The organism is Pseudomonas sp. ES1 (assembly GCF_050586605.1).
GTDB classification, from domain to species: domain Bacteria; phylum Pseudomonadota; class Gammaproteobacteria; order Pseudomonadales; family Pseudomonadaceae; genus Aquipseudomonas; species Aquipseudomonas sichuanensis.
The window spans coordinates 1-57,671 of sequence record NZ_JBOBDM010000027.1 but is presented as its reverse complement, the minus strand read 5'-3'; the positions used below and the strand labels follow the sequence as shown (position 1 = coordinate 57,671).

The 57,671-nt window shown below is 66.8% G+C and carries 30 protein-coding genes (1 of these 30 running past the window's edge); 14 read left to right on the top strand and 16 right to left on the bottom strand.

All coding sequences use genetic code 11. From position 1 onward, the window contains the following. On the bottom strand, nucleotides 1-791 hold the 5' portion of the coding sequence (locus ACQ4N9_RS13315) for an NAD-dependent epimerase/dehydratase family protein (protein ID WP_390968713.1). The gene continues 184 nt to the left of window position 1, outside the view; the window shows 791 of its 975 coding nt (coding positions 1-791); it begins with the start codon at nucleotides 789-791; the stop codon falls past the left edge of the window. Further along, on the bottom strand, nucleotides 779-2,116 hold the full coding sequence (locus ACQ4N9_RS13310) for a UDP-glucose dehydrogenase family protein (protein WP_390968715.1): 1,338 nt from the start codon (nucleotides 2,114-2,116) through the stop codon (nucleotides 779-781). The genes ACQ4N9_RS13315 and ACQ4N9_RS13310 overlap by 13 nt, the downstream gene beginning before the upstream one ends. 707 nt (nucleotides 2,117-2,823) lie before the next feature. Between ACQ4N9_RS13310 and ACQ4N9_RS13305 the strand changes: the two genes are divergently transcribed. The 6 genes from ACQ4N9_RS13305 to ACQ4N9_RS13280 all read left to right on the top strand — a co-directional run bounded on the left by ACQ4N9_RS13305 (nucleotide 2,824) and on the right by ACQ4N9_RS13280 (nucleotide 12,429). Continuing rightward, nucleotides 2,824-6,105, top strand: coding sequence for a non-ribosomal peptide synthetase (locus ACQ4N9_RS13305; RefSeq protein WP_390968717.1), 3,282 nt, complete (start codon nucleotides 2,824-2,826; stop codon nucleotides 6,103-6,105). Between the two features lie 40 nt (nucleotides 6,106-6,145). After that, entirely contained in the window at nucleotides 6,146-7,810 is a 1,665-nt protein-coding gene (locus ACQ4N9_RS13300; RefSeq protein WP_390968719.1) for a cyclic peptide export ABC transporter, read from the top strand. A gap of 75 nt (nucleotides 7,811-7,885) precedes the next feature. Next, a complete protein-coding gene (locus tag ACQ4N9_RS13295) occupies nucleotides 7,886-10,105 on the top strand; it encodes a TonB-dependent siderophore receptor (RefSeq protein WP_390968721.1) in 2,220 nt (739 codons plus the stop codon). A gap of 164 nt (nucleotides 10,106-10,269) precedes the next feature. Beyond that, entirely contained in the window at nucleotides 10,270-10,578 is a 309-nt protein-coding gene (locus ACQ4N9_RS13290) for a hypothetical protein (RefSeq protein ID WP_390968723.1), read from the top strand. Further along, entirely contained in the window at nucleotides 10,578-12,125 is a 1,548-nt protein-coding gene (locus ACQ4N9_RS13285) for a PepSY-associated TM helix domain-containing protein (RefSeq protein ID WP_390968725.1), read from the top strand. Before ACQ4N9_RS13290 ends, ACQ4N9_RS13285 begins: the two co-directional genes overlap by 1 nt. Then, on the top strand, nucleotides 12,118-12,429 hold the full coding sequence (locus tag ACQ4N9_RS13280) for a DUF3325 family protein (RefSeq protein WP_390968727.1): 312 nt from the start codon (nucleotides 12,118-12,120) through the stop codon (nucleotides 12,427-12,429). Before ACQ4N9_RS13285 ends, ACQ4N9_RS13280 begins: the two co-directional genes overlap by 8 nt. Before the next feature lie 42 nt (nucleotides 12,430-12,471). On the opposite strand, the gene ACQ4N9_RS13275 is transcribed toward ACQ4N9_RS13280, so the two are convergent. From ACQ4N9_RS13275 to ACQ4N9_RS13250, 6 genes are read right to left on the bottom strand one after another with little or no spacing between them, the layout of a single operon-like run. Continuing rightward, nucleotides 12,472-17,097, bottom strand: coding sequence for an amino acid adenylation domain-containing protein (locus tag ACQ4N9_RS13275; RefSeq protein WP_390968729.1), 4,626 nt, complete (start codon nucleotides 17,095-17,097; stop codon nucleotides 12,472-12,474). A 56-nt stretch (nucleotides 17,098-17,153) separates the two neighbouring features. After that, nucleotides 17,154-18,206, bottom strand: coding sequence for a TauD/TfdA family dioxygenase (locus tag ACQ4N9_RS13270; protein ID WP_390968731.1), 1,053 nt, complete (start codon nucleotides 18,204-18,206; stop codon nucleotides 17,154-17,156). A 3-nt stretch (nucleotides 18,207-18,209) separates the two neighbouring features. Beyond that, nucleotides 18,210-22,976, bottom strand: a complete 4,767-nt coding sequence (locus ACQ4N9_RS13265) for an amino acid adenylation domain-containing protein (RefSeq protein ID WP_430933022.1) — start codon at nucleotides 22,974-22,976, stop codon at nucleotides 18,210-18,212. Nucleotides 22,977-22,980: 4 nt separating this feature from the next. After that, on the bottom strand, nucleotides 22,981-26,085 hold the full coding sequence (locus ACQ4N9_RS13260; protein WP_390968733.1) for an amino acid adenylation domain-containing protein: 3,105 nt from the start codon (nucleotides 26,083-26,085) through the stop codon (nucleotides 22,981-22,983). Beyond that, entirely contained in the window at nucleotides 26,082-35,021 is an 8,940-nt protein-coding gene (locus tag ACQ4N9_RS13255; protein ID WP_390968735.1) for an amino acid adenylation domain-containing protein, read from the bottom strand. The genes ACQ4N9_RS13260 and ACQ4N9_RS13255 overlap by 4 nt, the downstream gene beginning before the upstream one ends. A 6-nt stretch (nucleotides 35,022-35,027) precedes the next feature. Beyond that, nucleotides 35,028-36,005, bottom strand: coding sequence for a TauD/TfdA family dioxygenase (locus tag ACQ4N9_RS13250; protein ID WP_390968738.1), 978 nt, complete (start codon nucleotides 36,003-36,005; stop codon nucleotides 35,028-35,030). 201 nt (nucleotides 36,006-36,206) lie between these two features. Between ACQ4N9_RS13250 and ACQ4N9_RS13245 the strand changes: the two genes are divergently transcribed. The 5 genes from ACQ4N9_RS13245 to pgm all read left to right on the top strand — a co-directional run bounded on the left by ACQ4N9_RS13245 (nucleotide 36,207) and on the right by pgm (nucleotide 43,786). After that, a complete protein-coding gene (locus ACQ4N9_RS13245) occupies nucleotides 36,207-36,422 on the top strand; it encodes an MbtH family protein (RefSeq protein WP_264312439.1) in 216 nt (71 codons plus the stop codon). Between the two features lie 25 nt (nucleotides 36,423-36,447). Beyond that, nucleotides 36,448-37,845 (top strand): diaminobutyrate--2-oxoglutarate transaminase, encoded by a 1,398-nt coding sequence (locus tag ACQ4N9_RS13240; protein WP_390968740.1) that lies wholly within the window; start codon nucleotides 36,448-36,450, stop codon nucleotides 37,843-37,845. Between the two features lie 322 nt (nucleotides 37,846-38,167). Continuing rightward, a complete protein-coding gene (locus tag ACQ4N9_RS13235) occupies nucleotides 38,168-39,817 on the top strand; it encodes a VRR-NUC domain-containing protein (RefSeq protein ID WP_390968742.1) in 1,650 nt (549 codons plus the stop codon). Further along, nucleotides 39,814-42,069 carry a helicase C-terminal domain-containing protein gene (locus ACQ4N9_RS13230; protein ID WP_390968744.1) on the top strand — a complete coding sequence of 752 codons (2,256 nt, stop codon included), beginning with the start codon at nucleotides 39,814-39,816 and terminating at the stop codon, nucleotides 42,067-42,069. Before ACQ4N9_RS13235 ends, ACQ4N9_RS13230 begins: the two co-directional genes overlap by 4 nt. Nucleotides 42,070-42,148: 79 nt before the next feature. Further along, nucleotides 42,149-43,786: a phosphoglucomutase (alpha-D-glucose-1,6-bisphosphate-dependent) gene (pgm, locus tag ACQ4N9_RS13225; RefSeq protein ID WP_390968746.1), complete on the top strand. Its 1,638-nt coding sequence runs from the start codon at nucleotides 42,149-42,151 to the stop codon at nucleotides 43,784-43,786. Nucleotides 43,787-43,951: 165 nt separating this feature from the next. Here pgm and ACQ4N9_RS13220 read toward each other — a convergent pair whose 3' ends face one another. The 6 genes from ACQ4N9_RS13220 to ACQ4N9_RS13195 all read right to left on the bottom strand — a co-directional run bounded on the left by ACQ4N9_RS13220 (nucleotide 43,952) and on the right by ACQ4N9_RS13195 (nucleotide 52,339). Continuing rightward, the gene (locus ACQ4N9_RS13220; protein WP_390968748.1) at nucleotides 43,952-45,541 is read right to left on the bottom strand and encodes an aldehyde dehydrogenase (NADP(+)); all 1,590 of its coding nucleotides are present in this window, start codon (nucleotides 45,539-45,541) and stop codon (nucleotides 43,952-43,954) included. Between the two features lie 183 nt (nucleotides 45,542-45,724). Continuing rightward, nucleotides 45,725-47,278, bottom strand: coding sequence for a galactarate dehydratase (garD, locus tag ACQ4N9_RS13215; RefSeq protein WP_390968750.1), 1,554 nt, complete (start codon nucleotides 47,276-47,278; stop codon nucleotides 45,725-45,727). Between the two features lie 79 nt (nucleotides 47,279-47,357). After that, nucleotides 47,358-48,713, bottom strand: coding sequence for an MFS transporter (locus tag ACQ4N9_RS13210; RefSeq protein ID WP_390968751.1), 1,356 nt, complete (start codon nucleotides 48,711-48,713; stop codon nucleotides 47,358-47,360). Between the two features lie 136 nt (nucleotides 48,714-48,849). Continuing rightward, on the bottom strand, nucleotides 48,850-49,767 hold the full coding sequence (gene kdgD, locus ACQ4N9_RS13205; RefSeq protein ID WP_125858845.1) for a 5-dehydro-4-deoxyglucarate dehydratase: 918 nt from the start codon (nucleotides 49,765-49,767) through the stop codon (nucleotides 48,850-48,852). Between the two features lie 597 nt (nucleotides 49,768-50,364). After that, a complete protein-coding gene (locus ACQ4N9_RS13200) occupies nucleotides 50,365-51,174 on the bottom strand; it encodes a gamma-glutamyl-gamma-aminobutyrate hydrolase family protein (RefSeq protein WP_110996215.1) in 810 nt (269 codons plus the stop codon). A gap of 289 nt (nucleotides 51,175-51,463) precedes the next feature. Continuing rightward, complete coding sequence (locus ACQ4N9_RS13195; RefSeq protein WP_390968753.1) at nucleotides 51,464-52,339, bottom strand: helix-turn-helix domain-containing protein; 876 nt, start codon at nucleotides 52,337-52,339, stop codon at nucleotides 51,464-51,466. A 133-nt stretch (nucleotides 52,340-52,472) separates the two neighbouring features. On the opposite strand from ACQ4N9_RS13195, the gene pobA reads away from it, so the two are divergent. Then, entirely contained in the window at nucleotides 52,473-53,660 is a 1,188-nt protein-coding gene (gene pobA / locus ACQ4N9_RS13190; RefSeq protein WP_390968754.1) for a 4-hydroxybenzoate 3-monooxygenase, read from the top strand. Between the two features lie 99 nt (nucleotides 53,661-53,759). Here pobA and ACQ4N9_RS13185 read toward each other — a convergent pair whose 3' ends face one another. Beyond that, nucleotides 53,760-54,410, bottom strand: a complete 651-nt coding sequence (locus ACQ4N9_RS13185; RefSeq protein ID WP_390968755.1) for an ankyrin repeat domain-containing protein — start codon at nucleotides 54,408-54,410, stop codon at nucleotides 53,760-53,762. 159 nt (nucleotides 54,411-54,569) lie between these two features. On the opposite strand from ACQ4N9_RS13185, the gene ACQ4N9_RS13180 reads away from it, so the two are divergent. Continuing rightward, nucleotides 54,570-55,451, top strand: coding sequence for a LysR substrate-binding domain-containing protein (locus ACQ4N9_RS13180; protein WP_110996210.1), 882 nt, complete (start codon nucleotides 54,570-54,572; stop codon nucleotides 55,449-55,451). A 9-nt stretch (nucleotides 55,452-55,460) separates the two neighbouring features. On the opposite strand, the gene ACQ4N9_RS13175 is transcribed toward ACQ4N9_RS13180, so the two are convergent. Then, on the bottom strand, nucleotides 55,461-56,285 hold the full coding sequence (locus ACQ4N9_RS13175; protein WP_390968756.1) for an aldo/keto reductase: 825 nt from the start codon (nucleotides 56,283-56,285) through the stop codon (nucleotides 55,461-55,463). A 213-nt stretch (nucleotides 56,286-56,498) separates the two neighbouring features. On the opposite strand from ACQ4N9_RS13175, the gene ACQ4N9_RS13170 reads away from it, so the two are divergent. After that, on the top strand, nucleotides 56,499-57,377 hold the full coding sequence (locus tag ACQ4N9_RS13170) for a DMT family transporter (protein WP_390968757.1): 879 nt from the start codon (nucleotides 56,499-56,501) through the stop codon (nucleotides 57,375-57,377). Nucleotides 57,378-57,671 lie beyond the last annotated feature (294 nt).

Genomic DNA, 57,671 nt, shown 5'->3' with positions numbered 1-57,671 from the left:
CACTCGACGAATTGCAGCAGCCTGACCGGCTGGCCGCGGCCGATGTTGAACAGCTGGCAGGGCGGTTGGCCTGCGGCCGGCTGTGGTGGTTTGCCGCGCAGGCGCTGGATGCTTTCGACGATGTCGCCGATGTAGGTGAAGTCCCGTGCCATCCGGCCGTGGTTGTAGACCTCGATGGGCCGGCCTTCGAGCATGGCCTGGGTGAACTTGAACAGCGCCATGTCCGGGCGGCCCCAGGGGCCGTAGACGGTGAAGAAGCGCAGGCCGGTGGCGGGGATGCGGTACAGGTGCGCGTAGGTGTGCGCCATGAGCTCATTGGCGCGCTTGCTCGCGGCGTACAGCGAGACCGGTTGTTCCACCGGGTCGTCGACGCTGAACGGCAGCTTGGCGTTGGCGCCATACACCGAACTGCTGGAGGCATAGATCAGGTGGCCGGTGGGGTGTCGGCGGCAGGCTTCGAGGAGGTTGAGAAAACCGATCAGGTTCGCCTGGCCATAGGCCCCTGGGTTGTCCAGCGAATAGCGCACCCCGGCCTGGGCCGCCAGGTGGATGACCTCACTGAAGGGCTGCCTGGCGAACAGCTGGAGCAGGGCATCCGGCTCGGCGATGTCCAGCCGCTGGAAGCAAAAGTTCGGCCAGCGGGCCAGCTGTTGCAGGCGCGCCTGCTTGAGCTCGACGCTGTAATAGCTGTTGAGGTTGTCGATGCCGACCACCTCCAGGCCTTCCTGGCACAGGCGCTGGGCGAGGTGATAGCCGATGAAGCCGGCGACGCCGGTGATCAGTACGGGCATGGCAGCGGCACCTGGCCACGGCCGATGCCGTAGTAAGTCAGGCCGGCGGCGGCCATGTGCTCGGGCTCGAACAGGTTGCGCCCGTCGAACACCACCCGGTCGGCCAACAGCTGCGGTACCTGGTCCAGGTTCAGCACCCGGTAGTCCTGCCACTCGGTGACGATCACCAGCGCATCGGCGCCCTGCAGCGCATCGTCCTTGCACGGCACCAGCTGCAGGTCGGCACGCTCGCCGTAATGTCGCTGGATCTCCTCCATGGCCTGCGGGTCGTGGGCCTGCACCCGGGCGCCGGCAGCCCACAGGGCTTCGAGCAGGACCCGGCTGGAGGCCTCGCGAATGTCATTGGTATTGGGTTTGAACGACAGCCCCCACAGCGCGAAGACCTTGCCGCGCAGGCCAGCGGGGTAGTGCCGGGCGATCTTGGCGTACAGCCGGTTCTTCTGTCGCGCGTTCACCGACTCGACCGCGCGCAGCAGTTGCGGCTCGAAGCCTTCGGCTTCGGCGCATTTGCTCAGGGCCTGCAGGTCCTTGGGGAAGCACGAGCCGCCAAAACCGCAGCCGGGGTAGATGAAGTCGTAGCCGATGCGCGGGTCCGAGCCGATGCCACGGCGGACCATCTCGATATCCGCGCCCAGGTGCTCGGCCAGGTTGGCCATTTCATTGATGAAGGAAATCTTCGTCGCCAGCATGCAGTTGGCGGCGTACTTGGTCAGCTCGGCGCTGCGCGCATCCATGACCATGAGCTTTTCCCGGTTGCGGCAGAACGGCAGGTACAGTTCGCGCAGCAGCTCAAGCTCGGCCGGCCCGGCGCCACCGATGATGATGCGCTCCGGGCGCATGCAATCGTCGACCGCCGAACCTTCCTTGAGAAATTCCGGGTTGCTGATCACCCGATAGTGCTCGGCATTGGCGACAGCCTGGCGGATGCGCGCCTTGATGCGGTCGACCGTGCCGACCGGCGCGGTGGACTTGTTGACGATGACCTTGGGGCCGTCAGCATGTTCAAGGATGTTGTCGACCACCGCGAACACATGCTTGAGGTCGGCGCTGCCGTCGGCCAGGGGCGGGGTGCCGACCGCGATGAACTGCAAGGGGGCGAAATGGGTCGCCCTGGCGGCGTCGGTGGTGAAACTCAGGCGGCCACAGGCCAGGTTCCGTTTCAGCAGTGACGCAAGGCCCGGCTCGTAGAGCGGGCAATGGCCCTGGCTCAAGGTGGCGATCCGCTCGACGTCAACGTCCATGCACAGCACCGAATGCCCCACCTGGGCCAGGCATGCCGCCTGGACGAGCCCCACATAACCCGTACCGAAAACCGTAACCTTCATCTTGCAGCTCCATGACCGAATCCGGGCAGGCCGTTACCCATGCCGAGGTACCTGGTAAGCAGGCTGAAAAAAAATGTCACAGTCTTGTTTAAGGTTTGTTACTGCATCCGGCGTACGGCGGGTTACTAAGCGCGCGCCCCCGTCGGCGGCCAACAGATTTTGCAATGGAGAGAAATGAAGGACTTAGATGCGTGTGAGAACTGAACCTGAACTGGCAAGGCCCATAGAAACTTAAACGCTCGTTCAGGGGGGGAGTAAATCTAAACCAGAAAATCCCGCGCTGCGGTGTTACAGCTCAGAGAACCCGAACCCTCCGATTTTGTGGACGATGAACTGCCAGAGGTCGTAGCGAGCAAGGTTGTCGACTTCCTCAGTAAAGGCGGCCAGTCACAACCATTTTTCTCGCTGGCTCTTTCAAGGACTAAGGCCTGACTGATTGGGAAACCCGCTGAGGCTCTGCTGCAGCGGGTTTTTTTGGGGCCCGGCCCGGTCGAGGCGGCGGCCTTGTCCTGTGAGCTCTTGCGCTGGGCGATCGCAATAGCCCCGCGAACCTTGCCAGCTAACAGACGGGCGCTGACGTCATTAAGTGCCGCAACTTGCTGGAAGCAGGGATGGTAGAACGCCTTAATTGACATCAATTATCATTTGCGAATAAGATCCCGCGCACTCAATCTCCAGTCGGTTTTTACAAGGGAATTCGAACACCGATGGACAATCTCGATGACGCGTTACTTGCCCTGCTGCAGAGCGATGCCCAGGCACAGCCAGACCCTCTGGTGATGCGTGCCCATGACGGCCCGCAACTTCTTTCATTCGCGCAGCAGCGCCTGTGGTTCTTGCAGCGCCTGGCACCGCTTTCCACGGCTTATAACCTTACCCGCGCTTTTATCTTCAACGGTGTGTTGAATGCCCAGGCCTTGCGCCAGGCATTCACCGCGTTGGTCGAGCGGCACGGCGTACTGCGCACACGCTTCATCGAAATAGATGGCGAGCCGCGCCAGGAGATGCTGGCCAGCGCCGCGTTCTTCCTGCACGAGCGTTCCTGCCCGGACGTGGCCGAGGCTGAGCGGCACGACCATCTGCAGGGCCTGCTGGGCATCGAGGATGGCTTCGCCTTCGACCTCTCCCAGGCCCCCTTGCTCAAGGTCGAGCTGATCCGCTACGGCGTAGCCTGCCACGGGCTGTTGCTCAAGATGCACCACATCGTCAGCGACGCCTGGTCCAACCCGATCCTGGTGGCCGACCTGGCCAGCGCCTATGCCCAGGCGTTGCGCGGCGACACCCCGCGCCTGCCGTCGTTGCCGGTGCAATACATCGATTACGCGCTGTGGCAGCGTGAGCGCCTGGGTGGCGCCGCGCCCCAGGCCGACCTGGATTACTGGAAGCACTATCTGGGCAGCCAGGTGCCGGTGCTGGAACTGCCCACCGATTTCCCGCGCCCGGCGCAGCAAGGCCTGCGCGGGCAGCGTCTGCGTTGGCAATTGCCAGCGGCGCAGGCCGAGCAGGTCCAGGCCTTCTGCCGCGGCAATGGCAGCAGCGCCCTGGTGATCCTGCTGGCGGCCTGGCAGGTGCTGCTGGCACGCTACAGCGGCCAGCAGGTCTTCGCGGTCGGCGTGCCCCATGGCGGACGCAACCATGAAGCGCTCGACGAGCTGCTGGGCTTTTTCGTCAACACCCTGGTCTACCGCGTTGAGCTCGGCCCGCAGCTGACCGGCCGCGCGCTGTGCGAACGCCTGCGCCAGGAATCGCTCGATGCCCTGCAACACGCCGAGGTGCCGTTCGAGCTGCTGCTCGAACACCTCGACGTCGAGCGCGACGCCAGCCGTACCCCGGTGTTCCAGGCCATGTTCAACCTCAGCAGCGGCGCGGCGGTGAACTTCAGCTTGGCGGGGGGGCAGACCGAGCGGGTCCTGCCGGCGCAGGACAGCGCCAAGTTCGACCTGACCCTGGATGCCGCGGTACGTCCCGACGGTATCTTCTGTGAGCTGGAATACAGCCTGGAGCTGTTCGCGCCAGCGACCATCGAACGCCTCGCGGCCGGCTACAGCCTGCTGCTCGACGGCCTGATGAGCCGGCCCGACGTACCGGTTTGGCAGCTGCCGCTGCTCGATGAGGGCCAGCGCCAGCGGCAGCTCGAACACTGGAACGCCAGCGAGCAGGCGCTGGTACCGGACGAGGACATGCTGGCGCTGTTCGAGCGCCAGGTCGCGGCCGCGCCTCAGCGCTGTGCGCTGATCTGCGGCGAGCAAACCCTGAGCTACGCCGCCCTCGATGCCCGGGCCAACCGCCTGGCCCACTGGCTGGTGGCCAATGGGGTGGGCTGCGACGAGCGGGTGGGGATCTGCCTGGAACGCGAGCCCGACCTGCTGGTGGCGCTGCTGGCGGTACACAAGGCCGGCGGCGCCTACCTGCCGATCGACCCTGGCCAACCGGCCGCGCGCAACAGCGATATCATCAGCCAGGCCAAGCCACGGCTGGTGCTGACCCGGGCGAACCTGCAGCAAGTGGTGGGCAGCACGGCCCGGGTGGTGCTGCTGGAAACCCTGGACGACGCCCTCGCGCTGCTGCCCCACAGCGGCCTCGGGCTACCCGTGCACCCTCGGCAGCTGGCCTACACCCTGTATACCTCCGGTTCCACCGGGCGCCCCAAGGGCGTCGACATCGAGCGTGAGGCGTTCGTCAACTTCCTCCATGGCATCCAGGCCCATGTGCAGATGAGCGCTGCCGACCGGCTGTTGGCGGTGACCACCCTGGGCTTCGATATCGCCGGGCTGGAGCTGTTCCTGCCGCTGGTGCATGGCGCCACCGTGGTATTGGCCAGCCGTGCGGACAGCCTCGATCCGGGTGCATTGCTCGGCTTGATGCAGCGCCATGGCGTCAGTGTCATGCAGGCCACGCCAGCCACCTGGCAGATGCTGGTCGAGCACGACTCGCCGGCCTGGGCCGGGCTGCGCCTGCTGTGTGGCGGCGAGGCGCTCAAGGCCGAGCTGGCCGAGCGCCTGTTGGCGCGCCAGGTGAGCCTGCTGAACGTCTATGGCCCGACCGAAACCACCGTGTGGTCAGCCGTGCAGGCCGTCGAACAGGTGAGCCGCGCGATCCTGCCGATCGGCCGGCCACTGGCCAACAACCGTCTGTATGTGCTTGACGAATACCTCGAGCCGCAGCCGGTGGGTGTGGCCGGCGACCTCTACATCGGCGGCGCCGGCGTGGCCCGTGGCTATGCCGATCGGCCAGAGCTTACGGCTGCGGCCTTCGTGCCCAATCCCTTCGCCCAGCCTTCGGCGCCGGGGGCGCAGGCCGGCAGCCGGCTGTACCGCACCGGCGACCGGGCGTGCTACCGCGACGATGGCAGCCTGGAGTTCCTTGGGCGCAGCGACTTTCAGGTCAAGCTGCGCGGTTTCCGTATCGAACTGGGCGAGATCGAAAGCGCGCTGGTGGCACTGCGGGGTGTCTCCCAGGCGGTGGTCGTGCTGCGTCGGGCACCGGCTGGCCAGGACTTGCTGGTGGCTTATCTGTGCCACGGCGCGGGCGAGTTCGATAGCGCCTGGGCACAGCAGCAACTGCGCCAGTGCCTGCCGGCCTACATGGTTCCGAGCGCGTTCGTGGTGCTGGCCAGCCTGCCCCTGAACGCCAATGGCAAGGTCGACCGCAAGGCCTTGCCCGAGCCCGAATGGGCGGGCGCCGACGACGCCAGCGACGAGGCCTTGGCCGGGCCGTGGCAGGAGGGCCTGGCACAGATCTGGCGCGAGGTGCTCGGCATCTGGCCGATCGCCCCCCGCGCCGAGTTGTTCCGCCTGGGCGCGCAATCGCTGCAACTGGTGAGGATCCAGGCACGCATCCGCCAGCACTTCGCCTGCGAGGTCGCCCTGGCCCAGTTGTTCGCCAACCCGGTGCTGGCCGACATGGCGGCGCTGATCGAACAGGCTTGCGCCACGCCGGTTGTCGATGAACTGGCCGAGATCGAAAAACTGTTGCTCGCCTTCGAGTGAACCATTTGGGCCATTGCACAGGCCACCCTGAGGATTTCGCATGACCCTGTTCCTATCACTGCTCAAGCGTCATCGCGCTCTGCTCAGCCTGGGCCTGCTGGCCAGCCTGATCAGCGCGGCGGCCGGCATCGGGCTGATCAACGAGATCAACCGCCTGATCGCCGGCAGCGTCAGCATGAACCCGGCCCTGGGGGCCAAGTTCTTCGGCCTGCTGGTGCTGCTGTTCGGTTGCGGTTTCGGCTCCCAGGCGTTGCTCACGGCCCTGGGCCACCGGGTGGTCTATGAGCTGCGCCTGCAGATGGTCAAACGCCTGCTGGACACCTCCATCGAGCAACTGGAAAAAATCGGCGAAGCCAGCCTGTACGCGACCCTGAGCAAGGACATCGTCAGTATCGGCCAGGCCTTCAACCGCATGCCGTTCGTGTTCTACAACCTGGTCCTGATGCTGGGCGGCTGCCTGTACATGGCCTGGCTGTCGTGGCAGTTGCTGGTGATCTGCGCGGTCGGCCTGGGCCTGGGCACTTGGCTGGCCCACGGCTGGTTTGCCAAGATGCGCCAGTTGATGACCCGGGTGCGCGAAACCGACGATCGCCTGTACGCCGCTTACCAGGGCGCCATTGAAGGGCGCTTCGAACTGGCCCTCAACGCCCAGCGCAAGGAGCGCTTCTACGCCCTCGACCTGCAGCCGGCGGCCGAATACGCGCGGCGCAACGAGGTGCACGCCGACCGCTACTGGACCTTGAGCCTGAACTGGACCGTGGCGCTTATCCTCGCCCTGGCCGGCGGGCTGTTTGCCGCGGGCACCTGGCTGGGGGTGAGCAATGGTGTGATCGGCGCATTCGTGCTGGTGCTGATGTTCCTGCGCATGCCGCTCAACGACCTGATCGGCAGCCTGCCGACCCTGGTGGCCGGTAATGTGTCGTTGGCCAAGATCCAGACCCTGGCCTTTGCCGATTACCGCGAAGAGCCCTCGGCCAGCGGCGGCGAGGTCGACAGTGGCCAGCCGATGCTTGAGCTGCAGGGCCTGAGCTACGACTACCCGCACCAGGCCGACGAATACGGTTTCCGCCTGGGGCCGGTGAACCTGAGCATTGCCAAGGGCGAGATCCTGTTCATCGTCGGTGGCAACGGCAGCGGCAAGTCGACCCTGGCCAAGTTGCTCACCGGCCTCTACGAGCCCAGCGCCGGCACCCTGAAGCTGCAAGGCGTGGCAATCACCCCGGCGTTGCGCAACTGGTACCGCGCGCATTTCTCCACGGTGTTCTCCACCTTCTACCTGTTCGAGCGCCTGGTCGGCCCGCAGGGCGATTTCGATCCGCAACTGGCCCAGGCCTGGCTTGAGCGCCTGCGCATGCAGCGCAAGGTCAGCATTGACGCCCAGGGCGGGCTGTCCACCACCCGCCTGTCCCAGGGCCAGCGCAAGCGCCTGGCCCTGCTGGTGGCGCTGGTCGAGGAACGGCCGATCCTGCTGCTCGACGAGTGGGCCGCCGACCAGGACCCGGGCTTCCGGGCGTTCTTCTACCGCGAGCTGTTGCCCGAACTCAAGGCGCAGGGCAAGACCATCATTGCCATCAGCCACGACGACCACTACTTCGCCATCGCCGACCGCGTGCTCAAGTGCGACGGCGGCCAGCTCTATCCCTATGACCATGTAGCCATCGGCACTGCGGCAGGCGCTGCTTCGGCGCTGCCGACGCCGGTGTGACCGGCGCGTGATTTTCGTAGCACAACACTTAAAAAAAATAATGGCTGAAACAGGCCATGCACAGGAGCTTGCGGTATGAGTCACGTTGAAAAGGGGCGGCAGCCGAGCAAGGCGGGGAATTGGCTGTTGGTGCCCCTGGTGAGCAGCAGCATGCTGCTCGCCCCGGCGGTATGGGCCGAGGAAGGCACCGAGGAAAAGGCGCCGCCGGCGTCCATCACGCTGCCTGACCAGACAATCGTCGGCATGCAGACCGAAGCGCCGACGGTCTCGGTAGGCACCAAGGTGCCGCTGCGCCTGAAGGAAGTGCCGCAGACCATCAACGTCATCGGCCAGGAACGCATCCAGAAGCAGAACCTCTACACCCTCGAGGATGCCCTGGGCAAAGTGGGCGGTGTGACCGTGCAGCGCATCGACGCCAGCCGCCTGAGCTTCTTCTCGCGCGGTTTCGAGATCACCTCGCTACAGTTGGACGGCACGCCGACCACCATGGACAACCGGATCTTCCTGTCGCCGGACCTGACCATGTACGACCGCGTCGAAGTCCTCAAGGGGCCATCCGGCAGCCTGACCGGCGCCGGTGGTTCGGGTGGCAGCATCAACCTGGTGCGCAAGCGCCCGCAGGCTGACGCGGCGGTATCGGCCGAAATCAGCGCAGGCTCCTGGGACGCCTACCGTGGCATGGTCGATGTCACCGGCCCGTTGACCGAATCCGGCAACATCCGTGGCCGCCTGGTGCTCAGCGAGAACAAGACGGCTTTCCCCTACGATGGCAGCGGCAAGCGTGAGACGAACCAGGCCTACGGCATCGTCGACATCGACCTGACTCCGGACACCGTCTGGACCATCGGCGCCAGCAACCAGAACACCGACATCCGCGGCGCCCAGCGCTCGCTGCCGGCGTTCCGTTACACCAACGCCGCCGGCGAAGCGGCCATGTCGCTGCCGGACGTCTCGCGCAAGAACTTCTACGGCGCCAACTGGAACCGCGACTACTTCTGGAGCACCTCGGTGTTCACCGAACTCGAGCATCAGCTCGGCGGCGACTGGAAGACCAAGCTGTCGGTGCGCCATGCCGACAACAACTATGACCTGACCCAGGCCTACGCCCGCAATGGCGGTGGCATCGACCCGGCCGACAACCTGGTGTCGATGAATTCGATCATGTTCGACTACCGTGAGAAACAGGACGAAGTCGACCTGTACGCCGACGGTCCGTTCAGCCTGTTCGGCCGTGAACACAAACTGTTGGTGGGGACCAATTATTCGCGTTCGGAGTTCTCGTCCAACGGCGGCTACTTCTCCAGCTTCCTCGGTAATGTGGACCTCTACAACCCACAGCCGAACTTCGGCTACCCGGCGTTCCCCAATGACGACCGCCTGCCGACCAACGTCGCCAACACCCGCTCCAAGGCGGTCTACGGCAACATGCGCATCAGCCTGGCCGACCCTCTGACCCTGGTGCTCGGCGGCCGTGTCACCTGGCTCGACATGCACCGCAGCCAGCACCAGCCCGAGGCTGGCTCGCCGTCGGAAAAGACCAGCCAGAGCGAATCGCAGAAATTCACCCCGTTCTACGGGCTGATCTACGAGCTGAACGACAACTACTCGCTGTACGCCAACTACGCCGAGGTGTTCAACCCGCAGCCGGTCAGCAACCTTGACATCAACAACAGCATCATCGCGCCGATCGAAGGCAAGCAGCATGAGCTCGGCATCAAGGGTGAGTTCCTCGACGGCGCGGTGAACGCCTCGCTGGCAGCCTTCCAGATCGAGGAAGAGAACCGCGCCATCCCCGACATGAACGACCCGAACTCGCGGGCCGTGGTGGCCGGTGGCAAGGCGCGCACCCGTGGCTACGAGATGGAAGTGAGCGGGCAGATGACGCCTGACTGGTTCCTCACCGCCAACTTCACCCACACCTACAAGCGCTACGACAGCCCCAACGAGCAGCTGCAGACTTACCTGCCGAAAAACATGCTGCGGGTCTGGACCCTGTACAAATTGCCTGGCGAGCTTGAAAAGTGGAGCGTGCAGGGCGGCGTGAGCGTTGTCAGCGAAACCTACAACAAGCTGTACGTGCCTGGCATCGACATGGACGGCACCAAGCTGCAGCAGAGCGGCTACGCGCTGTACGACGCGGGTATTGGCTATCAGGTCAACGAGCACCTGTCGGCGGACCTGCTCGGTACCAACCTGGCCAACAAGAAGTACTACCAGCGCATCAATACCTTCCAGGACGGGAACATCTTCGGTGATCCCCGCGCGGTATCCTTGACCCTGCGCGCCAAGTTCTGACGCGCGACAGCAGCGGCGCCGCCCGGCATACTGCGCCGGCACCGCTGCTGTGCACCATGGCCCGGCAGACACGCCCCCACAGATGAGCCGCTGATTCAGCTGGGCCGCTGCGGGGGCGAACTTTTTGAGGCGTTGAATCACCGCGAAGGAACAAGGAGAACAGGGTGAAACAATCGGCGTCACTCAAGGCAGGCGCACGGGGCCGACAGCGCGGGGTGTGGCTGCTGCTGGCCCTGCTGCTGGCCTACCTGTTCATCTGGCCACTCAGCGCCCTGGCCGCGCTGGCCCTGGCATGGCTTGGGCAAGCACCCAGCGAGGCGGTGCTGAGCAGTTCGATCGCCGCCTTCGTGCTCTACCCGCCACTGGTGCTCTGGTTGTTGAGCGCGCGGCGGGTGCTGCGCAACAGCCTGTGGCTGGCCGGCGTGTCGCTGGCGATGCTGGCCTCACTGCGTGCGCTGGTGGGGGCGGGCTGATGTTCGACAGTGTCCGCCAGGCCATGCTGTGGGCGCACCGCGTGCTGGGCCTGGGGTTTTCCGCGTTGTTGCTGATCGCGTTTTTCATGGGCAGCCTGGCGTTGTACGACCGCGAGCTGGACAGCTGGATGCTGCCGGCACTGCGGGTGGCGCCGGCGCCCGCGCCGCTCTCGCTGGACCAGCAGGTGCTACCCCGGGTGGCCGACCTGAGCGAGGGCAAGGCGCTGCTGCAGTGGTATGTCGAGCTGCCCGACGCGCGCCGCCCGCTTATGCGTTTTCAGGCCTGGAGCGTCGAGCGCGAAGGCTTCAACCGCTTCCTGCTGCCTGGCAACGACGGCGTGCTGGCCGCCGCCGGTAGCCGCGGCGGCGACTTTTTCTACCGTCTTCATTACACCCTGAACATCAATGCCTGGAACCTCGGTGCCCGGCTGTTGGGCCTGGCCGCGATGGTCGGGCTGATTGCCCTGATTGCCGGCGTATGCATCCATGCGCGGCTGTTCCAGGACCTGTTCACCTTGAGGGCCGACAAGGCCCCCCGTCGGTTGCTCGACCTGCACAACCTGACCGGTGTATTCGCCTTGCCGTTTCATGCGTTGATCCTGCTGAGCGGCCTGCTGATCCTGTTCCCGCTGTACCTGCCGGCGGCCATCGATGCGTTGTATCCGGGCCAGGCCGGGCAGTTCGCGGTGCAGGCCAACGCCGCCTTCAGCCGCCCGGCGTCGGGCACCCCGGGGCCATTGGCCTCGCTCGACGGCATGCTGGCCCAGGCCCGCCAGCAATGGGGGGGCGGCGCGCCTGCGTTCGTCAGGGTCTGGCACCCCGGTGACGCCAATGCCTATGTCGAGGTCAGCCGCAGCCTGGCCGACCGCCTGAGCCTGGACGGCCAGACCCTGTACTTCGACGCCGCCAGCGGGCGGCTGCTGCATGAATCGCGGCTGCCGCCCGCGGCCGCGACCCTGGATGTGCTGGCCGGTCTGCACGTGGCGCACTTCCATCAGCCCGGCTTGCGCGCCCTGTACTTTTTCGCAGGCCTGAGTGGTTGCGTGATGCTCGCCAGCGGCCTGCTGTACTGGCTGGCCAAGCGCCGCCTGCAACAGCCTGCCCAGGATAAGGGTGGGATGTCGATGACCCTGCTGTGCAGCGTGCTGATCACCGGCATGCCCCTGGCCACCTTGGCCATGCTGGTGGCCAACCGTTGGTTGCCGGAGGCCGTGAGCGGGCGTGCCGACTGGGAGGTGCGGGTGTTCTTGGCCGCCTGGTTACTGGCCGGTCTGCACGCGTTGTGGGGGATCTGTCGTTGCGCGCAGGCCCGCGCGCCATGGGCGGCCCAATGCCTGGCGATCAGCGTACTGGCGCTGTTGGCCGTGGTGTCCAACGCTTGGAGTACCGGCGATCATCCATGGCGGGCGCTCAGCCAGGGGTTGTGGGCAGTGGCCGGTGTCGATCTGGCCCTGCTGGCTTGCACCCTACTGGCCGGCAGCCTGGGCTGGCGCCTGCGGCGACGGGCTGCGCCTGGGCACAGGTTGGCGGAGGTCAAGGATGCCTGAGTGGCTGGCGAGTTTGGGCGGGCTGAGTTTGCAGACACTGGGCCTGGCGATGCTGGCCCTGAGTCAGGCCGGGCATTGGCGGCAGGTGATGCAGCCACACGCCTTTCCCGGTACGCGTGCCTTACGCCTGTCAGCGCTGCTGGTATCGAGCTTGGCATGGCTGGTGATGCAGGCCGGCCTGGGGCTGGCGATGGGGACGTTGTTCTGGGTACTGGCGCTGGTGCCCTGCGGCCTCGGCGTGAGCGTGTTGCTGTACTGGCGCAAGGCCTGGTTGCACCGGCTGGGCCGGTGCTTTTGCCGCTGAGCCCGCGCGCTGGCCTGGGTCCGGCCAGCGCGCGGGTCAGGGTCAGGCGTGGCGGTAGCGGCTCAGCACGTTCAGCAGGTCGTCCAGGCGGGGGTTGAGGAACACCAGGTGGGCCGGTACCTGGGTGCCCCACAGCTGTTGTACGCGGGCACACAGCAGCACGGCCTTGAGCGAGCTGCCGCCCACCTCGAAGAAATGCGCCTGCTCATCCAGCGTTGGCAGCTCCAGCACCTCGCGGAGCAGTTGCGCCACCTGCTCGCGGGCGTCGGGTTGCTGCCCGGCGTGTGCCGTTGGCTGTGGCCGCAGGCGTTGCACCAGGGCCTCGAACGACGGTGCCGGCTGGCCGGGCAGGGCTTCGAGCAGGGCCTGCAGGTCCTCGCCAAGCGCCTCGATGCTGGCGTGCTCGAACAGGTCGGTGCTGTAGGTGAAGGTGGCGATCAGCCCCTGTTCACGCTCGCTGACATCCAGCATCAGGTCGAACAGCGTGCTGCGTTTGCCATGGTCTTCGTTCAGCGGCTCGATGCTCAGGTCGCCGAACGCCGACGAACGCAGGTTGCGCTCCTGGTGCAGGTCGAACATCACCTGCAGCAGCGGCGCGCTGTGCTGCTGGGCGCCGGGCAGGGCCTGCAACAGTTGCTCGAACGGCAGGTCCTGGTTGGCATGGGCGTGCAGCAAGTTGTCGCGCACCTGGTGCAGCACGCTGTCGAAGTGCGGGTTGCCGGCCAGGTCGGTGCGCAGCGCCAGGGTGTTGACGAAGAAGCCGACCAGCCCCTCCAGCTCCTGGTGATGGCGGTTGGCAATGGGGATGCCGATGCGGATCGCCGATTGCTGGCTGTGGCCTGCCAGCAGCACGTTGAATGCTGCCAGCAAGGTCATGAACAGCGTGCAGCCCTGTTCGCGGCTGTAGGCGTGCAGGGCCTGGGCCAGTTGCGGGCCAAGCACCAGGCTGTGTTCGGCGCCACGGTGGCTGGGCAGGGCCGGACGCGGCAGCATGCACGGCAGTTGCAGCAGGCTGCGGTCCTCACCCAGGTGCTCCAGCCAGAAGTCCAGCTGCGGCTTGAGCGCCGCCTGGCTAAGCTCGCGGCGCTGCCATTGGGCGAAGTCGGCGTACTGCAGTTGCGGCTCGGCCAACGGCGAGGGCTGGCCATGGCTGAAGGCGCTGTACAGGGCGATCAGCTCGCGGGTGAACACGCGCATCGACCAGCCATCGAAGGCGATATGGTGCAGGGTCAGCCACAGCACGTGTTCGTCGGCTGCCAGGCGCACCAGGCCGGCGCGCAGCAGTGGCCCGTGCGCAAGGTCGAAGCGGTGCGCGGCCTGGGCCTGTAGTTCCTGGCGCAGGCGCTGGCTGCGCTGCGCGTCAGGCAGACGGCTCAAGTCGATCAGGCCCAGGGCGAAGTCCTCGGCCGCTTGTACCTGCTGCACCGGCCGGTCACCGTCCAGGGCGAAGGTGGTGCGCAGGCTTGCATGGCGCTGCAGCAGCACGCTGAAGCTGCGCTCCAGGGCCGGCAGGTCGAGGGCGCCGCGCAGGCGAACCGCCTCGGGCACGTTATAGGTGGTGCTGCCTGGGTGCAGGCGGTCGAACAGCCACAGGCGCTCCTGGGCGTAGGACAGCGGCAGTGGCGCTTCGCTGTGGTGCGCACGGATCGGCGGCAGCGTCGAGGTCTCGGCCCGCGGCAGGGCCTGGTCGGCGAATGCGCCCAGGGTCGGGTGCTGGAACAGCGCCCGCACCGGCACTTCGAGGCCCTGGCTGCTGCGCAGGCGCGAAACCAGGCGGGTGGCGGTCAGCGAGTGGCCGCCGAGCTCGAAGAAGTTGTCATCCAGCCCCACCTGTTCAACGCCGAGTACCTCGGCCCACAACGCCGCCAGCGTGGCTTCGCGCTCGGTGCCCGGCGCCCGGTAGCTGGCCCGGCGTTCACGCACCGGTGCCGGCAAGGCCTTGCGGTCGAGTTTGCCGTTGGGGGTCAGGGGGAAGGCCGCGAGCATCACATAGGTTTTCGGCACCATGTGCTCCGGCATGTGCAGGCCCAGGTGCGCCTGCAGTGCGGTGGCACCCGGGCAGGCATCGCGGGCGACAACGTAGGCGACCAGTTCGTTGTCACCACTGTCGTTGGCGCGTGCCACCACGGCGGCCTCGCGCACGCCTGGGTGGGTCAGCAGGCGTGCTTCGATCTCGCCCAGCTCGATGCGGAAGCCGCGAATCTTCACCTGGTCGTCGATACGCCCGAGGAACTCGATGTTGCCCTCGGCGTTGACCCGGCCCAGGTCACCGCTGCGGTACAGCAGGCTGCCGGCCGGGTTCAGCGGGTTGTTCAGGAAGCGCTCGGCGCTGAGGTCGGGGCGGCCCAGGTAGCCTTGGGTGATGCCAGCGCCGCTGAGATAGATTTCGCCGCTGACGCCGGCCGCCACCGGGCGCAGTTGGGCGTCGAGCACGTACAGCTGCATGTTGGCGATGGCTTTGCCGATCGGCAGCACGCCGTGTTCGTCACCCCGGGCGCGGTAGTAGCTGCACCACACGGAGCCCTCGGTCGGCCCGTACTCGTTGTACAGCTGGGCCTGGGCGCACTGCTGCCGGTGCTGGCGGGCCAGGCTGGCCGGACAGGCTTCACCGGCGACAATGGCGCAGCGCAGGTTGCCCAGCTGATCGGCGGCCTGTTCCAGCACCTGCCCGTACAGCGACGGCAGCATCAGGGTGTGGCTGATCTGCCGGGCGCCGATCAGTCGGCCCAGGGCCAGGGCGTCCTGCACCTGGTCGTCCTGGGGCAGGCACAGTTCGCCGCCTTGGGCCAGGGTCCAGAACAGCCCGGCCACCGAGCTGTCGAAGGCCAGCCCCGATACCAGCAGGAAGGCTTGCAGCGGCTCTTGATAGGCAAGCAGGCGCGCGGCGGTAGAGTGCACCGCATTGCGGTGCGACACCATCACGCCCTTGGGTCGGCCGGTGGAACCGGAGGTGAAGATCAGGTAGGCCAGGCTGTCGCCGTCGCTCACCGGCTCCGGGCGCTGCGTGGGCAGTTCATGCTCGGCGAGGCGGTCGAGCCACAGGGTGCGGTAGTCGCCTTTGGGCAGGCGTGGTTCCAGGCTGCTCAGGCTCAGCAGCAGGGTGGCGCGGGTCTGCTCAAGCACGTCGCTCAGGCGCTCGGCCGGGTAGCTCGGGTCCAGCGGCAGGTAAGCGCCGCCGGCCTTGAGGATGCCGAGGATACCGACGATCGCGTCGAGGCCGCGACCCATGAACAGGCCCACGGCCTGCCCGGGGGCCAGGCCGGCGTTGCGCAGCTGGTGTGCCAGCTGATTGGCCCGCGCCTCCAGTGCCTGGTAGCTCAGGTGCGCATCGCCGTGGCGCACGGCGATGGCTTCTGGCCGGGCGGCAACCTGTTGTTCGAACAGCTGGTGCAGCAGCGCCGGGGTCTGCTGCTGCACCTCGGTGCGGTTCAACGCCGCGAGCCAGTCCTGGTGTGCGGCACTGATGCCTGAGGCTTCGCCCAGTGGGTGCTGGCTGGCGGCGCTGGCTTGCAGGGTGAGGGTGAGGAGCTGGTCGAGCAGCAGCCCGGCGGCGTCGGCGTCCAGGCGGGCGGCATCGTAGTGCAGGTTGAAGGCGAAGCCTTCGGGCTGTTCCAGGACTTCCAGCAACAGGCTGTGGGCGCAGGCTTCACCGTGCACCGCCAGCACCGGCCAGGCCGAGGCCAGCGGTTGGCGAAGGCTGAAGCCGAAAGGCGTGTTCTGGGCCTGGGCCGGCCATTCTTCCTGCCAGGTGCGCGCCTGTTCGAGCAATTGGATGAAGCCGGGGAGGGCGTTGGCCAGGGTGTCCTGGTCATCCGGCGCCAGGTGCAGTGGCAGGCGTTTGCCGTAGGGACCCTGGGCGTTCGCGGTGGCGCTGTTGCGACCATCGTGGGCCCAGCCCAGCAGGACCTGGGGTTGACCCAGGTGGCGCTTGAGCAGCAGTGCCCAGCACCAGCCGAACAGCGCCTCGGCCGAGGCGCCAAGCCCGGCCAGGGCGCTGCCGATGTGGTCCTGGAAGGCCGCGTCCGGGGTGCGCGCAAGGCAGGCTGGCTGTGCCGGCAGTGCGGCCTCGCCGCGCTGGAAGGGGTGCTGCACCAGGTACTGGTCGGCAGCGTCGGCCTGTTGGCGCTGCCAGAAGGCGCGCCCGGCGTCGCTGTCGCTGCTGCCCAGGTGCTCGAACTGCCATTCGGCGAAGTCGGCGAACTGCACGGCTTCCTCGTCCGCTGGCAGGCCCAGATAGAGTGCCTGCCATTGCTGCAGCAGCAGCTGCAGGGTGGTGTGGTCGGCGTTGGCCGCCGGCAGCGCCAGGCAGGCCCGTGGCGGCGTGGCCTGGGTCAGCGCGACGGCCAGGCTGGCCTCGGCCAATGCGCTGGCCAGCAGGCTGTGCAGGGCGGGCTGAGGCAGGTCGTCGGCGACCTCGCGCCAGTCGATGCGCAGTTGCTCGTCGATGACCTGTACCGGCAGTTGCATGCCGGGGCTGGCCACCAGGCGGGTGCGCAGGATCTCGTGCTGCTCCAGCACCTGCGCGAGGGTCGTTCGCAGGCGGATGAGGTCGGTGCCCTCAGGCAGGCTGAAGGTCAGGAACAGTATGGCGTCGCGTTCGCTGGCATGCGACCAGTGAGCGTTTTGTTGCAGGGCGGGGCGAAAGCCCTCGATGGCGATGCTGGACATGATAGGGAGGCCTTGAATAGGGGGCAGAGTCGAAAACCGTGAACCGTGGGGGCGCGTCAGGACTTGAGCGCCACGTCCGTGCTGTTCAGGGCTTCGGCCATCGACACCAGGATGCGTCGGGGGCTGTCGTACTCGTTGCGTGCGTGCACCGAGAGCATGTTGTCCAGCAGCAGCACGTCGCCGTGGCGCCAGGGGAACTCGGTCATGTGCTGCAGGTAGATACCGCGCAGGTGCTCAAGCACCTGCGGCTCGATCGGGCTGCCGTCGCCATAGAAGGTGTTCTGCGGCAGGTCGTCATCGGCGAAGTCGGCCTGCAGCGCATCGCGCACGCTGGCCGGCAGGGTGCTGACGTGGAAGAAGGTGGCGTGGTTGAACCACAGCGTCTCGCCAGTACGCGGATGGCGCACCAGTGCCGGGCCTACCTGGCGGGTGCGCAGGCGGCCGTCGGCCTTCCACTCGGTCTGGATGCCGACGCTGGCGCAGTAGGCATCCACCTGGGCGCGGTCCTCGGTCTGGAACACGGTTTGCCAGGGCAGGCCGAAGCCGTCGCCATAGTTGCGCACGTACATGATGCCCAGGCGGGCGAAGCGCTCGCGCACCTCGGGGTCGATGGCCTGGCTGATCGCCCGGGTGTCGCCGATCGGCGTTTCGCCTCGCGACAGCGGCGCGATATCGCACCACAGGAAGATCTTCAGCGGGAACACCGGCGAGTAGGAGTGTTCGTTGTGCGGGAAGATCCGCTGGTCCTTGGGGTAGTCGGTGGAGGTGTAGATGTTCAGGCGCGGGTCCACCTGGGTGCGCGGCGAGGCGCGGAATTTGTACTCCAAGGCGCCGCCGGACAGCGCACTGATGCAGTTGTCGAAGGCTTCGGCGTTGTCCACCTGGAAGTTGCGAAACAGCAGTGCGCCGTGTTCGAGCAGCTTGCGCTCGATCAGCTCGCGGTTGGCCTCGGCCCAAGCCACCAGATTGATGCCGGGGCCGGCCGGTTCGCACACGGCGGTGTAGGTGCTGCCTGGGTTGAGCGGGGTGAACCGGACCAGTGCGTCTTCATCCACACGGATGGTCTTGCGGCGCATGCCGCCGAGTTTGGCAATCGCGGGGCTGTTCATGTCTTATCCCTCCATAGAGTCGGTGCTGATGCGGGTGCGACGACGGCTGCTGCCCAGACGGGCCAGGCTCTGTTCGCTGCGTGCGCTCACGTGCTGCATGCGTTGTTCCTGAAGCGTGCGGCGCAGCGGTTCGACGACCGTGTCCACCGGTACTTCAGGGGCCGCCACCAACTGTTCGAGCAGGCTCACGAAGGCGCCGGCAAAGGCTTCGGCGCTGTGGGCTTCGAACAGGTCGGTGCTGTATTTCAGGGTACAGGCCAGGCTGCCCTGGTTTTCTTCCACGCTCAGGTGCAGGTCCAGCTGCGACTGGCCGTGCTCGATGCGTTCGGGCGCGACCGTCAGGCCCGGCAGCTCAAGCGCGCCGTCCGGATGGTTCTGCAGCACCAGCTTGGCCTGGAACAGCGGGTTGCAGGCCAGGCTGCGTGGTGGGTTGAGTACCTCCACCAAGGTATTGAACGGCAGCGCCTGATGGCTGAAGGCTTCCAGCACCTGAGGCCGCAGGCGTTGCAGCAGGCTGTTGAAGCTGGGGTTGCCGGAAACGTCGCCGCGCAGTGCCAGTTGGTTGATGAAGAAGCCCACCAGGCCTTCGGTCTCGCTGTGCTCGCGGTTGGCCACGTCGGTGCCGATCACCGCCTGGGTACGTTCGCTGTGCAGGTACAGGTTCAGTTGCAGCACCCCCAGCAGGCCCATGAACAGCGTGGCGCCATGGTTCAGGCACAGCTGTTTGAGCGCTTGGGACGGGGCCGCGGCAACCTGGAACGACAGCCGCGCGCCCAGGCCGCTGAGCACTTGCGGGCGCGGGCGATAGCTGAACAGCTCCAGCGGCGGCAGGGGCTCGCCCAGGGCCTGTAGCCAATAGCCCAAGTGGGTTTGCTGGGTGCTGTCCAGCTGCTGGCGTTGCCAGGCGGCGTAGTCGCTGTACTGGATCGGCAGCGCCGGCAGGCTCGTCGCGGTGCCGTTCAGGGTTGCGCTGTAGAGCTGGCTGAGCTCGCGTACCAGCACGCCCATCGACCAGCCGTCGGAGACGATGTGGTGCATCACCAGCAGCAGCAGGTGCTGCTGGTCGTCCAGGCGGACCAGGTGCAGGCGCAGCAGCGGTGCCTGGCGCAGGTCGATGGGGCGCGTCGCCAGTTCGATCAGCAGGCGCTTGGCGTGGGCTTCGCGTTCGGCCTCGGGCACCTGGCCGAGGTCATGGCGCTCAAACGGCAGCTCGATAGTGTCCTGCACGGTGACATGCAGGGCACCATCCTGTTCGTGGAAGCTGCTGCGCAGCGCTTCGTGGCGTTGGCCCAGTTGCTGGAAGGCCTGGCGCAGAGCCGGGAGGTCGAGCCGGCCGAGCAGCCGCGCGGCACTGGGGATGTGATAGGCCGCGCTGTCCGGCTGCATGGCTTGTACCAGCCACATGCCCTGCTGGGCATGGGACAGCACCCGGCGGCCACCGGCCGGCAGCGCGGCCAGCGTGATCGGCGCCTGGCGGCCGGGCTCGGCGTGATCCAGCAGCAATGCCAGTTGGGCGATGGTCGGTGCCTCGAACAGGCTGCGCAGGGGCAGTTCCAGGTTCAGCTCCAGGCGGATGCGGGCGACCAGTTGCGCGGCCAGCAGCGAGTGGCCACCGATGGCGAAGAAGTTGTCGTCCATGGCGATCGCCTGCTGCCCCAGCACGTTCTGCCAGAGTGCCAGCAACTGCTGCTCGCGCTCGCTCTGCGGTGCCCGCTGGCTGCTGCCCTGGGCGCTGTAGTCCGGCGCCGGCAGGGCGGCGCGGTTGAGCTTGCCGCCGGGGGTCATGGGCATCTGCGCCAAGGCGACGAACGCTGCGGGCACCATGTAGTCGGGCAACTGCGCGGCCAGGTGCTGGCGCAGTTCGGCGGTGTCCGGGGCTGGCCCGTGGTACACCAGGTAAGCCACCAGGCGGCGGTCGCCGGGGCGGTCCTCGCGCACCAGCGCCAGGGCCTGGCGTACCAGCGGGTGGGTGCGCAGGCGCGACTCGATCTCGCCCAGCTCGATGCGAAAGCCGCGCAGCTTGACTTGCTGGTCGATACGCCCGAGGTACTCGTAGGTGCCGTCGGCCAGGCGCCGGGCGCGGTCGCCGGTGCGGTACATGCGGCTGCCCGGTGGGCCGTAGGGGTCGGGGCAGAAGCGCTCGGCGGTCAGGCCGGGCACGTCGTGGTAGCCGCGTGCGAGCAGCTCGCCGCCGATGCACAGTTCGCCCGGGACGCCCGCTGGCGTGAGGTTGTCGTCGCGGTCCAGCAGATAGTAGGCGCGCCCGCGCAGGGGGGCGCCGATCGGCAGTTGCAGTGGCAGCGGGTCGTGCTGCAGCAGCGCGTTGCAGTCCTGGATGCTGGAGACCACGGTGATTTCCGTGGGGCCATAGATGTTCAGCAGGCGCACTGCGGCCAGGCCGGCCTTGCGCCAGGCATCCAGGCCTGCGCTGGGCATCGCCTCACCGCCGACGCTGACCAGGCGCAGCTCGCCGTAGGCCGCGTGCGGTTGCAGGGCGAAATCCTGGGCCAACTGGAACCAGTAGGCGGTGGTCAGGCAGGCGGCGACGGTGATCCGGTGGCGGTACAGGCGGGCATGGAATTCGCGGCTGTCCCACAGTTCTGGGCCGCGCACCACCAGGGCCGCGCCGCAGACCAGCGGCGGGAACAGCTGGTCGACGAAGCCGTCGAAGTTGAAGGTCGAGAACTGCAGTACCCGGTCGTCGGCCTCGACCCCATAGTAGGCGCGTGCCACTTCACTGTAGCCGGCCAGGGAGCGGTGGGTGACCGCCACGCCCTTAGGCTTGCCGGTGGAGCCGGAGGTGTAGATCACATAGGCCAATTGCTCCCGATGTACCGGGCGTGTGCTCGGCACCCCGACCAGCGCTGGCGCGCTGGCGTCCAGGCGGGTGACGTCCAGGCAGGGGCGCTGGTACGGCGCCATGACAGCCTCGGTATCCGGGGTGACCAGCACCAGGCGGATATCGGCGTCGTCGATCATGTGCGCCAGGCGTTCGCTGGGGAACTGCGGGTCCAGCGGCACGAAGGTCAGCCCGGCATTGAGCGTGCCGAACACCGCGGCGACGATGTCCAGACCGCGCGGCAGGCACAGGCCGATGCGCGCTTCGGCGGGCAGGTCCAGGGCCAGCAGGTGACGGCTGATCAGCTCGACGCGCTGCTGCAGGGTGGCGTAGCTCCAGGTGTCGTCGTCGTGGATCAGCGCGATGCGCTGGGGCTGCTCGGCCGCCTGCGTGGCCAGGCGCAGGTGCACCAGCTCCGGCAGGGGGCCGAGCGCCAGCGAAGCCTGGCAGTCGGCCAGCAGGCGTTGCTGTTGCTCGCCGCTGGTCAGCGGCAGTTGCGCGACGCGTGCCGTGGGCGCCTGCACCAGGCCGTGCAGCAGGGTGGCGTAGCGGTGGGCGTGCGCTGCCAGGGTGGCGTGCTCGAACAGGTCGGCGTTGCCAGTGAAGGTGATTTCCAGGGCGTCGCTGCGCTCGACGACGTTGAGCACCAGGTCGAACTGCGCGCTCAGTTGCTCGCGCTCGATCTCGTCGATGTCCAGGCCGGGCAATTGCAGACGGCGTGGGGTCTTGCCGTCGAGCAGGTTGAACATCACCTGGAACAGCGGGGAGTGCTGCAGCTGGCGCTCAGGCTCCAACGCCTGGACCAGCCGCTCGAAGGGCAGCTGCTGGTGGGCCAGGGCCTGGCGGCGGGTGTGCTCGATGCTGTCGAGCAGGGCGTCGAAGGGCTGGCGGCCATCAAGCTGGCAGCGCAGTACCAGGGTGTTGATGAAGCAACCGATCAGGCCCTCGGTCTCGACCCGGGTGCGGTTGGCCACCGGTACCCCGACGCGCAGGTCGGTCTGCCCGCTGAGGCGGTACAGCAGCACGTTGAAGGCGCCCAGCAGCACGCTGAACAACGTGGTGCCGCGGGCCTGGGCCAGCTCGCGCAGGGCCTGGCACAGTGCCGCGTCGATGTGCAGCGAGTGGCGCGTGCCGCGACCGCTCGGCTGGCGGGGCCGTGGGTGGTCGGTAGGCAGCTCCAGGGTGGGCTGCTCAGTGCCGAGCTGCTCGCACCAGTAGGCAAGGTCGGTCGCCAGCGCGCTGTCGCTGAGACTGGTCTGCTGCCAGACCGCGTAGTCGTGATACTGGATCGGCATGCCTGGCAGGTCGCTGTCGCGGCCTTGCAGGGCGGCGCTGTAGAGGGCGGTCAGTTCCTTGACCAGAATGCCCAGCGACCAGCCGTCGGCGACGATGTGCTGGGCACACAGAATCAGCACGTGCTCATCGGCGTCGAGCCGCGCCAGCAGGCCGCGCAGCGGCGCCTGGCGCAGGTCGAAGGGGCGGTTGCTCTCGCTGTCGATCAGCTGTTGCAGGCGCTCGGTCCGCTGCTCGGCGGGCAGCGCCGAAAAGTCCACCTGGGCCAAGGGCATCGGCAACTGGGCGTGGACGGTCTGGCGGGCCTGGCCGTCGATCTCATCGAAGGTGCTGCGCAGGATCGCGTGGCGGTCGATCAACTGGTCGAAGCTGCGTTGCAGGGCCGCGCTGTCCAGACGGCCACGCAGGTGCAGGGCTGCCGGCATGTTGTAGGCGCTGCTGGAGGGGTCCAGGCGATGCAGGAACCACAGGCGCTGCTGCGCCCACGACAGCGGGTGCGGGCCGGCTTCGCTGGCTGCAACGATCGGCAAGCGGCTGAGGGCGAAGCCTTGCGCAGCCAGGGCAGCGGCGAAGGCTTGGCGTTTTTCCGGGGCGAGCCTGGCGATTCGCTCGGCCAGTTGCTGGGGGTCGAGTTGCATGGCTTCAGCTCCTTGGCGCGGCGGCGGATTGGGCACGGGCCTGCAGGGCGGCGCGCTCTTCGGGCGACATCGCCGCCAGCATGCGGCGCAGCTCGGCGACCTTCAGCAGCTTGCCTGGCGAGCTCTCCTGGGCACGCAGGGCATCGGCCAGCGCGGCCACGCTCGGGTGGTCGAACACCAGCGCCGGGGCGACTTCCAGTTGCAGCAGGCTGCGCAGGCGGGTGCACAGCTTGATGACGATCAATGAATGGCCGCCGAGGTCGAACAGGCTGTCGGCAATGCTCAGGCTTGGCTGTTCGAGCAGTTCCTTGTAGAGGTCGACGAGCAATGCATCGAGGGCATCGCGCGGTGGCAACTCGACCCGCTCGCTGGCCTGGCTGTTGGCACTCGGCAGTGCGCCGAAGTCGACCTTGCCGTTGGCCAGGCGTGGCAGCGTGGCCAGGCACAGCAGGTGGGCCGGCATCAGGAAGTCGGGCAGCCGCCCGCGCAGTTCGCCGAGCAGCGTGGCGCTGTCGCGCTGGCTGACGGCATAGGCCAGCAGCTTGCCGTCGCGGTACTGCACCACGGCTTGGCTGACCCCTTCGAGGCCGGCCAAGGCCGCTTCCAGTTCGCCGGGCTCGACGCGGAAACCGCGGATCTTGATCTGCTGGTCACTGCGCCCGGCCAGTTGCAGTTGGCCGCTGGCCGACAGGCGTGCCAGGTCGCCACTGCGGTACAGGCGCTGGCCGGGTTGCAGCGGGTCGTCGATGAAGGCGTCGGAGTCGCGGTTCAGGTAGCCGCGGCAGACCTGGGCGCCGCCGATGTACAGCTCGGCCAGGGCTCCGAGCGGGGCGGGTTGCAGGCCGGTCGGCGTGGCTTCGAGCAGGCGCACCCAGGTGTTGGCCAGGGCGTGCTGCAGGCCCAGCGGGGCGCGTGGGTTGTAGCCCTGGTCGAGGCTGTACAGCACGCCCACGGTGGTTTCGGTGGGGCCGTAGTGGTTGTGCACGCGGCTGCCGGGTGCCAGTTGTTCGATGCGCTGGCGCAGGCTGCCGGGGCAGGCTTCGCCGCCGAGGATCAGCACGCGGGGCAGGCTGCAGGCCGGCTGGCCTTCGAGCAGCGCCGCCAGGTGCGAGGGCACGATCTTCAGGCAGTCGACCTGCCCGGCTTCGAGGTAGCGGGCGAAGGCGGCGGCATCGCGGCTGGCCTGGTCGTCGGCCAGCACCAGGCAGCCGCCGGTCCACAGTGCGGCGTAGAGGGTGGTGTTGCCCAGGTCGGCGGCCACCGAGGAGATCAGGGCGAAACGTTGGCATTGCTCCAGGCTGAGCGCTTCGCTGACCGCCGCGGTGTAGTTGAGCAGTTGGCCATGCTCGATGAGCACGCCCTTGGGCTCGCCGCTGGTGCCGGAGGTGTACAGCAGGTAGGCGGCATCGGCCAGGCTGATGTCATTGTCGGCTACTGCGGCGGCTGGGGATTGGAGCAGTTCGGCCAGGGCGCTGCCCTGGGGGCCGCCGATCAGTAGCTGCGGTTGGGCGTCGGCGAGGATCCGCTCGACGCGCGCCTGTGGCCAGGCCGGGTCCAGCGGCACATAGGCGGCGCCGGCGCGCAGCACGGCGAGCAGGCCGAGCAGCAGCTCGGCCGAGCGTGGCAGCAGCAGCGCGACGCTGGCGCCGCGGCCGATGCCACGCGCCTGCAGCACCCCGGCAAGGTGTTCGACCTGGGCATGCAGCTGGGCATAGTTCAGGGTCTGCTCGGCGGCCATCAGCGCCGGGGCGTCGGGGCGATGCTGCGCCCAGTGGGCCAGGCGCTCGATCAGCGGGCGGTTGCCGAAGTCTCGCTGCGGGCCGCGCAGCTGTTGCTGCACGCGCTGATGCGCAGGCGGGCTCAGTGGCAGTTCGCGCAGGGCGCGCTGGCGCGGCTGTTCGACCAGGGTCTCGAGCAGCTGGACATATTGTTCCAGCAGGCAGCGCAGATCGGCCTCGGGGTACTGCGCGGTGGGTGACTGCAGGCTCAGTGGCTGCAGCTGGCCCTGGGCGTCGAGGGTTACCTGCAGCGCCAGCTCGAAGCCCGGATCGGCGCCGGGCAGGGTATCGACCGACCAGCGCAGACCGCCGTTGGCGAACGCTGCGCTGTGGCGCACCAGGTTGAAGCCGACCGTACGCTGCAGGGTCAGCGTGGTGTCGGCGACATTCCAGTACTCCTGCTGTTGGGCATGACCTTCGAGCTGGTCGGCCAGGCGTTGCAGCCAGGTGCTGAAGGGCTGGTCGAGCGCTGGCGCCAGGGCCAGGGGCAGGATCTTTTCGTAGACACCGATGCCGTTGGCCAGGGTTTCATAGTCGAAGCGGCAGTCCTGCTGCCAGCCGGCGATGAACTCGGCGCTACCGCCGATGCGCGCCAACAGCGCCCACCATGCGGCCTGCAGCACGGTATCCAGTGCTTGCTCTTCGCTTTCGGCCAGTTGTTGCAACTGTGCCAGCAGCGGCTCGGGCAGGGCGTGCTGCACGGCATTGCCAATGGCCTGCGGCGCGGGTTCGCCCAGGCCCCCCAGGCGCAACGGCGTCAGGCTTTCCAGGCCCAGGCCGGCCCAGTAGGCACGCCCGGCGGGGGCTTCCTCGTCGGCGTCCAGATCGTTGCGCCATTCGACGTACTGGCTGTACTGGAAGGCTTCCTCCAGCACCGCAGCGGGCTGGGCATACAGCGCCGCCAGTTCGCCGAGCAGGTTCTGCAGGCTCAGCCGGTCGCTGGCGCAGGTGGCTACGTACAGGTCCAGGCGCCACTGCTCGGCGCCCAGCTGGCGCACGATACCGCGCACCAGGCGACCTTGGTCGATGGCCAGCGGCTGGGCGGCCAGGGCCTCGGCCTCGGCGTGCTGCCCGGCGTCCAGCAGGTGCCAGTCGAGGGTGCTGGCGACCACGCTCTGGCGCAGGCTGCGGTACAGGGTCGATGGGCGCAGCGCCACGCGCAGGCTGGTGTGGCGTTCGATCACCTGCAGCAAGGCTTCATGCAGGCGGCCTGGCTGCAGTGGCCCGGCAAGGTTGACGCCCAGGTGCAGGGGCGCACGTCCGTGCTGCAAGGCCAGGGCCTGTTCGGCGCTCAAGGGGAGGTCGTGGTGCAAATCCTGGGTGTGGTTCATTGCGCGGTCTGATCCTGCAGTTCCATTGCGTTGTGTCGGGCGGCCAGTTGGGCCGGTTCATGCATGTCACCCATGGCGACGGCGATCTTGCGCGGGCCTTCGTATGGGTCGCGGGCGTGGGCGGCAATCAGGTTGTCGAGCATCACCACGTCACCGCGCTGCCAGTCGAAACGCACCGCGCAGGCTTCGTACAAACGGCCGATCAGGGCCATGCTGGCGTCGTCGATCGGGCTGCCGTCACCGAAGTACACCTGGCGTGGCATACGCTCCTGGCCGACCATGTTCAGCAGGTCTTCACGCACCTGGGGCTCCAGGCAGAAGGTGTGGTGCAGCTGCAACTGGTTGAAGAAGCTGCGCTCGCCGCTCAGCGGGTGGCGGATCACCGCCGGGCAACGGGTACGGGTTTGCAGTTCGTCGTTGGCCAGCCAGCGGAAGTCGGTGTTGCTGGCCCGGCACAGGGCCTCGACCTGCTCGCGGCTGTCGGTCTTGAAGAACTCGCGCCAATTGACGTCCAGGCGCTCGGTGAAGGTGCGCACGTACAACAGGCCCTTGCGTTCGAAGGTTTCGGCCAGCTCCGTCGGCAGCTGACGGTACAGCTCACGGCAGTCGACGATCGGTGTGGCGCCACCGACCGGCGAGGGCTGTTCACAGTAGAACCACTGCTTGCGCGGCGAGCGGGGCAGGTGCGAGCTCTCGTTGTGGAACAGGATCATTTCCCGCTCCGGGTAGGGCGTGGAGCGGTAGATGTTGCGCCCGCCTTCCTTCTTGGGCAGGTCGCCATAGCCGCCGAACAGGCCGGGGTGAATGGCTTCGGCAAAGGCTTCGAAGGCTTTCGGGTCATCCAGGGCGAAGCCGCGGAACAGCAGGCCACCGTGCTGGCACAGCAGGGTGTCGATCAGGTCGCGGGAGCTCTGCGCCCAGCCTACCGGGTCCAGGTCCGCGGCCACGGGTTCGATCAGCAGCGGGAACTCGCGGCCGGGTTGCAGCGCCGTGGTGCGGATCAGTGGCCGCGGCGCGGCGGCGCGAGCCGGGAGCTTCTTCAGTTTGTCCAGCTTGCTGGATGATGGGGCTGGTGTTGCCAAGGCCGGTGTCTCCACGGAGGGCAGCGTGACGGTGAATTGGTCAAGGGCGGCGTGGGGCTGGTCGACTACCTGCTGCAGCAGGTTGAGCCAGGCGTCGATCAGTGCGTCGATGCGCTCGCCCTTGAACAGGGCGCGGGCATACACCCAGTCGCCGCGCATGACTTCGCCGTGGCGCTCGAGGAACAGCGCCATGTCAAACTTACTGGTGCGTTCGGCCGCAGGCTGCATGCGCACCTCGAGCCCAGGGATCGAGAAGTCCGCTTCAGGGGTGTTCTGCAGCACGAACAGCGCCTGCACCAGTGGGTTGCGGCTGCGCTCGCGCGGAACCTGCAGCGCCTCGACGATGCGGTCGAACGGCAGCGCCTGATGCTCCAGGGCTTGCAGGCAGGTGTCGCGGGTGCGGTCGAGGAACGCGCGCAGGTTCTCGCCGGCCAGGCGGCGCGAGCGCAGCGGCAGGACATTGACGAAGAAGCCGATCAGGCCTTCGAGGTTGGCGTCCTCGCGGCCAGCGACGTCGGTGCCCAGCAGCAGGTCGTCGGCACCGGTGACCGCGTGCAGCAGCAGTTCGAAACTGGCCAGCAGGAGCATGTACAGGCTTACCCCTTCGGCCAGGGCCAGGGCGTCGAGGCGTGCCAGCAGGGGTGCGGGAATTTCCAGTGCTTTGGCGGCGCCACGGGCGTCGGCCTGGGCCGGGCGTGGCCAGTCGCAGGGTAGGGCCAGCACCTGAGGCGCGCCATGCAGCTGCTGCTGCCAGAAGCCGACTTCCTGTTCCAGTGCGGCGCCTTGCAGGCATTGGCGCTGCCAGGCTGCGTAGTCGGCGTACTGCACCGGCAACGTCGGCAGCGGCGCCTGGCGGCCTTCGCGCAGGTTGGCATACAGCTGGCTGAACTCGTTGACCAGTACGCCCACCGACCAGCCGTCGGCGACCATGTGGTGCAGGGCCAGCAACAGCAGGTGCTGTTGCTCACCGAGCCTGAGCACCCGCGCCCTGATCAGTGGCGCCTGGCGCAGGTCGAATGGCAGGCGCAGGTTGTCCAGGCTTTCCTGTTCGGCCACCTGGTGGCGCTGGGCGTCGTCCATTGCGCTGAGATCGCGCAGGGTGACGTCCAGCTCCAGCTGTTCGGCAATCAGCGTGATCGGCTCGCCGTCGATGTCCTGGTAGCTGCTGCGCAGGACTTCGTGGCGCGCCAGCAGGGCATTGAAGGTGGCCCGCAGCGCGGGCATGTCCAGCGGCCCGTCCAGGGTCAGGCTGGCGGCCATGTTGTAGGCCGCTGATGGACCGTGCAGGCGATCGACCATCCACAACCGTTGCTGGCTGAGCGACAGCGGCATGTGCGCCTGGCGCGCTACCGGCAGCAACTGCGGGCCTGCCGCAGCCTGGGCCGGCTCGGCGGCCAGGGCATCCAGGCGGGCGGCCATTTGCCACAACAGCGGTGCTTCGAACACGCTGCGCAGCGGCAGCTCCAGGGCGCAGCGCTGACGGACACGGGCAATCAGTCGGGTGGCCAGCAGCGAATGCCCGCCGGCCTCGAAGAAGTGGCTGTTGCGGCCCAGTGGCTGGGCGGGCAGCAGGGCCGCCCACAGCTCGCCCAGCAGTTTCTCGTTGGCGCTGGCCAGGGGTTCGACGTCGACGTGTTGCAACGACGGCGGCGGCAGGGCCTTGCGGTCGACCTTGCCGTTGGCGTTGGTCGGCCAGGTGTCCATGGCGACCCACAGTGACGGCACCATGTACGCCGGCAGGCTGTCGCGCACGTGCTGGGCCAGCAGGCTGTCATTGAGCTGATGGCCGCTGCGGCCCTGCCAGTAGCCGACCAGCATGTCGCTGCCGCCCAGTTGCTGCAGGCTGACCATGGCGCGCAACACGTCCGGGTGGCGCTCCAGGTGCGCCTCGATCTCGCCGGGCTCGATACGGAAGCCTCGCAGCTTGAGCTGGAAGTCCTTGCGGCCCAGGTACTGCAGCACGCCGTCGGCGTCCCAGCGGGCCAGGTCGCCGCTCAGGTACAGGCGGCTGCCCGGCGCGCCGAAGGGGTTGGGGATGAAGCTGGCGGCGGTGCGCGCCGGGTCGGCCAGGTAGCCGCGGCTGACGCCGATACCGCCGATGGCCAGTTCGCCGACCACGCCCGCGGCCACCGGTTGCAGGTCGTGGCCCAGCACGTACAGCTCGCTGTTGGCGGTGGGCCGGCCGATGGCGACATTGGCGCCTTGGCCGGGTGCCTGGTACAGCGGCTGGAAGGCTACGTCATCGGAGCACTCGGCCGGGCCGTAGGCGTTCATCAACGGGATTTGCGGGTAGTGACGGAACCATTCCTGGGCGGTGGCCACCGGTAGCGCCTCGCCGGTGGGCAATACCCAGCGCAGGTGCGGTAGCGGCAGCGGCTGGCCGTCGAGGCTTTCGAGCATCGCTTGCAGCAGCGCCGGTACCGGTTCGAGCAGGCTGACCCGGCGCTCGCGCACCAGTTGCAGCAGGGCGTGCGGGTCGCGTACCAGGTGGTCGCCGATGATCTCCACGCAGGCGCCGAACAGCGGTGCGGTGAGGGTCTGCCACACCGAGATGTCGAAGCAGGCCGGGGCGGTCTGGGCGATCACGTCGTCGGCGTTCAGGCCCAGGGGCTGCAGCTTGGCCAGCATGTTGTTGAGCATGCCGGCGCGGGGCACCATCACCCCTTTGGGCTGGCCGGTGGAGCCGGAGGTGAACAGCACGTAGGCCAGTTGCTCGGCGCGCGCCGGCTGGCTCGGCAGGATGCCGCTGGCACTCATTTCCAGCAGGTCGGCCGGCACGGCGCGGTGGCCTTGGTAGACCGAGGCCAGGGGTTCGGCGTAGGCCTGGCTGCAGACCACCAGCGGCTGCTCCAGGCGCGCCAGCACCTGTTGCCAGCGTGCCGGCGGCTGCGAGGGCTCCAGCGGCAGCCAGGCGCAGCCGGCACGCAGGGTGGCGACCATCAGGCAGAACCATTCGATGCCGCGCTCGGCCAGCAGCGCCACCGGTTGGTCGGGCCGTGCGCCCAGAGCCTGCAGGCCACGGGCCAGGCGTTCGGAGCGCTGCCACAGTTGGGCGTAGGTCAGCGACTGTTCGGCACAGCGGGCGACGATGCGCTCGGGATGGGCGGCAACCTGGGCGGCTACCCGCGCTTCCCAGCTTTGTTCGAGGCTGTAGTCGGCCGGGTTGAGTCCCCAGTCCAGCAGCTGTCGATGCTCTGTCGGGCTGAGCGTGGTGAGCTGCTCCAGGCGTGTGTCCAGCGGGCAGTCAAGCGCCTGCAGCAGGTTCAGCAGGTCATCGCTCAGGCGCTCCAGGGCGGCAGCGGGCAGGCGCTGGGCGTCGGCGCTGAACAGCACTTCCAGGCAACGGCCGGGCAGTACTTCGACGGTCAGGCCGTAGCTGGTCTGCTCGAGGTTGTCGAGGACCTTGAAGGTCAGCTCGCCCGCCTGCAACTGCCGTTCGCTGAGCGCCGGCAGGTTCTGGAACACCAGCAGGGTGTCGAACAGCCCGGCACCGCGTGGGTGCTGCTGGAGGATCTGCGCCAGTGGCGTCTGCTCGTGTTCGCGCATGGCCACGCTGACCGCCTGGACCTGTTGCAGGTAGTCGCCCAGGGCCATGCCCGGGGCCGCCTGCAGGCGCAGCGGCAGGGTATTGATGAACACGCCGAGCATCTGTCCGGCATCGGCCAGCGCGTCCGGGCGGCCGCTGCTGGTGACGCCGAACATCACCTCGGTGTGGTTGTTGCTGCGCGCCAGCAGCAGGCCCCAGGCGGCTTGCATCAGGGTGTTGAGGGTCACCCGGCAGGCTTTGCCCAGTTCGTTCAGGCGGCGACTGTGGGCCTCGCTCAGGCGCAGGCTGCGGCTGTGGTAGCGCGCGGTGGCGGTGGGCTCGGCCGGGTTCAGGGCCGGCAGGCTGCCGACGCCATCGAAGTTCGCCAGGTGCTGCTGCCAATAGTGCAGGCTGTGCTCGGCCGGTTGCGCTGCAAGCCAGGCGATGTAGTCGCGGTAGGGGGGGCGCGACGGCACGGCGTGGCCGTTGTAGCGGGCCAGGATCTCCTCCATCAGCATCACCGAGCTCCAGCCGTCGGCGATCAGGTGATGGCGGCTCCAGATCAGCCAGCTGTGCTGGGCGTCGAGGTGGATCAGCGCTACCCGTTGCAGCGGTGGGCGTTGCGGGTCGAAGCCCAGAGCACGGTCGGCCTGGCAGTACGCGTCGAGGGCCTGCTGGCGTTGCGCCGGGTCGAGGGTGCTCCAGTCCAGTCGTTGTACCGGCAGGTTCAGCTCACTGCACACGCCTTGCACCGGTTCGTCCAGGCCTTGCCAGAGAATCGCCGTGCGCATCAATGGATGCGCGGCGAAAGTGGCGTGCCAGGCGGCCAGGTAGCGCTCGGCGTCCAGGGGGCCTTGCAGCTCGGCCTGCAGTTGGTTGACGTATACCCCGCTGGCGCCTTCGAGCAGGCTGTGGAACAGCAGGCCTTTTTGCAGTGGTGAGAGCGGGTAGGCGTCTTCCAGGGCTGTGCCAACCAAGGGCTGCAGAGCCTGGCGCTGCTCGACAGCGAGCGATACCGACGGGCTGGCCGGCGTTTCCGGCGCCGACGCGGCAGCGGCGGGCTGTGCCGGCTGGCGCTGGCTGAGCAGCAGGGCCAGGGCGTCGATGCGCGGGTTGGCGAACAGTTCTTTGGGGCTGAACTTCAAGCCCAGCTTGCGCGCCTTGGCGATCACCTGCAGGGCGATGATCGAGTCGCCGCCGATGCCGAAGAAGTCGTCCTGGCGACCGATGTCCGGGCGCTCCAGCACTTCGCGCCAGACCGCCAGCAATTGCGCTTCAAGGCCTTTGAGCGGCGAGTCCAGCGTGGCCGCGAGGCGGGCGATGGTGGGGTGGGCGAAGAAATGCTTGGGGGTGAACTTGAGCTGCGCCTTGCGCGCCTTGGCGATCAGTTGCAGGGCCATGATCGAGTCGCCGCCCAGGGCAAAGAAGTCGTCATGGATCGACAGCGCAGGCCTGTCCAGGACTTCGCACCACAGCGTCAGCAGCACGGCCTCGATCGGGTCGCGCGGGGCGTCGTGCTGCTGCGCGGCGGGCTGCTCTGGCGCCGGCAGCGGCAGGTTGTGCCGGTCGACCTTGCCGTTGCCCAGGCGGGGCAAGCGTTCGAGTTGCAGGTACAGGCTTGGCAGCAGCGGCTCGGGCAGTTGCTCGGCCAGTTGCTGGCGCAGTTGGCCAAGGTTCAGCCCGGGCTCGGCCACCAGATAGGCGATCAGCCGTGGCGCTTCGCCTTCGCCCAGGGGGCGGGCGAGCACCGCCGCTTCGCGGACCCCGGTGCAGGCGCGCAGGCAGGCTTCGACTTCGCCAGGTTCGACGCGAAAGCCGCGGATCTTGACCTGGTCGTCCATTCGACCGAGGAACTCGATGGCACCGCTGGCCAGCATGCGCACGCGATCGCCAGTGCGATAGAGGCGTTGGCCGTGGCCGGCGAACGGGTCGGGAATGAACTGCCGGGCAGTAAGGCCCGGTTGGCCCAGGTAGCCGTCGGCCACCCCGGCGCCGCCGATGTACAGCTCGCCGATGCTGCCTAGCGGCAGCAGCGTGAGATGCTGGTCGAGCACCTGGGCCTGGACGTTGTCCAGCGGCTGGCCGACCGGGGCGAACCCGGACAGGCTCGGGGTGTTGTCTTGCACGGCGTGGGTCAGGCAGCCGACGGTGGTTTCCGTGGGGCCGTAGTGGTTGACGATCCGGCAGGCCGGGGCCAGGGCCTGGATGCGTCGGACCAGGGCCAGGTCCAGGCCTTCGCCGCCGAGCACCAGGCACTGGCGGGGCAGCAGGCGTTGCGGTTCGGCCACGGCGAGCAGGGCGCCCAGGTGCGAGGGCACGATCTTCAGGCAGTCGACCGGGTTGCTCGCCAGGCACTGGGCAAGCTCTTCCGGGGCGCTGGCCAGTTCGTCGCTGATCAGTTGCAGGGTGCGGCCGCTGAGCAGCGCGCCGAACCAGGCGGTGTAGCCCAGGTCCGCGGCGACGCTGGCCAGCGCAGTCAGGCTGGCTTCGGGGCTCAGGGCCAGTGGCTTGAGCACGGCCTCGGCGTAGTGGATCAGGTTGCCCTGGGTCACCCGCACCGCCTTGGGCGTGCCGGTGGAGCCGGAGGTGTAGATCAGGTAGGCCAGCTGCAGCGGGTGCGCTTGGCCGCTCGCGGCGCTGGGGTTGCCGGCCAGGGTATGCAGGGTGTGAGCGGGGTCTATCAGCACGCTGGCGGCGCTGTCTTCGAGCAGTTGGCGTTGCCGGGTGACGGGCAGGGCAGGGTCCAGGCACAGGTAGGCCGCGCCGAGTTTCCAGCTGGCCAGCATGGCGGTGATCAGTGCGCGGCTGCGGGGCAGGGCGATGGCGATGACCTGGCCGGCACCGGCGCCGGCCTCACGCAGGCGCGCGGCCAGTGTGCTGGCGGCCTGGTCCAGTTCGGCGTAGCTCAGGCTGCCGTCGGCATCGCGCAGGGCGGTGCGTTGGCCGTGGCTGCGGACCTGGTGGTCGAAGGCGGCCACGGCGGTGTCGAAGCCGGGCGCTTGGCAGGCGCCGGCGCGGCGCGCGCTGTTGGCCGGTGGCGCAGCGGGCAACTGGTGAACCGGGGCGTCGAGGTGCGCCAGGGCGTTGCCGGCGAACCAGGCGAAATCTTCGGCCAGGCGGGCGATACGGTCGGCATCGAACAGGTCGCTGCGATAGCGCCACTGCGCCAGCAATTGCTCGCCGTCGTCCTGCCAACGCAGGTTGAGCTCGTTGGCGGCGCCACGCTGGGTGAACAGGTGTTCGCGTACGCTGTAGTCGGTGAACGCGTCGTCACGACGGCTCGGCATGTAGGTCATCATGCAGTGGAACAGGGGGCCGCTGGCGACCTCCTGTTGCAGGCGCGCTGCCGGGTAGCGGCGATGGCGCAGGGCTTCGCGCAGTTGCTGGGCGGTGTCGCGCAGGCAATCGACCAGGCTCGGAGCATGGGCGAAACGGGCGCGCAGCGGCAGGCTGTTGAGGGTGAAACCGATGAGTTCCTTGTAGCGGGCCTTGTGCCTGTCCATGGTCGGGGTGCCGATCAGGAAATCGTCCTGGCCGGTGTAACGGTGCATGAACACCTGGAACAGAGTCGCGAGAACGACGTACAGGCTGACGCCGTGGGCCTCGGCCAGTTGGCGCAGTTGATCGCTGCGGGCCTGGTCGAGCAGGCACTCGATCTCGCCACCAACAAAGCCGGGCGTGCGTGGGCGAGGGCGGTCGGCGGGCAGCGTCAGTGCGGTTGGGCTGCCGCTCAACTGCTTATGCCAGTAGCTGGCAGCCGCGCCGAGCTTATGCTCGGCCTGCAGCTCGCGCTGCTCGGCCAGCCAGTCGAAATACAGCCCGGCCTGGGGCAGTTCCAGTGGCTCGCCGCTCAGTTCGGCATGGTAGGCGGCGAAGGTCAGCTTGAGCATCCATTCGACGCTGAGGAAGTCGCCGCTGATGTGGTGGGCGGCCATGCACAGGTAGAGGCGGCCCTCGCTCTGCAGCAGGTTGAGCCGGCAGATGTCCGCGGCGGCGAGGTCGAACGGCTGGTCGGCGTGTTGTTCGATCCAGCTGGCGACGCCGGCGTCGTCCAGGCCATCGATGCGCTCGATACTGGCGTTTACCCGGACCTGCTCGGGGCGATACATGAACAGCGTGCCGTCCTGTTCGCGGTAGCCGCAGTGCAGGGTTTCACAATGTTCGACCACCCGTGCGAACGCTCGGCACAAGGTGGCCGGGTCGAGGTCGGCGCGCAGCTCGCGGGCGGCGACCATGTTGTACGCCGGGCTGGCTGGGTTGAGCTGGTGGTACTGCCACAGCGCCTGCTGGCCGGCGCTGGCAGGGTGCTGCAAAAGGGAGGTCGTCATCCTGGGTCACTCCTGAGCCGGTTCGGCCATGGCCACGATCACTTGGCGTGGCCCTTTGAAGCTGGCGCGACCATGGGCCACCAGCATGTTGTCGAGCATCAGCACATCGCCTTGCTCCCAGGGGAAGCGCACGGTGCATTGCTCCAGCACCCCACGGATCTCCGCCAGTGCGCTTTCTTCGAGCTCGCTGCCATCGCCGTAATAGACGTTGCGTGGCAGGTCGAGCGGGTCATCGACCACGGCCAGCAAGCTTTCACGCACCGTCGGCGGGAGGTTGGAAACGTGGAACAGATGGGCCTGGTTGAACCATACCCAGTCCTGTGTGACAGGGTGGCGAGCGGTGGCCTGGCACACCTGGCGGGTGCGCAGTTCGCCGTCGTTTTTCCATTCGAAGGCAATTTGGTTGGCCCGGCAGTAAGCCTCGGCGACGGCGCGTTCTTCGGTGTTGAAGGCCTGTTCCCAAGGCAGGTCGAGGCCGTTGCCGTAGTTGCGCACGTACATCAGGCGTTTGTCGCTGAAGCGTTGGCGCAGGGCGGGGTCGAGCTGCTGGAAGATCTGCCGGCTGTCGGCGATCGGAGTTTCACCGCCTTCGGCACTGGGCTGGACACAATGGAACCAAATCTTCATGGGCCACTGCAGGGTGTAGGACTGTTCGTTGTGCAGCGGGATGATCTGGTGCGCGGGGTATTCGGTGGAGGTGTACACCCCCTGCTCGATCGCCTTGCGCGGGGTGGAGCCGAATTCGTAGTTGAGCAGCGGGTGGCCGAAGCTGCGTACCAGCGCCTGGAACGACTGTTCACCCAGCACATCGAAACCACGCAGCAGCAGGGCGCCGCTTTCATGCAGGCAGTCGTCGGCCAGTGCGTGCAGCGCCTCGACGCTCCATGTGCCGGGCTGCTCCGGCTTGACCAGTAGCGGCAGGTTGCGGTCTGGCAAGAGCGCTTGCACAGACAGGCCATTGTTCTGCCCGACACCTCGTCCCATGAGCTTGCTCCTTTGTTCTCTTTTAGTTGTCACAGCCAAATGCCATCGTGGGTAGACCACCGGGCGCTGGCGAAATATATACGAAAGATATGGTAAGTGTTAGTGCAATTCATTAGCATTTGCGCCGTTTGTGTGCACCTCGACTGCAGCCTTTTTCGGGCAGCCGGGATCCAGTGAAGTCACGTGTTCAAGGAATCGAAAATGGGTTTGGAAAAGGCCGAAAGCGGGTTCGTGGTGGTGGTCAATCATGAGGAGCAGTATTCGATCTGGCCGGATTACAAGGCACTGCCCGATGGCTGGCGCGCGGTCGGCGAGCAGGGCGACAAAGCCCAGTGCCTGGCCTGGATCGAACAGAACTGGACAGACATGCGCCCGCTGAGCCTGCGCCAGGCTCTGCAAACCGCCGATCAACGCTAATCGCAAGCAGTAGAGGGATCGCTCTATGGAAGACATTCAGCTTGCGCAGTTCAGCCTGGCGCATTTTCGCCGCCAGCCGCTACGCCACTTCGATGCTGACCCGCTGCTTGAGCGCCAGGCCGCGCGGGAGTCGAATGCGCGTTCTTATCCACGACGCATTCCGCTGGCACTGAAGGCGGGCCACGGCATCTACGTGCAGGACACCCGTGATCAGCTGTTCATGGACTGCCTGGCGGGTGCGGGCACACTGGCGCTCGGCCATAACCATCCCTGCACCCTGGCGGCGATGCGCGCGACCCTGGACAGCGGCGTGCCGCTGCACACCCTCGACCTGACAACACCGGTCAAGGACCTGTTCGTCGAGACCTTGTTCGATGCCTTGCCGCCAGCTTTCGCGGCTCAGGCGCGTATACAGTTCTGCGGGCCGACGGGGGCCGATGGCATAGAGGCGGCGATCAAGCTGGCCAAGATCGCGACCGGGCGCAAGGGCGTGTTCTGTTTCTCCGGCGGTTACCACGGGATGACCCATGGTGCGCTCAGCCTCATGGGTAACCTGGGGCCCAAGCAACTACCGGGCTCACTCATGCCCGATGTGCAGGTGCTGCCGTACCCCTATGACTATCGTTGCCCGTTTTCCATTGGTGGCGAGGCCGGTGTCGACGCGGGGCTGAGCTATATCGAGCAACTGCTGAGCGACCCTGAGTCCGGTGTGCCGCTGCCTGCGGCGGTGGTGGTGGAGGTGGTGCAGGGCGAGGGGGGTGTCATTCCGGCGCCGGCCCGCTGGCTTAAGGGCCTGCGCAAACTGACCAGCGAGCACGGTGTGGTGCTGATCATCGATGAGGTGCAGAGCGGCATTGGGCGCACGGGACGCATGTTCGCCTTCGAGCATGCCGATATCGAACCGGATGTTCTGGTGATTTCAAAAGCAATTGGCGGCGGCCTGCCATTGGCGGTGGTGGTTTACCGGCAAGCGCTGGATGTGTGGAAGCCGGGCGCCCATGCCGGGACGTTCCGTGGCAATCAGCTGGCCATGGCGGCCGGCACCGCGACCCTGCGTCATATCCAGGACGAGGGGCTTGTGGCTAACGCTGAGCGCATGGGCGACTACCTGATGACGCGGCTACGCCAGTTGCAGCGTGACTTCCCGTGCATCGGTGATGTCCGTGGACGTGGCCTGATGGTCGGCGTCGAGATCATCTCGACGCAGGCTACTCAAGCACGGGTACCGGCCGGCGATGGCCTTTTGGCTAAGGTGGTTCAGCAGCAATGTCTGCATGAAGGCATTATTCTCGAGCTGGGCGGGCGCCATGGTGCGGTAGTGCGCTTCTTGCCGCCGCTGACGATTGGTGCCGACGAAGTAGACGTCTTGATTGAGAAATTCCAGCGTGCCTTGACAGCGAGTGTCTATGCCGAGCGCAACTAAGCGGGCTTGACTGAACAACATCCATTTTGAATGGATCCACGAGCGCTACAGTGCCCCTCGCGAGCAGATACCTGTTCGCGAGGGGCGTGTGTTTAGCAAGCCAGGGACGATTCAGACCGATCTCGGCAAGGATCCTTTCATCGCCACGGCTCGATACTCTCAAGAGTGACTAAATGCAGCCGGGCAGGCATACGGGTTCATTCCAGTTTCTGCTGACCTCGTTTTATTTTCTGTTGGCCGACGACGGCGACCCACGGCACTTGCTTAGCCTTGGGGTCTGTATGTATAACCAGTGTCCATTTCCCGCGCCCGATCCCGCACCGTGATTGCCCATTCCGTCGATGACCCGTTCTATTACCTGCACAACTTCCGACAGGTGCTGAACTGGGTCGAACAGCGTTACGCCGACCTGCTCGATGCCCACGAGCACGGGTTCATCCGCGCCTTCGCCGGCTTGCCGGCGCCTGCCCAGGCCCTGTTGGTGCGCATGGTCATGCGCAAGGGCGAGCTGTTTCGCAGCGACAAACTCAATTACGACGAGATCGGCGATACCGACAGCGCCCTGGCCCCCTTGCTGGGCCTGGGCTGGGTCGATGCCGAGGCGCCGCTGACGCTGGAGCAGCTGTGGCCGCTGCTGCGCAAGGACGAGGCGCTGCACTGTTTTGCCGGGCAACTCAGCCGGCCCAAGGCGGGCAAGGCCGAACTGCTGGCCCAGTTGCAGGCGTTGCAACTGGCGCCGCGTTCACTCGCCGCGTGGTACCCCGATTGCCCCACACAGATCATCCACTGGCGCTTGCAGCCGCTGTGCGACCGCCTGCGCCTGCTGTTTTTCGGCAACCTCTACCAGGACTGGTCGGAGTTCGTCCTCGCCGACCTTGGGCTGCTGCGCTACGAGCAGGTGGCCTTCGCAGAAGACTCACGGGCCTTGCGCCAGCGCAGCGAGGTCGAGCTGGCCATGGCCTTGCACCAGTGCGCCGAACGCCTGGAGCAGGGTGAGGCGCCCGCCACGCTGCTGGCGACGCTAGACGGGCTGGGCAGCGACAATCCCTGGCTCGCCCGGCGGCGTGCGCGGTTGCTGTTCAACCTCGGGCAGCACTGCGAGCGTTTGGGCGAATGGGACCTGGCGCTGCAGGTGTATGGCGATTGCGCCCACCCCGAAGCACGTATCCGCCAGGTGCGGGTGTTCGAGCGCAGTGAGCAGTGGCCCCAGGCGCACGCGCTGGCGGCCGACATGGCGGCGGCGCCGGCCAACCCGCTCGAGCGTCAGGCCCTGGAGCGCATGCTGCCGCGCCTGGCGCGCAAGCTTGGCGGGCCGGCGCAACCCCGTCGGCGCAGCGATGCGGTGCCGGTGATCGAGCTGGAACTGCCGGCCGAGCATGCGGTTTTCGGGGTGGAGGAGGCGGTACGCCGGCACCTGGAGCAGGACGGCGGCGTGGCCCACTACGTCGAAAACACCCTGTTCAACAGCCTGTTCGGCTTGCTCTGCTGGGACGCCATCTTCGCCCCGTTGCCGGGGGCGTTCTTCCACCCGTTCCAGAGCGGGCCGCAAGACCTGCACGATGGCGACTTCCAGCTGCGCCGCGCAGCGCTGTTCGAGCAGTGCCTGGGGCGGCTCGACGATGGCAGCCATGGGCAGGCGATCCGCGCCTGCTTCAGCGCCAAGCAGGGCCTGCAGTCACCCTTCGTGTTCTGGCAGATGCTCGATGAACCGCTGCTCGAGCAGGCCCTGGCGTGCCTGCCCGCCGCGCACTTGAAAGCGTGCTTTGCGCGCCTGTTGCAGGATATCCGCAACAACCGCGCCGGCATGCCCGACCTGATCCAGTTCTGGCCCGACGAGGGGCGCTATCGCATGGTCGAGGTCAAGGGCCCGGGTGACCGCCTGCAGGACAGCCAGCTGCGCTGGCTGGCGTTCTGCAAAGAGCACGGGCTGCCGGTGGTGGTCTGCCATGTGCGCTGGCAGTCGGCGCCATGAGCTACACGGTAGCGGTACGCGCCCTGTGCGAATTCAGCGCCAAGGTAGGCGACCTCGACTTGCGCTTCACCCCGTCCCCGACCGCCCAGGAGGGGATCGCCGGCCATCGCCGGGTGGTGGCGCGGCGTGCTGCCGGCTACGAGGCCGAAGTGGCGCTGGAGGGTGAATACCAGGGCCTGCGTGTGCGCGGCCGCGCCGATGGCTACGACCCGGCAGGCAACCGCCTGGAGGAGATCAAGACCCACCGTGGCGACCTGGCCCGCCAGCCCGACAACCACCGTCAACTGCACTGGGCCCAGGCCAAGGTGTATGGCTGGTTGCTGTGCCAGGCGCGGCAACTGAAGGACATCGAGGTGGCGCTGGTCTACCTGGATATCGACAGCGACAGCCAGACGGTGATCAGCGAGCGCTACAGCGCCGCCGATCTGCAGCAGTTCTTCCATGCCCAGTGCCAGCGTTTTCTCGCCTGGGCAAGGGCCCAGGAGCAGCGCCTGGCCGAGCGCAACCGTGGCTTGCAGGCGTTGGCGTTCCCCTATCCAGCGCTGCGCCATGGCCAGCGCCAGTTGGCCGAAACCCTGTACAAGGCGGTGAGCACCGGCCGCTGCCTGATGGCCCAGGCCAGCACCGGCATCGGCAAGACCCTCGGCACCCTGTTCCCGCTGCTCAAGGCCGTGGTGCCCCAGCAGTTGGACAAGCTGTATTTCCTCACCGCCAAGACCCCAGGCCGTGCGCTGGCCCTGGATGCCTTGCGCCAGCTCACCCGTGACGGCACCCAGCCGGCCCTGCGCACCCTGGAGCTGATTGCCCGCGACAAGGCGTGCGAGTACCCCGAGAACGCTTGCCATGGTGAGTCCTGCCCGTTGGCCAAGGGCTTCTACGACCGCTTGCCGGCGGCGCGTGAGGCGGCAGCGGCAGTGCCGTTGCTCGACCGCGCGGCCCTGCGCGAGGTGGCCCTGGCACACCAGGTGTGCCCGTATTACCTCGGCCAGGAAATGGCGCGCTGGGTCGACCTGCTGGTGGCCGACTACAACTACTACTTCGACGCCCATGCGCTGTTGTTCGGCCTGGCCCAGGCCAACCAGTGGCGTACGGCCGTGCTGGTGGACGAGGCGCACAACCTGGTCGAGCGCGGCCGGCAGATGTACAGCGCCAGCCTCGACCAAGGCCAGTTGCAGGCGCTGCGCCAGGCCAAGCCGATGGGCCTTGGCAGTGCGCTGGACCGGCTCAACCGCCAGTGGAATGCGCTGTACAAGGCGCAGGTGGCGCCGTATCAGGCCGGCGAGCAGTTGCCCGAGGTGTTTCTGCGCGCGCTGGCGCAGTGCATCGGGCTGATCCAGGAGCGCATGAACCAGGCGCCCGCCGAAGTAGAGCCCAAGGTGCTGGAGTTCTTCTACCAGGCGTTGCAGTTCAGCCGTATCGCCGAGCTGTTCGATGAGCACTTCCTGTTCGATATCAGCCAACGCAATGGCCCGCGCGGCCGGCGCCTGGCCACCCTGTGCCTGCGTAACGTGGTGCCGGCGCGCTTGCTCGGGCCACGGATGAGTGCCGCGCGCAGCGTCACGCTGTTCTCCGCCACGCTCAACCCCCGGCACTACTACAGCGACCTGCTGGGCATGCCGGCCGACACCGCCTGGCTGGAAGTGGCCGCACCCTTTCGCGCCGAGCAGTTGGAGGTGCGCATCGTCAGTGAAGTGTCCACCCGTTATCAGCAGCGCCAGGCCTCGCTGGCGCCGATCGTCGAGCTGATCGCCGAGCAGTACGCGCGTCAACCCGGCAATTACCTGGCGTTTTTCAGCAGTTTCGAATACCTCGAGCAGGTCGCTCGGCTATTGGCCGAACGCCACCCCGGGCTGCCCCAGTGGCGCCAGGCGCCGGGCATGGACGAGGCCGGGCGCGAGGCCTTCCTGGCGCGGTTTGTGGCGGACGGGCAGGGCATCGGCTTCGCCGTGCTTGGCGGTGCCTTCGGCGAGGGCGTCGACCTGCCGGGTACACGGCTGATCGGCGCCTTCGTCGCCACCCTGGGCCTGCCCCAGGTCAACCCGGTCAACGAGCAGTTCAAGCAGCGCCTGGGGCGGCAGTTCGGTGCCGGTTTCGACTATGCCTACCTGTATCCGGGTGTACGCAAGGTGATCCAGGCCGCCGGCCGGGTGATCCGTGGCGACCAGGACCGTGGCGTGCTGCTGCTGATCGACGAGCGCTTCGCCGAACCCCGGGTGCGGCAGATGTTTCCCAGCTGGTGGCGATACGCCTGAACGCGCCCATCGCCTGGCGTTGAAACTCCCAGTACACTTCGCGTTCCAACCCCAACATTCGTTGCTTTCGAGGTTTTGCATGACGCTCAGTCCTTTGGCAGGCAAGCCGGCTCCGGCCAGCGTGCTGGTCGATATCCCCCGGCTGTTGACCGCCTACTACACCGGCCGCCCTGACGCCGCCGTGGCGGCCCAGCGCGTGGCCTTCGGCACCTCGGGGCACCGGGGCAGTTCGTTCGAGCTGAGCTTCAACGAGCATCACGTGCTGGCCATCACCCAGGCCATCTGCCTGTACCGCCAGGAAAAGGGCATCGACGGCCCGCTGTTCATCGGCGCCGACACCCACGCGCTGTCCGCCCCGGCCGCCGCCAGCGCGCTGGAAGTGCTGGCCGCCAACGGCGTTCAGGTGCGGCTGAGCAAGGACGACGAGTACACCCCCACGCCTGCGGTGTCCCACGCCATCCTCTGCCACAACCGTGGCCGTACAGCGCAACTGGCTGACGGCATCGTCATCACGCCGTCGCACAACCCGCCGCAGAGCGGCGGCTTCAAGTACAACCCACCCAATGGCGGCCCGGCCGACAGCGACGTGACCAAGTGGATCGAGGCCAAGGCCAACGAACTGCTGGCGGCCAACCTGGCCGGGGTCAAGCGCATGGCTTACCAGCAGGCGCTCGAGGCCGCGACCACCCAGCGTCATGACTACGTCAACAGCTATGTCGCTGACCTGGAAAACGTCATCGACTTCGACGTGATCCGTGGCGCCAACCTGCGCCTGGGCGTCGACCCGCTGGGCGGCGCCGGGGTGCGCTACTGGTCGGCCATCGCCGAGCGCTACCAGTTGAACCTGGAAGTGGTGAACACCGAGGTCGACCCGACGTTCCGCTTCATGTGCGTCGACTGGGACGGCCAGATCCGCATGGACCCGTCCTCGCCGTACGCCATGCAGGGCCTGATCGGCCTGCGCGAGCGTTTCGACGTGGCCTTCGCCTGCGACCCGGACCACGACCGCCACGGCATCGTCACCGCCGACGGCCTGCTGCAACCGAACAACTACCTGGCCGTGGCCATCGACTACCTGTACCGCCACCGCCCGCAGTGGCGCAAAGACGCCGCCGTCGGCAAGACCGTGGTGTCCAGCGGCCTGATCGACCGCGTCACTGCCGCACTGGGCCGTGAGCTGTACGAAGTGCCGGTGGGGTTCAAGTTCTTCGCCCCGGGCCTGTTCGACGGCTCCTTGGGCTTTGGTGGCGAAGAAAGCGCCGGCGCCTCGTTCCTGCGCAAGGACGGCTCGGTCTGGGCCACCGACAAGGACGGCCTGATCCCGGCCCTGCTGGCCGCCGAGATGACCGCCCGTACCGGTCGTAATCCGAGCCAGATCTACGCCGATCTCACCGCCAAACTGGGCAAACCCTACGCGACCCGTGTCGAGGCCAAGGCCGACCTGCGGCAGAAGGCGGCGCTGAGCAAGCTGGCGCCGGAGCAGGTCAAGTCCACCGAGCTGGCTGGTGAGCCGATCGAGCAGATCCTCAGCCATGCCCCGGGCAACAACCAGGCCATCGGCGGCCTGAAAGTGATGACCGCCAACGGCTGGTTCGCCGCGCGGCCGTCCGGCACCGAGGACATCTACAAGATCTACGCCGAAAGCTTCATCGACGAGGCGCACCTCAAGCGCCTGGTAGAGGAAGCCCAGGTGCTGGTGGACGCGGCGATCGCCTGATCGGCAAAGCTGCTAGACCTAGTTAGCTAATGGGGCTGCTCCGCAGCCCTTCGCGGGTAAACCCGCTCCCACAGGATTTGCGCTCGCAGTACCTGTGGGAGCGGGTTTACCCGCGAAGGGCCGCAGAGCGGCCCCATTTGACTCATAGGCATTGCATCCAGCGGATCAGATCGCCGCGTCGCTCCACTGGCCATTCACCAGGCGGCGCAGCCCCAGCGGGTTGCCGTCGCGCAGTGCAGCCGGCAGCAGCGCCTGCGGGTAGTTCTGGTAGCACACCGGGCGCAGGAAGCGGTCGATGGCCAGGGTGCCGACCGAAGTGCCACGGGCATCGGAGGTGGCCGGGTAGGGGCCGCCGTGGACCATCGCATCGCACACCTCGACACCGGTCGGGTAACCGTTGACCAGGATGCGGCCGACTTTCTCCTCCAGCAGCGGCACCAGCCAGGCGAAGGCTTCGAAGTCCTCCGGCTCGCCAATCAGCGTGGCGGTGAGCTGGCCACGCAGGCCGAGCAGGGCGGCGCGCAGTTGCTCGTTGCCGCTGACTTCCACGGCCACGGTGGTCGGGCCGAACACTTCTTCCTGCAGCAGCGGGTCGGACTCCACCAGCAGGCGGGCATCGGCCTTGAACAGCTGGGCGCGGGCCTGGTTGCCCTCCTGGGCCTGACCGGCCAGGTGCTGGGTGCCGGCGTGGGCGTGCAGGTGCTGCAGGCCGCCAACGTAGCTGCGCAGGCCGCCCGCGTTGAGCAGGGTCTGGCCGGCCTGGGCGTCCAGATGCTGGCCGAGGTCAGCCAGCAGTTGGCTGAACTGCGGCGATTGCAGGCCGATGACCATGCCTGGGTTGGTGCAGAACTGACCTGCGCCCATGCACACGGAACCAGCCAGTTCACGGGCGATGGCCTCGCCACGCTTGGCCAGCGCGTCCGGCAGGATGATCACCGGGTTAATGCTGGACATCTCGGCGAACACCGGGATTGGCTGCGGGCGCTCGGCGGCCATGCGGCACAGGGCATCACCGCCTTTGAGCGAGCCGGTGAAGCCAACGGCCTGGATCGCCGGGTGCTTGACCAGCCACTCGCCGACACCGCCACCGAAGACCATGTTGAACACGCCCTTGGGCATGCCAGTGCGGGCGGCGGCGCGCTCGATGGCGCAGCCGACCAGGTCGGCGGTGGCCATGTGGCCGCTGTGGGCCTTGAACACCACCGGGCAACCGGCGGCCAGGGCGGCGGCGGTGTCGCCACCCGCGGTGGAGAACGCCAGCGGGAAGTTGCTGGCACCGAACACCGCCACCGGGCCGACGCCGATGCGCATCTGGCGCAGGTCGACCCGCGGCAGCGGCTGGCGCTCGGGCAGGGCCAGGTCGATGCGTGCGCCGAGGTAGTCGCCGCGGCGCAGCACCTGGGCGAACAGGCGCATCTGGCCGCTGGTACGGCCGCGTTCACCCTGGATGCGGGCGGCGGGCAGGGCGGTTTCACGGCAGACGATGGCGACGAAGCTGTCGTCCAGCTCGTCAAGCTCGTCAAGCTCGGCGGCGATGGCGTCGAGGAATTCGGCGCGGCGTGCCGGGGGCAACTGGCGGAATTCGGCGAAGGCGGCGGCGGCGGCTTGGGCGGCCTGGTCGACTTCGGTTTCAGTGGCTTGGGCGAAGCTGTAGGGCAGGGCTTCGCCGGTGGTGGCGTCCAGGCTCTGCAGGCGCTGGGTGCCGGCGGCGCTGCGCTGGCCTGCGATGAAGTTGTGGCCGAGGATCTCAGGCATGGGGTGCTCCTGTAGTCGCTGAAGGAAGAATGCTATTTGGGCAGGTTTGCTTGGCCTCTGTGGGAGCGGGTTCACCCGCGAACACCGGCGAAGCCGGTGCCATGCACCGTGCCGCCTGTTTCGCGGGTAAACCCGCTCCCACAGGGATCGCGAGAGTCTGGGAAATCGAGTCAGCCCTTGGCATCAGGTAATGGGTGCCGGGTTGAACAGGGTGATGTCGTTGTGCAGCCCGTGCCGCTCGGCCCAGGTCTGCTGGCGGCCGCTGGCCACGTCCAGGTAATAGTGGAACAGCTCCCAGCCCAGCTCCTCGATGCTCGAGCGGCCGGTGGCGATGCGCCCGGCGTCGATGTCGATCAGGTCGGGCCAGCGCTGGGCCAGCTCGGTGCGGGTGCACACCTTGACCACCGGCGCCATGGCCAGGCCGTACGGCGTGCCGCGCCCGGTGGTGAACACGTGCAGGTTCATGCCGGCGGCCAGCTGCAGGGTGCCGCAGACGAAATCGCTGGCCGGGGTGGCGCAGAAAATCAGGCCTTTGCGCGTCACCCGCTCGCCCGGGCCAAGCACGCCCTGGATGGCGCCGCTGCCGGACTTGACGATCGAGCCCAGGGACTTCTCGACGATGTTCGACAAGCCGCCTTTCTTGTTGCCTGGCGTGGTATTGGCGCTGCGGTCGGCGGCGCCCTGTTGCAGGTAGCGGTCGTACCAGTCCATCTCGCGCACCAGCGCTTCGGCCACCTCTGGCGTTTCGGCGCGGGAGGTGAGCATGTAGATGGCGTCACGCACTTCGGTGACTTCCGAGAACAGCACCGTGGCCCCGGCGCGCACCAGCAGGTCGGCGGCATAGCCCAGCGCCGGGTTGGCGGTGATGCCGGAAAACGCATCGCTGCCGCCGCACTGCATGCCGAGGATCAGCTCGCTGGCCGGTACGCTCTGACGGCGGCGCTGGTCGAGTTTTTTCAGACGGGTTTCGGCCAGTTGCATGATCTGCTCGATCATCTCGACGAAGCCCAGCGAGGCGTCCTGCAGGCGGTACAGCCAAGGCTCGCTGAGGTCTACCGACGGGTCGCCGTCGTGCATCACCTGGCCGGCCTGGAGTTTTTCGCAGCCCAGGCTGATCACCAGTGCTTCGCCGCCCAGGTTGGGGTTGCGCGCCAGGTTGCGCACGGTGCGGATCGGGATGTAGGCGTCGCGGGCGTTGATCGCCACGCCGCAGCCGTAGCTGTGGGTGAGGGCGACCACGTCATCGACGTTGGGGTACTTGGGCAGCAGTTCGGCGCGGATGCGCTTGACCGCGTGATCGAGCACGCCGGTCACGCACTGCACAGTGGTGGTGATGCCGAGGATGTTGCGGGTGCCGACGGTGCCGTCGGCGTTGCGGTAGCCTTCGAAGGTGAAACCTTCGAGCGGCGGCAGGGCGGCGGGCACGGCGTCGCAGCGCGGCAGGCTGTCGAGCTCGGGCGCGGCCGGCATGTCCAGCTGATCTTCCTTGACCCAGCTGCCTTGTTGCAGCCGTTCGCGGGCATAGCCGATGACTTGGCCGTAGCGGCGTACAGGGGCGCCGGGTTGGATATCGACGGTGGCCACCTTGTGGCTCTGCGGCACGCCTTCGACCAAGGTCAGGCCATCGGCGAAACGGGCGCCTTCGCCCAGGCCGCCGTCGTTCACCACCACCACGACGTTGTCGTCATCGTGCAGGCGGACGTAGCGGGGCGACTCGGAATGTTCGATCAACTGCATGGTCAGGCCCTTCTGGTTATTTCTCTCAGGCGTTCATACGGCCGCCGGCGCCGCGTGCACGGGCGCCGGGGGCTTTCACTCAGTGGCGCGAACCAGCCAGTTCAGCGGTTGGCGCGGGTTCTTGCTTTGGGCCGTCCTTGAGCTCGATGCGCTTGATCGGGCCGACGATCACCAGGTAGCTGAACACCGCCACCAGGGCGTTGGCGCCGACGTACACCAGCGCCCACTTGAACGAACCGGTAGCACTGATGATGTAGCCGATGACGATCGGTGTGGTGATCGACGCGATGTTGCCGAAGGTGTTGAACAAACCACCCGACAGCCCTGCGATCTGCTTGGGCGAGGTGTCGGCCACCACGGCCCAGCCCAGCGCGCCGATGCCTTTGCCGAAGAAGGCCAGGGTCATGAAGCCTACTACCATCCATTCGGCGTCGACGTAGTTGCAGAACACCATGGTGGTCGACAGCAACAGGCCGCAGACGATCGGCAGCTTGCGCGAGAAGGTCAGCGAGTTGCCGCGGCGCAGCAGCCAGTCCGACAGTACACCGCCGAGCACACCACCGATAAAGCCACAGATCGCCGGCAACGAGGCGATGAAACCGGCCTTGAGGATGGTCATGCCGCGTTCCTGCACCAGGTACACCGGGAACCAGGTGAGGAAGAAGTAGGTGATGGCGTTGATGCAGTACTGGCCCAGGTATACGCCCAGCAGCATGCGGCTGGTCAGCAGTTGCTTGATGTAGCCCCATTTCGGGCCGTCGTTGCCGCGTTTCTGGTCCATGTCCACCAGGCCGCCGTTCTGCTCGATGTGCTCGAGCTCGCTGGGGCTGATGCGTGGGTGCTGGCGTGGGTTGTAGATCGTTTTCATCCACACCCCGCTGAACACGATGCCCAGTACACCCATCACCACGAACACGTGCTCCCAGCCGAAGCTGAAGACGATCCAGCCCATGATCGGGGCGAACAGGGCAGTGGCAAAGTACTGCGCCGAGTTGAAGATTGCCGAGGCGGTGCCGCGCTCCTGGGTGGGGAACCAGGCCGCGACGATCCGGGCGTTGCCGGGGAACGACGGGGCTTCGGCGAAACCGACCAGAAAGCGCAGGGTGAACAGCGTGACCACGGCCCAGGCCACCGGCAGGCCACCGACGAAGCCCTGCAGCAGGGTGAACAGCGACCAGGTGAAGATGCTGAAGGCATAGACCTTCTTCGAGCCGAAGCGGTCGAGCAGCCAGCCGCCGGGGATTTGCCCGGCCACGTAGGCCCAGCCGAAGGCGGAGAAGATGTAGCCGAGGGTGACCGCGTCGATGCCAAGGTCCTTCTGCAGGCTGGAGCCGGCAATGGCGATGGTGGCGCGGTCGGCGTAGTTGATGGTGGTCACCAGGAACAGCATCAACAGAATCAGGTAGCGCACATGCGTCTTTTTCGTCGCTTGCATGCTGCTTACTCCCACTAGTTATTTTTGTGCGGGCTATCAGATTGTCTTATGGCGCCAGGGCAGGGCACCGGGCCGCGTTGCGGCCCATTGCCGGCAAGCCTGCTCCTGTGGGAGCCGGTTTGCCGGCGATCGGGGCTTACAGTGTCTGTGGCCCCATCTTGTCCATCAGCGCGGCGAGCATCTCGTACTCCTGCGCGGTCAGGTCGGTCAGCGGCGTGCGCACCGGGCCTGCGTCGTAACCGGCGATCCGCGCGCCGGCCTTGACGATGCTCACGGCGTAGCCGGCCTTGCGGTTGCGGATGTCCAGGTACGGCAGGAAGAAGTCGTCGATCAGCTTGCCGACGGTGGCGTGATCGTCACGGGCGATGGCGTGGTAGAAGTCCATCGCGGTCTTGGGCACGAAGTTGAACACCGCCGAGGAGTACACCGGCACACCGAGGGCTTTATACGCGGCAGCATACACCTCGGCGGTGGGCAGGCCACCCAGGTAGCTGAAACGATCACCCAGGCGGCGACGGATCGACACCATCAGTTCGATGTCGCCCAGGCCATCTTTGTAGCCGATCAGGTTCGGGCAGCGCTCGGCGAGCTTTTCCAGCAGGTCGGCATTCAGCCGGCAGACGTTGCGGTTGTAGACCACGACACCGATGTTGACGGCCTTGCACACTGCCTCGACATGGGCGGCGACGCCGTCCTGGCTGGCTTCGGTGAGGTAGTGCGGCAGCAGCAGCAGGCCCTTGGCGCCCAGGCGCTCGGCTTCCTTGGCGTATTCGATGGCCTGGCGGGTCGAGCCGCCGACACCGGCGAGGATCGGTACCGAGGTGGCGCAGGTGTCGACTGCGGTCTTGATCACCTGGCTGTACTCGCTGGCGGCCAGGGAGAAGAACTCACCGGTGCCGCCGGCGGCGAACAGCGCGCTGGCGCCATAGGGGGCCAGCCATTCCAGACGCTTGACGTAGCCGGCAGGGTTGAAGTCGCCCTGGGCGTCGAAGTCGGTGACCGGGAAAGACAGCAGGCCGTGGGAGAGGATGGATTTCAGTTCTTGTGGAGTCATTGTTGTAGGCATCCTGTGGCGCTTGGGGTGAAGGGTGTTGTTCTGCGTTAGAGGTAAGTTATCGTACAACTTGTGCGATGACTAGTCCCTTTGGGTAGATTTTTTGATTTGGGGTGTTCGCCGTCAGGTGTTTGTTGGCGGGGAGATCGAGCGCCGCCCGCGCGGCGCATCGCTGGCAAGCCAGCTCCCACAGTTTGTTTCGGGCCAGTTATTCCTGTGAAAGTACCGGCGCCTGCCTTGGTGCATGCCTTGATTCCTGTGGGGTGGCGGCAACGCCCACACTGAAACCGCGTCGTACCAACAAGGCGGACAGTGATGAGCTTGCAGGAGTGACTGGCCCGAAACAGATGTGGGAGCTGGCTTGCCAGCGATGCGCCGCGCGGGCGGCGCTCGATCTCACAGGCGCAGAAGATCTTACGACAACCACTTGGCAGTCATCGTATCTCTAAAAGGGAGAGGAAAAAAAGATCGCGGAGACAGGCACAAGCCCGCCGCCCGCTTCCACGGGAAGTGTTCTGGGACCAGCAGAGGGTGACCGTAGGAAACGGGGGCGACCTTGCGCCGCCCCGCGATCAAAGCTAACGAAGCTTTGCTGGATCAGGCTGCCTGGTGGCGCTTGACCTGTGACTTGCGGACCTGGGCGCGGCACGCGTCGCCGAAGGCCTGGAACATCTTGATCGAGTCGGGGTTCTTGGCCGCCTGCCACTCCGGGTGCCACTGCACCGCGAACAGGAAGGGCGAAATGCTCGGCGCGTGGATCGCCTCGACCAGGCCGTCTTCGGCATGGGCAATCGGCTCGATACCGGCGCCCAGCTTGCGCAGCCCCTGGCCGTGCAGCGAATTGACGCGGATTTCGTCGGTGCCCAGGGTGTCGCGCAGCCAGCTGCCCGGCTTGATCTTCACCCCATGCACTTGGGCGTATTGCACTTCGACCGGATCTTCCGGGTTTTCCCGGTGGTCGTTGAAGCCAGGCTCGGCGTAGACCTTCTGGTAGATGTCGCCGCCCAGGGCCACGTTGATTTCCTGCATGCCACGGCAGATGCCGAAGATCGGCAGGCCACGCTTGATCGCCGCCTTGACCAGCGGGATGTCGAACAGGTCGCGGTTCTGGTCCTGGCCCTTGCCGGGGGTCTGGTTCTCCTGGCCGTACAGGGCCGGGTCGATGTTGCTGCCGGCACCGGTCAGGTACACGCCGTCGGCCATGTCCAGGTACGTCTCGAGGTCGTCGCTGCCGCAGCAGGTGGGGACCAGCACCGGGACGCAACCGGAGAACTCGACCAGCGGGGTGATGTATTTGTGGGTCATGACCTGATAGTCATGGCCTTTGCGCTCTTGGCTGCCCATGGTCATCAGGACGACGGGTTTGCGCAGGGAAGGTTGCTTGTTGCCAATGTTGCTGTTGGACATATGTCACCTTGGGACAGGTCTTGCCTGTCGTTGTTGTGCAGGCGCACGGCCGGGGCCATGGGTGCAGCCTGTAGCCCCGAGCACTGCCGGCTCGCCTCAGGGGCGATGCCGGTCGGGGCCTGACTGATAGCTTGCCAGAGCCGTTCGATATGTCAAACGAGTGGCAGGGCGCCGAGGCGCCGTTTTTCGGGGGCTTGAAGGTCTCGGAGCCTTGGGTGACAAGGGTTTGGCGGGGGTTTTGGTCAATAATATTTAACGATGCAGTTGGCTCTTTGCGTGGCTGCAATGATTATTCACTTTGCGTGGCACGGCGGTAGGCATTGGGCGTCTGGCCGCTCAAGCGTTTGAAGAAGCGGGCGAAGTAGGTGGGGTCGCTGAAACCCAGGCTGTCGGACAGCTGGCCGATGCTCATGCGCGTGTACGACAGGTTGCGCCGGGCTTCGAGCAGCAGGCGCTGGTGCACCACCTGCAGTGCCGTCTGGCTGGCCAGGGCGCGGCACAGCTGATTGAGCTGCAGGCTGCTTATGCCCAGGCGAGCAGCATAGGTTTCCACGGCCAGGTGTTCACGGTAGTGCGCCTCGACCAGACGCAGATAGCGGCCAAGCAATTGTTGGTCGCGCTCGTTGCGGGTACGCGGGGCACGGTCGTGCTGCTGGCGGTTGATCCACACCATCAACGCGGTGACCAGTGCTTGCAGCAACGCCGCCCGTGCCGGGGCGTTGCCCTGGTATTCCTGTTGCAGTGTGTCGATCAGCGTGTGCAGGCGCAGGCGGTCCTGGCCCAGCGGGTAGCAGCCGGGCGCGGCCAGGACGCTCAATGGCGCGCCCAGGCGTTGCTCGAGGTCGGCCACCAGCGCCGTGCCAAAGGTCAGCACATGGCCCTGGATGTCGGCACTGAAACGAAAGCCATGCACGGTCAGCGGCGGCACCACCTGGATCGCCGCCTGGCGGATCACGCTGCGCTCGCCCTCGATCTCCACCTGCGCCTCGCCGCGCTGCACGTACAACAGCTGGAACAGCTCGGCATGGCGGTGCGCCTTGATCTCCCAGTGGTGCAGGCGGCTGCGTGCCGGGATCGACTCGCAGTGCAGCAGGTCGGTGTCGGGCCAGGCGTGGTTTTCGCCGTAGAGCTGGAACAGCGGAATGCCGGAGAGCGGGCTGGGCATGGGGATGGCCTTGTCCGTTAATCGAACGTTTTTTGTAAAAGTGCAGTTTTTACAGTGGATAGCACACTTTTTCGGCCTTAATCGCTCGTAAAAATGCAGGGGAGAACCGTAACAGCACAAAGAGACAACAACAATGAAGACTCAGGTTGCAATCATTGGCGCAGGCCCGTCCGGCCTGCTGTTGGGCCAACTGCTGCACAAGGCCGGCATCGACACGCTGATCGTCGAGCGCCAGACCCCCGACTACGTACTTGGGCGCATTCGCGCCGGGGTGCTCGAACAGGGCACCGTCGATCTGCTGCGCGAGGCCGGGGTCGGCGAGCGCATGGACCGCGAGGGCCTGGTCCACGAAGGCGTCGAACTGCTGGTCGGTGGCCGCCGCCAGCGCCTGGACCTCAAGGCGCTGACCGGCGGCAAGACGGTGATGGTCTACGGCCAGACCGAGGTCACCCGCGACCTGATGCAGGCCCGCGAGCAGAGCGGGGCACCGATCATCTATTCAGCCAGCAAGGTGCAGCCCCATGATATCGACGGCGCGCAGCCATACCTGACGTTCGAGAAGGATGGCCAGTCGCACCGCGTCGACTGCGACTACATCGCCGGCTGCGACGGCTTCCACGGGGTCGCCCGGCAAAGCATTCCTGAAGGTGTGCTCAAGGCCTATGAGCGGGTCTACCCGTTCGGCTGGTTGGGGCTGCTGGCCGATACGCCGCCGGTGAACCACGAGCTGATCTACGCCTACCACGAGCGCGGTTTCGTGCTGTGCAGCCAGCGTTCGCAGACCCGCAGCCGCTACTACTTGCAAGTGCCGCTGCAGGAGCGCGTGGAGGACTGGCCGGATGCACGTTTCTGGGGTGAGCTCAAGGCTCGGCTGCCTGAAGAAGTGGGGGAACGGCTGGTCACCGGCCCGGCCCTGGAAAAGAGCATCGCGCCGCTGCGCAGCCTGGTGGTCGAGCCCATGCAGCATGGCCGGTTGTTCCTGGTCGGTGATGCCGCGCACATTGTCCCGCCCACGGGTGCCAAAGGTCTCAACCTTGCAGCCTCGGACGTGAACTACCTGTACCGGATCCTGCTCAAGGTGTACCGCGAAGGCCGGGTCGACCTGCTGGCCCAGTACTCACCCATGGCCTTGCGCCGGGTGTGGAAGGGCGAGCGTTTCAGCTGGTTCATGACCCAGTTGCTGCATGATTTTGGTGAGCATCACGATGACTGGGACCGCAAGATGCAGGAGGCTGATCGCGAGTACTTCCTCAGTTCGCAGGCGGGGTTGGTGAATATTGCCGAGAACTATGTGGGGTTGCCGTTCGAGGTGGTGGAGTAAAGGGGCGGTAGTTTTGTAGGCGCGGCACAAGGCCGCTCCTGCAGATGTCGTGCATTACCTGTGGGAGCCGGCTTGCCGGCGATTGGCCCCTCCAAGAAATCAACGTGCCAGCAGCGCGACCATCTCCCCATACCCGCGCTGGCGCGCATGCTCCAGCGCCGTCACCCCGTCCTTGTCGGCAATCGCCGGGTCGGCCCCGGCCGCCAGCAGCCGACGGACGATCTCCACATGGCGCGGCCCGCCATCGCCGAGGATCACCGCCTCCAGCAGCGCGGTCCAGTGCAGGCGGTTGAGGTGGTTCACATCGACCCCGGCATCGATCAGCAACTGCACGGTCTGCACATGCCCGCGCTCGGCCGCCGGGATCAGTGCGGTGCCGCCGTAGCGGTTGGTACTGCTCAAGTCGGCGCCATGGGCGAGGGTCAGGCGCAGTATCTCGTTAAGGCCACGGGCACCGGCGTACAGGTAAGGGCTGTCGTGGATGTTGTCCTTGGCGTTGACGTCGGCACCCGCCTCGATCAGTAGCTGCGCTGCGGCGACCTGGTTGGCGTGGGTGGCTACCAGCAGCGCGGTCTGGCCTTGCTCGTCACGGGCGTCGAGGGTGGCGCCCTGGGCGAGCGCCTGGCGGATGGCGGGCAGGTCGCCAAGGCGGGCGGCATCGAACAGGCGGTCATTCATGGGCAGGCTCTCGGCGTGGGCGGCAAGGCTGGTGAGCAGGGCCAGCAGCAGGGTGGCAATCGGCAGGCGCATGGTCTGGGGTTCCTGGCAGGACGAGCGTTCATCCTAGGTAACTGCGCGCGGCGCCAGAAGTGAATTTTCTGGATGCCAGGCAGTGGCTTTGCACATGGTTGCCGGGCGTGGAGGGGCGTGATAGAAGTCAGCCTTGTCATTCAGAAGTCGAATACCAAGATGTCCATCAGCGTTAAATCGAATAGAGCCCTGTTCGACCTCGACCTGCTGCGCGCCATTGTCGTGGTGGCCGATTGCGGCAGTTTCACCACTGCGGCGGCACGCCTGCATTCCACCCAATCGACCATCAGCCAGAAAGTCCGCCGCCTCGAGGAGATGGTCGGCCACCGCCTGCTGGTGCGCGGTAACCGCGACGTGCTGCCTACCGATGCCGGCCAGACCCTGCTGGGTTACGCCCGGCACATGTTGGCGCTGAACGACCAGATGCTCGAAGCCTTGGCCGGGGCCATGGTCGGCATGACCGTGCGCCTGGGCGTGCCGGAGGACTTCGTTGGCGGGCGCACCACCAATGCGCTGTCGGCCTTCAGCCGGCGCCACCCGCAGGTCAAGCTGGAGGTCACCAGCGGGCTGTGCCGCGACCTCAGCCAGGCCTACGACAACGGCGAGCTCGACCTGGTGCTGCTCAAGCAGCGGCGCAACAGCCGCGAAGGGGTGGCCTGCTGGCCGGAGCGCCTGCAATGGATCGACAGCGCGCGAATGCCAGCCTTCGAGCTCGACCCGGTGCCGCTGGTGACCTTCCCGCCACGGGGCCTGTACCGCGACGACATGATCAGCGCCATCGAGGGCATGGGCCGGCGCTGGCGCATCAGCTTCACCAGCTCCAGCCTCAGCGGCATCCAGGCGGCGGTGGCCGATGGCATGGGCATCAGCCTGCTGCCGCCGCGGGCGGCAACCCGTGAGCACCGGGTGCTGGGGGGCGAGCAGGGGCTGCCGGAGGTGGACAGCTACGAGATCGTGATCGTGCACCGGCCCACGGCCGATGTGATGGTCAAGGCGTTGGCCGAGGTGCTCACCGAGCTGCTGGCGGTGCAGGCGATCTGAAGGGGATGTTCAGCTGTTCCACTGCGGTGCGAAATCCGGGCTGACCAGGCGCCGGTCCTTCGCCAGCGCGGCGATCTGTGCGCGATCCTCATCATCCAGCCGCAGGTCCAGCGCCGCCAGGTTGGCCAGTTGGTTTTCACGGCTGCTGGCTTTGGGGATCACTGCCACGGCTGATTGCTCCAGCAACCAGGCCAAGGCCACTTGGCTGGGCAGCGCGCCGTGTTTGTCGGCGATGGTGCGGATGGCCGGTTGTTCGGCAGCCTGGCCGCGTGCCAGTGGAGTGTAGGCGGTGAAGGCCAGCCCATGCTGGCGAGCGAAGTCGAGCAGCGGCGTCTGGTCGAGCAGCACGTGGTACTCGACCTGGATCGCCGACAGCGGGGCGCCCAGTTGTTCGACCACCTGACGCAGCAGCCCGAGCGGGAAGTTGGCCACGCCGATGCCGCGCGCCTTGCCTTCATCGCGCAGGGCCACCAGGGTTTCGATGCTGCGCGCCAGGTCCCAATCCTTGCCCGGCCAGTGGATATGGAACAGGTCGACCTGTTCGGTGCCCAGGGCGCGCAGGCTGTCTTCCAGGGACTGGCGCATGGCCTGGGGGGTGAGGCGGTCCCACCAGACCTTGGTGGTCAGGTGAATGGCCTCGCGCGGCACGCTGCTGTCACGCAGGGCCTGGCCGACTGCGGCTTCGTTGGTGTAGGCGGTGGCGGTGTCGATATGCCGGTAGCCCAGCTCCAGCGCCTGGTGCACGGCACGGGTGCAGTCGGTGCCGGTCATTGGCCAGGTGCCCAGGCCGATGGCAGGCATGTCGAGGCCGTGGCGGGTGGTGAGCCTGTGCATGGAGGTACTCCTTGTACTGATGGAAGGGTGGCCGGACATGATCGGCCATCGGTGAATGGCTGGCAGTGGGGGCAGGGGGAAAGTGGTCGATCAGCGAACGAAATGTACCGGACAGTACAGATGCCTCGGCCCAGGCAATGTTCATCGCCCTGGATCTCTTCTAGAATCCGCGGATGCCCGGGCGCAAGGCCGGGGCCACCGCCCGAGAGCCCCATGAGTTCCAGTACGCCGCTGTCCGGAGTCAACCAGCCGCTGCGCGGTATCACCCTGGTGGTGGTGGCCACCTTCCTGTTCGCCGGCCACGACGCGTTGTCGAAGTTCCTCGGCGGCATCTACCCGATCATCATGGTGGTGTGGGCCCGTTACCTGGTGCACACCTTGCTGATGGCCGGGATCTTCCTGCCCAAGGCTGGCATGGCGGTGCTGCGTACCCGGCGCCCGTTGTTGCAGACCCTGCGCGCCTTGAGCCTGCTCAGCACCAGCCTGTTGTTCACTGCCGGCTTGCAGTATTTGCCGTTGGCCGAGGCGACGTCGGTCAACTTCCTGGCCCCGGTGCTGGTCACCGCGTTGTCGGTGCCGCTGCTCAAGGAGCGGGTCACGGCGGGGCAGTGGGCGGCGGTGGTGATGGGGTTTGTCGGGGTGCTGGTGGTGGTGCATCCCGGCGGGGCGATGTTTACCCCGGCGATCCTGTTTCCGCTGGGCTCGGCGCTGGGATTCTGTTCTTACCAGTTGTTGACGCGGGTGCTGGCGGCCCATGACAGCCCGACCACCAGCAACTTCTATGCGGGGTTGTGCAATACCTTGGTGCTGAGTGCGATGGTGCCGTTTTTCTGGCAGGTGCCGGAGTGGACGCATGCGTTGTTGATGCTGGCGCTGGGGGGGTGTGGGATGACGGCGCACTTGCTGCTGACGCAGGCGTTCAGGTTTGCGGCGCCGGCTCTGTTGGCGCCGTTCAGTTATTGCCAGATTGTGTTTGCGGGGTTGTTGGGGTTGGTGATTTTTGGGCAGGTGCCGGATGGTATGAGTTTGGTGGGGATTTCGGTGATTTGTTTGAGTGGGTTGGGGGCGGCTTGGATGCAGCGGCGCAAGTAGGGGGTTGGGATTGGTGGTTGTTGCAGTTATTGCTTGATGGTTTCAAGTTTCAAGTTTCAAGTTTCAAGTTTCAAGTTTCAAGTTTCAAGTTTCAAGTTTCAAGTTTCAAGTTTCAAGTTTCAAGTTTCAAGTTTCTTGGGTCTTGTTGTCTGTTGGTTTTGATAGTTGCATGCGCATTCATTTTTGATGTCGACGCATAGTCACCTTTCCGCCCTTACGGCGGGTTACTTTTTTTCTTGGAAAAAAGTAACCAAAAACCGCTCGCTCCATTCATACGGCCCTCCGCTGCGCTCC

Excerpts from the sequence above, each read along its gene's own strand:
- pgm (WP_390968746.1), top strand. The coding sequence starts at position 42,149 with ATGACGCTCAGTCCTTTGGCAGGCAAGCCGGCTCCGGCCAGCGTGCTG.
- ACQ4N9_RS13185 (WP_390968755.1), bottom strand. The coding sequence starts at position 54,410 with ATGCGCCTGCCGATTGCCACCCTGCTGCTGGCCCTGCTCACCAGCCTT.
- ACQ4N9_RS13295 (WP_390968721.1), top strand. The coding sequence starts at position 7,886 with ATGAGTCACGTTGAAAAGGGGCGGCAGCCGAGCAAGGCGGGGAATTGG.
- ACQ4N9_RS13230 (WP_390968744.1), top strand. The coding sequence starts at position 39,814 with ATGAGCTACACGGTAGCGGTACGCGCCCTGTGCGAATTCAGCGCCAAG.
- kdgD (WP_125858845.1), bottom strand. The coding sequence starts at position 49,767 with ATGACTCCACAAGAACTGAAATCCATCCTCTCCCACGGCCTGCTGTCT.
- ACQ4N9_RS13210 (WP_390968751.1), bottom strand. The coding sequence starts at position 48,713 with ATGCAAGCGACGAAAAAGACGCATGTGCGCTACCTGATTCTGTTGATG.
- ACQ4N9_RS13285 (WP_390968725.1), top strand. The coding sequence starts at position 10,578 with ATGTTCGACAGTGTCCGCCAGGCCATGCTGTGGGCGCACCGCGTGCTG.
- ACQ4N9_RS13275 (WP_390968729.1), bottom strand. The coding sequence starts at position 17,097 with ATGTCCAGCATCGCCATCGAGGGCTTTCGCCCCGCCCTGCAACAAAAC.
- ACQ4N9_RS13240 (WP_390968740.1), top strand. The coding sequence starts at position 36,448 with ATGGAAGACATTCAGCTTGCGCAGTTCAGCCTGGCGCATTTTCGCCGC.
- ACQ4N9_RS13220 (WP_390968748.1), bottom strand. The coding sequence starts at position 45,541 with ATGCCTGAGATCCTCGGCCACAACTTCATCGCAGGCCAGCGCAGCGCC.
- ACQ4N9_RS13175 (WP_390968756.1), bottom strand. The coding sequence starts at position 56,285 with ATGCACAGGCTCACCACCCGCCACGGCCTCGACATGCCTGCCATCGGC.
- ACQ4N9_RS13255 (WP_390968735.1), bottom strand. The coding sequence starts at position 35,021 with ATGACGACCTCCCTTTTGCAGCACCCTGCCAGCGCCGGCCAGCAGGCG.
- ACQ4N9_RS13250 (WP_390968738.1), bottom strand. The coding sequence starts at position 36,005 with ATGGGACGAGGTGTCGGGCAGAACAATGGCCTGTCTGTGCAAGCGCTC.
- ACQ4N9_RS13180 (WP_110996210.1), top strand. The coding sequence starts at position 54,570 with ATGTCCATCAGCGTTAAATCGAATAGAGCCCTGTTCGACCTCGACCTG.
- ACQ4N9_RS13305 (WP_390968717.1), top strand. The coding sequence starts at position 2,824 with ATGGACAATCTCGATGACGCGTTACTTGCCCTGCTGCAGAGCGATGCC.
- garD (WP_390968750.1), bottom strand. The coding sequence starts at position 47,278 with ATGCAGTTGATCGAACATTCCGAGTCGCCCCGCTACGTCCGCCTGCAC.
- pobA (WP_390968754.1), top strand. The coding sequence starts at position 52,473 with ATGAAGACTCAGGTTGCAATCATTGGCGCAGGCCCGTCCGGCCTGCTG.
- ACQ4N9_RS13310 (WP_390968715.1), bottom strand. The coding sequence starts at position 2,116 with ATGAAGGTTACGGTTTTCGGTACGGGTTATGTGGGGCTCGTCCAGGCG.
- ACQ4N9_RS13270 (WP_390968731.1), bottom strand. The coding sequence starts at position 18,206 with ATGAACAGCCCCGCGATTGCCAAACTCGGCGGCATGCGCCGCAAGACC.
- ACQ4N9_RS13280 (WP_390968727.1), top strand. The coding sequence starts at position 12,118 with ATGCCTGAGTGGCTGGCGAGTTTGGGCGGGCTGAGTTTGCAGACACTG.
- ACQ4N9_RS13265 (WP_430933022.1), bottom strand. The coding sequence starts at position 22,976 with ATGCAACTCGACCCCCAGCAACTGGCCGAGCGAATCGCCAGGCTCGCC.
- ACQ4N9_RS13300 (WP_390968719.1), top strand. The coding sequence starts at position 6,146 with ATGACCCTGTTCCTATCACTGCTCAAGCGTCATCGCGCTCTGCTCAGC.
- ACQ4N9_RS13260 (WP_390968733.1), bottom strand. The coding sequence starts at position 26,085 with ATGAACCACACCCAGGATTTGCACCACGACCTCCCCTTGAGCGCCGAA.
- ACQ4N9_RS13195 (WP_390968753.1), bottom strand. The coding sequence starts at position 52,339 with ATGCCCAGCCCGCTCTCCGGCATTCCGCTGTTCCAGCTCTACGGCGAA.
- ACQ4N9_RS13170 (WP_390968757.1), top strand. The coding sequence starts at position 56,499 with ATGAGTTCCAGTACGCCGCTGTCCGGAGTCAACCAGCCGCTGCGCGGT.
- ACQ4N9_RS13200 (WP_110996215.1), bottom strand. The coding sequence starts at position 51,174 with ATGTCCAACAGCAACATTGGCAACAAGCAACCTTCCCTGCGCAAACCC.
- ACQ4N9_RS13245 (WP_264312439.1), top strand. The coding sequence starts at position 36,207 with ATGGGTTTGGAAAAGGCCGAAAGCGGGTTCGTGGTGGTGGTCAATCAT.